The following is a 46,727-nucleotide window of genomic DNA, read 5'->3' as shown; positions in this document are numbered from 1 at the left end:
CATCCGGTCCCTCCCTGGACTCTGAAGTCTCACAACCTCAGCATCCCCGGTCCGGACCGGATGGACAACCTAATGAAAGCTCACAGCTAGATGAGAAGCGTGATGGCGGTTATGGCGCCCGCCGCGCACACCACCGCAGCGTAGCCGAGCATCGCGAAGAGCCCGTCGCGCGTCACGTTCGCGATCGCGAGCAGCGTGACGACGGCACCCATCATGCTGGCCGAGAACGGGATCAGTTCGAGGAAGGGCATGATGAGCCCTGCCGCGAGGCAGATCAGCGGGCTCAGCCAGGAAAGCGGCCTGTGCATGAGGGCCGAAAGCCGCGGCCGCGTGACGCGATCGATGAAACCGACGGGCTTTTCGAGCGCGTTCACGGCCGTTTCGAAGCGTTCGCGCTCCACATGCCGGCGCATGAGCCATCCCGGCAGCCAGATGTGGGAGCGTCCGATCAGCCATTGCGCCGCGATCAGCACGATGCATACGCCGCAAACGCTCGAGAGTCCGGGAATACCGCTCAACGGCGACACGGCGATCAGTGCCGGCACGAGAAGCAGCGGTCCGAACGAGGCATCGCCGAGCGACTTCACGATGTCGGCGATCGTCAACTCGCTGCCCGAGCCGGCTCCGACCGCGGATTGCAGGATGCCAGCGACGGCACGATCGGCGTTTCCGGCGGTATCGTTCGTTTCCGCCGTCATGCGTGTCGCGCGCCGACGCGGCGCGTACGCCCTGTTTCCTCAGCCGGCACTGGCGAGCTTCCCGCGCTCGAAGCGCTTGCGCTCGTGCGGGTCGAGGTAGCGCTTGCGTAGCCGGATCGTCTTCGGCGTGACCTCGACGAGTTCGTCGTCCTGGATCCAGGCGAGCGCGCGTTCCAGCGTCATGCGGATCGGCGGGGTGAGCTTGATCGCCTCGTCCTTGCCGGAAGCGCGCATGTTGGTGAGCTTCTTGCCCTTGAGAACGTTCACCTCGAGGTCGTTGTCGCGGTTGTGGATGCCGACGATCATGCCCTCGTAGACCTTCTCGCCGGGATCGATGACCATCGGCCCGCGATCCTCTAGGTTGAAGAGCGCGTAGCCGACCGCCTCGCCCGCCTCGTTGGCGAGGATCACGCCGTTGACGCGTCCGCCGATCTCGCCCTTGTAGGGCTGGTATTCGTGGAAGAGGCGGTTCATCACCGCCGTGCCGCGCGTATCGGTCAACAGTTCGGACTGGTAGCCGATGAGGCCGCGCGTCGGGGCGTGGAAGACGAGGCGCACGCGATTGCCGCCGGACGGGCGAAGCTCGATCATGTCGGCCTTGCGTTCCGACATCTTCTGCACGACGGCGCCGGAATGCTCCTCGTCGACGTCGATCGTGATCTCCTCGACGGGTTCGAGCGGCTGGCCGGTCTCGTCCTTCAGCATGACGACGCGCGGACGCGAGACGGCGATCTCGAATCCTTCACGGCGCATGGTCTCGATGAGGACGGCAAGCTGCAGCTCGCCGCGGCCCGAGACGTGGAAAGAGTCCTTTTCCTGCGATTCCTCGATCTTCAGTGCGACGTTGCCTTCGGCCTCCTTGAGAAGCCGGTCGCGGATGACGCGCGAGGTGAGCTTCGTTCCCTCCGTGCCGGCGAGCGGCGAATCGTTGACGATAAAGGTCATCGTCACCGTCGGCGGATCGATCGGCTGGGCCGTCAGCGCCTCGCTGACGGACGGGTCGCAGAAGGTGTCGGCGACGGTGCCCTTCGTCAGCCCGGCGATCGCGACGATGTCGCCGGCTTCGGCCTGGTCGACCGCTTGGCGCTCGATGCCGCGGAAGGCGAGGATCTTCGAGACGCGCCCGTTCTCGATCAGATGGCCGTCCTGGCCGAGGACCTTGACCGACTGGTTGGCCTTCAGCGTGCCGGACTCGATACGGCCGGTGATGATGCGGCCGAGGAAATTGTCGGCTTCGAGAATGGTGCCGATCATGCGAAAGGGCCCGTCGATCGTCTGCGGCGCCGGCACGTGCTCGAGCACCATGTCGAGAAGCGGCGCGAGGCCCTCGTCCTTCGGTCCCTCCGGCTCCACGTTCATCCAGCCGTCGCGGCCCGAACCGTAGAGCGTCTGGAAGTCGAGCTGCTCGTCGGTGGCGTCGAGCGAGGCGAAGAGGTCGAACACCTCGTTCAGCACCTCGTCGGCGCGCGCGTCCGGCCGGTCGATCTTGTTGATGGCGACGATCGGACGGAGCCCGACCTTCAACGCCTTGCCGACGACGAACTTCGTCTGCGGCATCGGCCCTTCGGCCGCGTCGACGAGCACGATCGCGCCGTCAACCATCGACAGGATACGTTCCACCTCGCCGCCGAAATCGGCGTGGCCGGGCGTGTCGACGATGTTGATGCGCGTGTCCTTCCAGACCACCGAGGTGGCCTTGGCGAGGATGGTGATGCCGCGCTCCTTTTCCAGATCGTTGGAGTCGAGCACGCGCTCGGCCACCTTCTGGTTTTCGCGGAAGGTGCCGGACTGCTTGAGAAGCTGGTCCACGAGCGTCGTCTTCCCATGGTCGACATGGGCGATGATCGCGATGTTGCGCAGGGCCATTGTTGTTGGGTCTCTTCGGGAGCTCGTGAGAAAAAGCGCGGCGGCGTGCGGTTTCGCATCGCCGGCATTCAGGCGCTCATACATGGTTTCGCAGCGCGGGAAAAGTGCCAGCCGGCGGCTGCGCGCTTTCACGGCCGGGTCGGCACGTCTCGCACGTCCTTAGCCGGACCGGACGAACCGCCGCACCGTCACTCGATGCGAAACCTTGAAGTCGCTCGCGAGTTCCTTGCCCGAAGCCATTTTCGCCGCCGACGGGCAAGCGCTCGGCGAAGACCAACGACATCGAGGATGAAGCCATGCAAATCGGAATGATCGGCCTTGGACGAATGGGCGCCAACATGGTTCGCCGTTTGATGCGCGACGGCCATGAATGCGTCGTCTACGACATCGACGCCGACAGCGTTGCGGCACTCGTGGAAGAGGGCGCGATCGGCGCGGAAAGCATGGAGGAGTTCGCCGGCAAGCTCGAAAAGCCGCGTACGGCCTGGCTGATGCTGCCGGCGGCGATCGTCGGCGAGAACGTCGCCACGCTTTCGGGCTTCATGGAAGCCGGCGACATCGTCGTCGACGGCGGCAACTCCTATTACCGCGATGCCGTCGACATGGTGACCCGCCTCAAGTCGACGGGCATCCATTTCGTCGATGTCGGCACCAGCGGTGGTGTCTGGGGCCTCGATCGGGGCTACTGCCTGATGATCGGCGGTCCGGACGAGGCGATCGAGCATCTCACGCCGGCCTTCGAGACGCTGGCCCCCGGTGGCGACGGCGCGACGCCGGCCGAGCGCGGCTATCTCCACTGCGGACCGACGGGCTCCGGGCATCTCGTGAAGATGGTCCATAACGGCATCGAGTACGGCGTGATGGCCGCCTATGCGGAGGGCATGAACGTGCTCAAGGCCGCCAACGCCGGCAAGAGCGACGTCGAGGCGAACGCCGAGACCACGCCGCTCGGCAACCCCGAATACTACCAGTTCGACATCGACGTCTCGCAGGTCGCCGAGGTATGGCGCCACGGCTCGGTCATCGGTTCCTGGCTTCTCGACCTGACGGCCGAAGCGCTGAAGGGCGATGCCGAACTCGAAGGCTTCAAGGGTCGCGTTTCGGATTCGGGCGAAGGGCGGTGGACCGTCAAGGCGGCGATCGACACGGGCGTGCCGGTGCCGGTGCTTTCCTCCGCACTCTTCCAGCGCTTTTCCTCGCGCGGCGAGTCCGAATACGCCGATCGCCTGCTTTCGGCGATGCGATACGCCTTCGGCGGTCATGTCGAGAAGAGCTCGGCGGAGAAGGCAGGCAAATGACCCCACCGCGTTCCGATGCGCTCGTCCTTTTCGGCGCGAGCGGCGATCTCGCCCACAAGAAGATCTTTCCCTCGCTCTACCGCATGGTGAAGTCCGGCCGCCTCGACGAGCCGATCATCGGCGTCGCGCTCGACGATTGGGACGACGAGGCGCTGCGCAAGCGCGCCCGCGACGGCATCGAGAAGGCGCACGGTTCGTGCGACGGGAAGACCTTCGACAAGCTCGCGCGGCTGATGACCTATGTCAGCAGCGACTATCGCGACCAGAAGACCTTCGAGAAGCTGAACATGGCGCTCGGCGAGGCGTCGCGCCCACTCTACTACCTTGCCATTCCGCCGGCGATGTTCGAGCCGGTGCTGCAGGGGCTCGCCCAGGCCGATGCCGTCGGGAGCGCCCGGCTGATGGTCGAAAAACCTTTCGGCCGCGATCTCGCATCGGCCCAATGGCTGAACCGCATCCTGCACGTCGTCTTCGAAGAGGAGGCGATCTTCCGGATCGACCACTTCGTCGGCAAGGAGGCGATCCAGAACCTCCTCTATTTCCGTTTTGCCAATTCCTATCTCGAGCCGCTCTGGAACCGCGATCGCGTGGAAAGCGTGCAGATCACCATGGCGGAGGATTTCGGCATCGACGGGCGCGGGTCGTTCTACGATGCCGCCGGCGCGATCCGCGACGTGATCGAGAACCATCTTCTGAACGTCCTCATCTTCCTGACGATGGAAGCGCCGGCCGACCATACCCCGGAAGCGATCATCCAGGAGAAGCTGAAGCTCCTGAAGGCGATCCGCGCGCTGACGCCGGAGGACGTGGTGCGCGGCCAGTTCAAGGGTTATCTGGACGAGCCGGGCGTGGCCAAGGGCTCCAAGATGGAGACCTTCGCCGCCTGCCGGTTCAACGTCGATACCTGGCGGTGGCAGGGCGTGCCCTTCTACATCCGCGCCGGCAAGTGCCTGCCGGTCACCGCGACCGAGGTGATCGTACGCCTGCGGCGGCCGCCGATCTCGGTCTTCGACGACATCTCGCGCGGCGAGGGCAACTATTTCCGTTTCCGGCTCGGCCCGGAGGTCTCGATCGGCATCGGTTCACGGCGCAAGGCGGCCGGCGACACGATGGTCGGCGAGCAGGTGGAGCTTTCCGCCCTCGACGACACGACCGACAACATGGAGCCCTACGAGCGGTTGATCGGCGACGCGATGAACGGCGACGACGAGTTGTTCACCAACCAGCACGCCGCCGAAATGGCCTGGCGCATTGTCGACCTGGTACTCGACGACGCCGTGCCCGTTCACCCTTACGAGACGGGTTCGTGGGGGCCTGAAAAGGCAATGGAGGGCTTCGCGCCGCGTGGCGGGTGGATCGACCCGCAGCCGAGCCCGAAGAACAGGAGGTGATGATGGCCGATACCCCATCCGGTACGGACACCGGCAATGCCCGGCCTGCCGCAAAGCGCAGGGTCGGGAGGCCGAGGAAGGACGAATCGAAGCCGGCGACACCCAAGTCCGCGTCGCCGAGAGCGGCGCCGAACGGCAGGTCGGGCGCTGGCCGAAAGAGCGAGCCGGCGGAAACTGCCCGCACCGGGGGCGCGAAGGCAGCCACGTCCCCGTCCAGCCGGAAGACGCGGGCGCCACGCGAGGCCGCCGCGTCCCGCACGCGGGCGAAAGGCGAGCGGAGCGAACGACCGGTGCGAGGACGCCGCAGAGCGGCCACCACCGGCGCCGCGCAGGAGGGTCGCACCCCCGTCGTGCTCGCGATCGACGTCGGCGGCTCGCACATTAAGGCGATGGTGAGCACTGTCGTCGGCGAGAAGCGGCGCATCGAGACCGGCAAGCACATGTCGGCCGAACGCATGGTGGCCGCCATCCGCGAACTCACCGCCGATTGGGAATACGACGCCGTTTCCGTCGGCTATCCCGGCGCGGTCGCGGACAACGCTCCGGCGTTGGAGCCGCACAACCTCGCTCCCGGTTGGAAGGGGTTCGACTTTTCGGAAGCCTTCGGCAAGCCGACCCGTGTCGTCAACGACGCCATGATGCAGGCGATCGGCAGCTACCAGGGCGGTCGCATGCTTTTCCTCGGGCTTGGAACCGGGCTCGGATCGGCGATGATCGTGGAAAACGTCTGCGTGCCGATGGAACTCGCGCACCTTCCCTACAAGCGCCGGAAGACCTTCGAGGACTTCGTCGGCGAGCGCGGCCGTAAGCTCCGCGGCACGAAGAAGTGGCGTAAATCCGTCGCGCGCGTCGTCGAGCGGCTTTCGCTGGCGCTGGAGCCGCATGAGATCGTGCTCGGCGGCGGCAACGTCAAGAAGCTCAAGGCGATGCCGCCGCTCTGCCGGGCCGGCGAAAACGAGAACGCCTTCCTCGGCGGCTTCCGCGTTTGGACCGACGAAAGCCTCAAGCTTTAGTCTCACGTACCGACGTCATCCTCGGTCTCGACCCGACGATCTGACCACCTGTCCATACGATTACGGTGCCGGTTGCCAGCAGTATTGCGCTGTTCACGCTCGATCCGGCACGTCGCCCGTATCGAGACGGGGTTGGATCCTCGGGCTCGACCCGAGGATGACGTCGGGAGGGTGTCGATGTCTCTTGGACAGGTCTCCGCAGTGCCGCACAGAAGCGACATCGTAGGCGCTTTCAACCGGGAATGAACGGCTTCAGGCGGCTACCGCGCCCGTCAGCCCCGTTTGCGGGCGGCGAGCGTCCTGAGGCGCAGGGCGTTCAGGCGGATGAAGCCGGCGGCATCCTTCTGGTCGTAGGCGCCGCGGTCGTCCTCGAAGGTGACGAGGGCGTCCGAATAGAGCGACTTCTTCGATTCGCGCCCGATGACGATGACGTTGCCCTTGTAGAGCTTGAGCCGCACCCGGCCCTCGACGTCGGCCTGCGAGTGGTCGATCGCCGCCTGCAGCATCTCGCGCTCCGGCGAGAACCAGAAGCCGTTATAGATCAGTTCCGCATAGCGCGGCATCAGCTCGTCCTTAAGGTGGGCGGCACCTCGGTCGAGCGTGATCGATTCGATCGCGCGGTGCGCGGCGATCAGGATCGTGCCGCCGGGCGTCTCGTAGACGCCGCGCGACTTCATGCCGACGAAGCGGTTTTCGACGAGATCGATGCGGCCGATGCCGTTGTCGCGGCCGTAGTCGTTCAGCGCCTGGAAGAGCGTCGCCGGCGACATCGACTTGCCGTTCAGCGCGACCGGATCGCCCTTTTCGAATTCGATCTCGACGATGGTCGCCTCGTCGGGGGCTGCCTCGGGCGAGAGCGTGCGCTGATAGACGTCCTCCGGCGGTTCCTCGGCCGGATCTTCGAGCACCTTTCCTTCCGACGACGAGTGGAGCATGTTCGCGTCGACCGAGAACGGCGCCTCGCCGCGCTTGTCCTTCGGGATCGGGATCTGGTGCTTTTCGGCGAACTCGATCAGGTCGGTGCGCGACTTCAGCGTCCAGTCGCGCCATGGCGCGATGACGCGGATATCCGGGTTCAGCGCGTAGGCGGAAAGCTCGAAGCGTACCTGGTCGTTGCCTTTGCCCGTCGCGCCGTGGGCGATCGCATCGGCGCCTTCCTCCGCGGCGATCTCGACGAGGCGCTTGGAGATGAGCGGCCGGGCGATCGAGGTGCCGAGCAGGTAGACGCCCTCGTAGAGCGCGTTGGCCCGGAACATGGGAAAGACGAAATCGCGAATGAACTCCTCGCGCAGGTCCTCGACGTAGACGGACTTCGCCCCCATCATCTCGGCCTTCTTGCGGGCCGGCTCCAGCTCGTCGCCCTGGCCGAGATCGGCGGTGAACGTGACGACCTCGGCGCGAAGTTCGCTCTGCAGCCATTTGAGGATGATCGAGGTGTCGAGCCCGCCGGAATAGGCGAGAACGACCTTCTTGACGTCTTTGAGGTCGGCCATGTTCGGTCCTGTCGTTTTCGAGCGCGCAAGGCGCGAACGCTTCTGCGAAATCGCGCGCAATGTAGCCGGATGCCTCTAGGAGGCAAGCCGTGTCATTCGTCCGTTTCGATGGCGGTGTCGCGACGCCCCTTCTGGCTCGGCAGCCAGCTGCCGGCACGGTGGCCGACGAGAGCCCAGTAGACGAGGCCGGCCGCCAATCCGCAGACGAGATCGGCTGCCACCGCCCGGGGAAGGAGCGAGAGGCCGACGTGATTTTCCACGCCGAGCGCCAGTACGATCGCCGCGAGCAGGACGCCACCGAGCAGATAGGTGAAAAGCCCGCGCAGCCGCGCGATCTCGCCGATGACGATCAGCGCCATCGCCGGAACGAAGGCGGCGTGCGCGAAGACGCTTGCGAGCCCGGCGATGCCGACGATCAGGCGAAAGTCGATCCCGTGCCGCGAAAGGCTCGCGAACTGGTCCGGCGCCATCGCACCGTAGAGCGCGACCTGCACGAGGGCTGCGACGAGGCAGGCGAAGGCGAAGGCCACCGCGACGCCGACGAGACGGAAGAGCAGAAGGATGAAGTTGCCCACGCCGGTGCGTTCAGCCCGTGGCCGCCGCTTCGGCAGAACCGGTGGCGGCGACACGATCCTTCTTGCGCATGCGCTCGGACTGCGACTTCAGCTGACCGCAGGCGGCCAGGATGTCGCGTCCTCGCGGCGTGCGGATCGGCGAGGCGTAGCCTGCATGGTTGACGATGTCGGCGAAGGTTTCGATCTGCTCCCAGTCCGAGCATTCGTAGGCCGAGCCCGGCCACGGATTGAACGGGATGAGGTTGATCTTCGCCGGAATGCCCTTCAGCAGCTTGACCAGCGCGCGGGCATCGGCCGGACTGTCGTTGACGCCCTTCAGCATCACGTATTCGAAGGTGATGCGGCGCGCGTTCGAAACGCCCGGATAGTCCCGGCAGGCCTGCATGAGTTGCTCGAGCGGATACTTCTTGTTGATCGGCACGAGTTCGTCACGAAGCTCGTCGCGCACGGCGTGCAGCGAGATGGCGAGCATCACGCCGATCTCCTCGCCGGTGCGGTAGATCTCCGGCACGACACCGGACGTCGACAGCGTGATGCGGCGCTTCGATAGCGAGAGGCCGTCGCCGTCCGAGGCGATGAGCAAGGCAGTCTTGACGTGCTCGAAATTGTAGAGCGGCTCGCCCATGCCCATCATGACGACGTTCGAGACGCGCCGGCCCTCGGCCGGAACGATGGCGCCGTCCGGCGTGTCGCGGTCGGGGAAGTCGCCGAGCCGGTCGCGTGCGAGCAGGATCTGCGAAAGGATCTCGCCGGCCGTCAGGTTGCGCACGAGGCGCTGCGTGCCGGTATGGCAGAAGGAGCAGGTCAGCGTACAGCCGACCTGGCTGGAAACGCACAGCGTTCCGCGTCCTTCTTCGGGAATGTAGACGGTCTCGACGTCGACCGGACGCCCGGCACCGCGCGCGGGAAAGCGCATGAGCCACTTGCGCGTGCCGTCGTTGGAGACCTGTTCGTCGACGATTTCGGGACGGGCGATGGTGTAGCGGACGGAAAGCGCCTCGCGCAGTTCCTTCGATACGTTGCGCATGGCGTCGAATTCGCCCACGCCGCGCACGTAGAGCCAGTGCCAGAGCTGGCGCACGCGCATGCGTACCTGCCGTTCCGCAACGCCGCAATCGGCAAGCGCTACGGCGAGTTCGTCGCGCGTCATGCCGATCAGCGAGGGCCGTTCGTCGGCCGATGCCGGCGGCACGGGCGCTTTCGCCCGCGTCCGAGGGCTGAGGTCGATCGATACGGACATCGCCGGCTCCGTGGAAATCCATGAATACGAAAAGGCGCGCCATAGCACCAAAGCGCGCCTTCGTCATCATGTGGGATCGTTGCGTGCCGGAGTCAAAGCGTGAGGGTCGGTGCGCTTCGTCCGGTTCCGATCGCTTGCTACTTGCAGTCCTGGATGCGGTCGAGAGCGGCCGACACGCCGGAGAGCGAGTAGGTGTATTGCGTCTTCGTCCCGCGCGAGGAGACGGCGTCGACCGTCATGTTCGAACCGCCGCGCATCGCCTTGACGAGGGCCGGCTCGCGCGCGGCATTCTCGACCCAGGCGGAATTGCCCTTGGTAAACAGCGTGAAGTTGCTGTCTCCGTCGATGCTCGTGTCGACCTTCGAACCGTCCTTGAGCTCGTAGCCCATCATCGCCTGCGGCTCGTAGGTGACGTTCTGGCCGGGACGCTGCGAGATCAGGAAGAAGACGTCGCCGTGATTGACGTCGGTCGGCTTTTCCGAGGTCGGCACGGAGAGCACGTAGCAGATCTTGCCCTTGTCCGACTGATAGGAATAAGCGCCCCAGGCGTTGAACTGCTTGATGCGCGTTGGGGTCTGCGGCGCGGCGGCGGCCGCAGCCGTGCCCATCAGGAGGGCTGCGAGCGTGAGTATGTAATTCCGTGGTGCCATCGTGTTCCTACCGGTTACCTTTCGACATGCCGTGCACCGCCCGGGCCGATCGACGGCGGACGGTGTAACGAGGCTTGCTTCGAATTTTACGAGAACGGGGTTACCGAATCGTCAAGATATCGCCTCGTCGAGCTCGCGAAAACCATCGCAGACGGTTGGGCCGACCGGCGCACCGAAACGGTGCCCCACGCATTCGCCCCCCGAATACCCGTCTTCCGGGCTCGCGACGTGTGTCAAAAAAGAAAGAGGCGAGAGTTTGGCGACTTCTTGTTCGCGGGCCTGCCGGCGACGACCTGTCCCATCGCCGGACGGGCGCGTAGACGCGACGTGCGGATCAGCCGAACCTGCCGGTGATGTAATCGCGCGTGCGCCGTTCCTTCGGACGCTCGAACATCTCGTCGGTCGCGTTCGTCTCGACGATCTCACCGAGATACATGAAGACCGTCTTCTGCGAGACGCGGGCCGCCTGCTGCATGTTGTGGGTCACGATCACGATCGTGTATTCGTCGCGCAGATTGTCGAGGAGGTCCTCGATCTTCGCCGTCGAGATCGGGTCGAGCGCCGAGGTCGGTTCGTCGAGAAGCAGGACCTGCGGGCGAAGCGCGATCGCCCGGGCGATGCACAGGCGCTGCTGTTGCCCGCCGGAAAGACCCTGGCCGTTCTGTGCCAGCTTGTCCTTGACCTCCTCCCAGAGTGCCGCCCCGCGAAGGGCGGTCTCCACGCGTCCGTCCATCTCGCTGCGCGACAGCTTCTCGTAGAGCCTTATACCGTAGGCAATGTTGTCGTAGACGGACATCGGAAAGGGCGTCGGCGACTGGAAGACCATGCCGACCTTGGCGCGCAATGCGGCGACGTCCGTGCGGGCGTCGAGGATGTTCTTGCCGTCGAAGCGGATCTCGCCGGTCGCCCGCTGGCCGGGATAGAGCGCGTAGATGCGATTGAGGACGCGCAGAAGCGTCGACTTGCCGCAGCCCGACGGTCCGATGATCGCCGTCGTCTCGTGGCGTCGGACGTCGAGGTCGATGTCCTTCAGCGCGTGATGCTGGTTGTAATGGAAATCGAGGCCGCGGATGGCGATCTCGATATCGCGGCGGGACCGCTCGCCGACGGCGTCTGCGGCCTCGTGCGTCGGTTCGTTCAGGGCGGTATCCATGGGAATGGTCTCCGTCGTGGATTGGCGTTTCGTCACTTGGCCGTCCGCTGGAAGATCCGCGAAAGGATCGAAAGCGCCAGAACGGCGAGCGTGATGATGAGCGCGCCGGCCCAGGCGAGCGCCTGCCAGTCGTCGTAGGGGCTCATGGCGAACTGGAAGATCATGACCGGCAGATTGGCGATCGTGCCGGACATGTCTGTGGAAAAGAACTGGTTGTTGAGCGAGGTGAAGAGCAGCGGCGCCGTCTCGCCGGCGATGCGGGCGAGCGCGAGAATGATGCCCGTCGTGATGCCGACGCGTGCCGAACGGTAGCTGACCGAGGTGATGACGCGCGCCCGACTGGCGCCGAGCGCGTGCGCCGCCTCGCGCATGCTGGAGGGCACGAGGTCGAGCATGTCCTCCGTCGTTCGCACGACCACCGGAATGGCGATGATGGCGAGTGCGGCCGATCCGGCCCACCCGGAAAAGCCGCCGGACGGTGCGACGATGATTTCGTAGATGAAGAGGCCGGCGAGGATCGACGGCTTGGCGAGCAACACGTCGTTGACGAAGCGCACCACGGACGAAAGCCACGATCCGCGGCCGTATTCGTTGAGGTAGGTGCCGGCGAGAATGCCGATCGGGGTCGCGACCAGCATGGCGACGCCGACGAGGAGCAGGCTGCCGACGATGGCGTTGGCGAGCCCGCCCGCTTCACCGGGTGGCGGCGTGTTTTCCGTAAACAGCGTCGGCTTGAAGGCGGAAAAGCCCTTGTAGACGAGGATCGCGAGGATCCACGCCAGGATCGCGACGACCAGGACGGTCGCGAACACGATGAGGCCGCGGGCGATGCGGTCGGCGATGATACGGCGGCGGACGACGGCGTTCACGGGGGTTCCTACGACGAAATGCGCTTCAGCATGAGTCTTGCGAGCGCGAGAACGATGAAGGTGATGACGAAGAGCAGCAGGCCGAGCGCGATCAGCGCCGAGGAATGCATGTCGGTATAGGCTTCCTGGAATTCGTTGGCGATGGTCGAGGCGATCGTGTTGCTCGGCGCGAAGATGTTGGCGGTAATGCGGTTGGCGTTGCCGATGATGAAGGTGACGGCCATCGTCTCGCCGAGCGCACGGCCGAGGCCGAGGAACACGGCGCCGGTGAGGCCGCCCGCGCAGTTCGGAATGATGATGGCACGCGCCACCTCCCAGTCCGTCGCGCCGATGGCGTAGCCGCTTTCCTTCAGGCGCTTGGGCACCGTGGCGATGACGTCGCGCATGACGGCTGCGATGAAGGGCAGGATCATGATGGCGAGCACGACGCCGGCCGTCGCCATGCCAATGCCGATCGCCGGGCCGGAGAAGATCGACGAAAGCACGGGCACGTTGTCGAAAAGCGCGATGATCGGCGCCTGGACGAAGGTGCGGAAGACCGGCGCGAAGACGAAGAGCCCCCACATGCCGTAGATGATGCTCGGGATCGCGGCCAGAAGCTCGATCGCGACGCCCAGCGGCTGGCGCAGCCATTCCGGGGCGAGCTGGGTGATGAAGATGGCGATCGCAAAGGCGAGCGGCACGGCGATGACGATGGCGATCGCTGAGGTGATGAGCGTGCCGGCGATCGCCGGAAGCGCGCCGAAGACGCCGGTGACGGGGTTCCAGGTCGTCGTCCACACGAAGGCCGGACCGAACTTTGCGAGCGCCGGCCAAGCGCCGATCGTCAGCGAGACGAAGAAGCCGCCGAGGATTAGGAGGACGAAGAGAGCGGCTGCGAGGCACAGGCCCGCAAAGGCCCGCTCGAAGGCGCTGCCGTTGAAGAAACGGACCGACCGCCGGGAATCCCCGGCGGCCGATGACGTTGCAACGCGCTGTCGGTCGACGAGCGCCATCGTCTTACTGGCTGTTGCCGTTCATGGGCCAGATCGGCTTGCCGTCGGCCATCAACTGGTCGTGCCACTCGGTCTTGATCAGCTTGACGACGCTGTCCGGGAAGGGAACGTAGTCGAGTTTTTCGGCCGCCTGGTCGCCGTCCGCGTAGGCCCAGTTGAAGAAGTCGAGCACCGTCTTGATCTCCTGCGGCTTCTGCACGTCCGTATGAAGCAGGATGAAGGTCGCCGCGGTCATCGGCCAGCTCTTCGCACCCGTCTGGTTGGCGAGGATGAGGTAGAAGCCGTCGGCTTTCTGCCAGTCCGCACCCTTGGCGGCAGCCTGGAAGGTCTCCTGCGAAGGCGCGACGACGTTGCCGTCCTTGTTCTTCATCTTGGCGTAGGTCAGCTTGTTCTGCAATGCGTAGGCGTATTCGACGTAGCCGATCGAGTTCTGGATCTGGCCGACATAGTTCGCCACGCCCTGATTGCCCTTGCCGCCGGTACCCGCCGGCCACTGGACCGACGCGTCGACGCCGATGTTGTTCTTCCAGTCGTCGGAAACGTCGGCGAGATAATAGGTGAAGTTGAACGTCGTGCCCGAGCCGTCGGAGCGATGGACTACGGAAATGTCGGCGTCCGGCAGGTCGACATCGGGGTTGAGCTTCTTGATGGCGTCGTCGTTCCACTTGGTGATCTTGCCCATGAAGATCTGGGCAAGCGTCGGACCGTCGAGAACGAGCTGGCCGGGCTCGAGGCCTTCGACGTTCATGATCGGCACGATGCCGCCCATCACCGTCGGGAACTGCATCAGGCCGGCCTGTTTCAGCTCGGCGGGCTTCAGCGGCTTGTCGGACGCGCCGAAATCGACCGTGTTCGCCTCGATCTGCTTGATGCCGCCGCCCGAGCCGATGGCCTGGTAGTTCAGCTGAACGCCCTTCTTCTGCTGGTAGGTCTGCGCCCACTTGGAATAGACCGGATAGGGGAAGGAGGCGCCGGCGCCGGTGATCCTTTTGGCCAGCTTGTCCTGCGACTGGGCGTCGGACTGGGCGTGGGCTGCCGACATCGCCATGACGGCCGCCATCGCGCCGACGGCGAGGCTCGCAAGCGTGCGTTTCATGAAGGGTGTCTCCTTGCGTTCGGTTGCGTGCGACGCGCGTTCGGCGCGTCTCCTGCCGGATCTCGCCTCCCTCGGCGGGACGTTTCTATCGGCTCCGGCGAGCCGGGCGGACCATGGACCCGTTGTGTGACAGGCGGATGAAGGTCGGCCGTTTTGCAACCGTGATGCGAGGCGAACGCCGCTCCGAAACGCAAGACGCGCCGCCGGAAGGCCGGCGACGCGTCGTCAAGCGAATGGAAAGACCGATTTACGGCTTTCCGGGACCGTGCGGCGGCATCTGTGCGGGGCCGCCCTGGGGTCCGGGACCGCCCATCGGCCCGTGCGCACCCTTCCAGCCCGGTCCGCCTTCACGTGGACCGTGACCACGCATGCCCGGTCCGGCGCCGAAATCGCGGTCGTGGTGCCAGCCGTGATGGCGCCCGTGATGCATGCGCGCGCGCTGCATTTCGGCGGCCATCAGCATGCGCGCTTCGGCGAGTTGGTCCGGATCGAGCGTCGACTGGAGCGTGTCCATCGCGTCGCGCAGCTTCTGGGCTTCCTGCCCGCGTTCGATGCTGTTTTCGACGATCCGGTCGAGTGGGCCGAAACCGCTGTCGGGCCCGCCGTTCTGCGCTTCCTGCGATCCCTGTTCCTGCGGACCGGGACCGGCCTGATCTTTAGGGCCGGGTGCTGCCGGCGGTGTCGCGTCACCTTGCGGATTGCCCGCGTTCGGATCGACCTGACCGGGCCCGCCCTGCGGTCCGGCATCCATCGGGCCGGAATTCGAGCCGTCTGTCATGTCCGGACCGGGACCACCCGGACCGTTATCCGTATCGCCGGCCATATCGCCGAAATCCGGCGGACCGACGAAATCGACGAGCGCGGAGGTGAAGGCACGCCAGGCGTCGAGCTGGTCGGAACGAACGCCGATCGCCGTCTCGACGGCGGCAAGCTTGCCCGCGAGCTTCATCTGGAAATGGGCCGAGCGCATGTCGTGGCGGTGCATTCCGCCCATGCCGCGCATACCGGGATCCGCGCGCTTGTGCGCACCGGGGCCCATGCGCCCATGGGCGTCGGGACCCATACGTCCATGGCCACGCTCGCGCGGACCGTGTCGCATCATGCCGCGCTCGCCCGTTTCGCGCTCTCCGGGTTGCGACATACGGGCTTGCCCGGGTCCTGCCTCGCCGGGTTTCGGAGGCATGGGAGGCGGCGCCTGTCCGGGCGCCTGGCCTTCGGGCTGGCCGGGTGCCGGCGGCTGACCCTGCGTAGGTGTTTGACCGGGCGCGGGCGGCTGCTGCGGCGCCTCAGCCGTCGGAGCGGCCTGGGCAAGCGAGGGCAGGCTGGTCGCGACAAGCGGCACGGCCGCGAGTGCCGAGACCAGGGCGGTCGTCGTCATCATTCGTTTGAAACAGGACATGGTCGGCCTTTCGATTGGTGTCGAGGACCCCTTCGACGACCAAGATAGCCCGCTGATCATGCTCGTTCTAGGGCATTCCTCATTGCAAATTTGTAACGTTTGGCGAACGCAATCCGTAGTCCGAAGGCCACTTCAGGCTGCGAGCGCTTCGAGGTAGATGCCGCGCAATCGCCGGGCCAGAGGGCCGACGGACCCGTCGCCGATCTTCGCGCCGTCGATGCTGACCACCGGCATGACGAAGGCGGAGGCCGAGGTCACGAAGGCTTCCCGCGCGGCCTTCGCCTCATCGATCGTGAAACCGCGTTCCTCGACCTTCAGGCCCGCTTCCTCGGCAAGTGCGAGGACCGCCCGGCGGGTGATGCCGTGCAGGATCGCGTTCGAGAGGCCTCGGGTGACGATCGTGCCGTCCCCGGTCACGATGTAGGCGTTCGCCGAGGTCGCCTCGGTCACCATGCCGTCCTCGACGAGCCAGGCGTCGTCCGCGCCTTGGGCCTTGGCTTCCATCTTCGCCATCGACGGGTAGAGCAACTGGACGGTCTTGATGTCGCGCCGGTCCCAGCGCAGGTCCGGCAGGGAGACGACCGCCATGCCGCGCTCGGCGGCGGGGTTTTCGACGACCGCCTTCTTCTGCGTGAAGAGCACGAGCGTCGGCGTGGTCGACGTGTCCGGATAGAGGAAATCGCGGTCGGCCGCGCCACGGGTCAGTTGCAGGTAGACGAGGCCCTCGTCGATGTCGTTGCGGCTGACGAGTTCCTCGTGAATCCCGCGCAGCTTCGCCTCGTCCACTTCGGCGGGCATCGAAAGCTCGGCGACGGAGCGCTTCAGCCGGGTCACATGACCGTCGAAATCGATGAGCTTTCCGCCGACGACGGCCGTCACCTCGTAGACCGCATCGGCAAAGAGGAAGCCGCGATCGAAGACGGAGACCGTCGCTTCACTCTCCGGCACGTAGTTCCCGTTGACGTAGACGATGCGTTCTTCGCTCATGACGCGTTCCTGTGTCTGGTCGCTTCGCGCTTCAGCCCCAAAGGGCGGGCTCGGCGGGATGGATACCGTTTTCGTCGAAGGCGAGCGCCGGCTCGCGATCCTGCGAAAGAAGCAGCGGCCCGTCGAGATCGACGATCTCCGCGCCTTGGGCAAGCAGGATCGCCGGCGCCATGGCGAGCGAGGTGGCGAGCATGCAACCGACCATGATCTTGAAGCCTTCGGCGCGCGCCGCGTGCTCGAGCGCCAGCGCCTCGGTCAGCCCGCCCGTCTTGTCGAGCTTGATGTTGACCATGTCGTAGCGGCCGGAAAGCGCATCGAGCGTCGCCCGGTCGTGGCAGGATTCGTCGGCGCATACGGGAAGCGGACGCGCGATCCCTTCGAGCGCCTCGTCCTTGCCGGCTGGCAGGGGCTGCTCGACCATCGTCACGCCGAGACCCAGGAATTCCGGCGCCAGGAGTTCGTAATCGGTCGCCGACCAGCCTTCGTTGGCATCGATGATCAGCCGCGCGTCCGGCGCACCGCCGCGCACGGCCCGCAACCGGTTGAGGTCCATGCGGCCCTCGCCGCCGAGCTTGACCTTGAGGAGCGGGCGATGGGCGTTCTTCTCCGCCGCGGCCTGCATCGCTTCCGGCGCGTCGAGCGAGAGCGTGAAGGCGGTGACGACCGGCTTCGGCGCCTCGAGGCCGGCGAGCTCGTGCACCGGCTTGCCGGCACGCTTGGCTTCGAGGTCCCAGAAGGCGCAGTCGAGCGCGTTGCGCGCGGCACCGGCCGGCAGGTGTTCCTGCAGGGCATGGCGGTCCATGCCGCCGCCGATCGCCTCGCGGCACGCCTCGATCTCGGCGATGACGCCCTCGACCGTTTCGTCGTAGCGCGCATAGGGCACGCATTCGCCGTGGCCGGAAACGCCGGCCTTCTCGTCGGTCAGCGTCGCGCGCACCACCGTCGCGGCGGTGCGCGAACCGCGCGAGATGGTGAAGGCCTCGCGCAGGCGGAACTCCTCGGCGACGACCGAAAGCGTGATCATCCCGTCAGCCCCTCGGCGAGACGCTCACCGCCGTCGCGGAAGGGGTCGACCGTCGGGAGACCCATGCGCTCCTCGACTTCCTTCAGATAGGTGCGGGCGTCTTCGGGCGAGAGACCGGCGGTGTTGATGGAGATGCCGGTCACCTCGCAAGCCGGGTTGACGACGCGTGCGAGCGAAAGCGCCATGTCGCGCAGCGCCTCGAGCGAGGGAAGCTCGTAGTCCGGCAGGCCGCGCATATGCGTTCGCGTCGGCTCGTGGCACAGAACGAGCGCGTCCGGCTGCCCGCCATGGACGAGCGCCATCGTCACGCCGGAAAAGGAGGCGTGGAAGAGGCTGCCCTGGCCCTCGATGATATCCCAGTGGTCGGCGTCGTTGTCGGGCGTCAGCCACTCGACGGCACCGGCCATGAAGTCGGCGACGACCGCGTCGAGCGGCACGCCCTCGCCGGTGATGAGAATGCCGGTCTGGCCGGTCGCACGGAAGGAGGACTTGCGGCCTGCCGCCTTCATCGCCTTGTCGATGGCGAGCGTCGTGTACATCTTGCCGACCGAGCAGTCGGTGCCCACGGCAAGGCAGCGTTTGCCGGTGCGCTTCTTGCCGTTGGCGATCGGATACTTCACCTGCGGCACGCGCACGTCGAAGAGTTCGGTGCCCGCCTCGTCGGCCGCCTGCTTCAGTTCGGCGATGTCGACGAGATGGTCGTGCAGGCCGGCGGCGACGTCCATTCCGGCCTCGACGGCTTCCATGAAGACCGCCCGCCAACTTTGCGAGATCACGCCGCCACGGTTCGCAGCACCGACGACGAGCGTCTTCGCGCCGGCTTCCTTCGCCTCGGCGATCGTCATGTCGTCGAGGCCGAGATCGGCCTTGCATCCTTCGAGCCGGTACTGGCCGACGCAGTGCTCTGGCCGCCAGTCGTGAATGCCCGTCGCGACCTTCGCGGCAAGCGGGTCCGGCACGTCGCCGAGGAAGAGAAGATAGGGCGTTTTGAGCATGGCTACCGTCGGCTCGCAGACAGGGATCGATGGGCGGCAAGGACCGCTGGAAAGAAGGGTTAAAGCGCTTCCGCGAAGAGGTCAAACCGGTCGCGGGGCGAAAACGTCCGATCGCCGACGACCGGGTCTCGCGGCGTTTGCGGTGGCGCGCGGGGAAAGGCGCCTGCGGCAACGGCACGCGCTTGCCCGCAGGCTTAACAAAAGGTTAAATGGCGCCACGTGTGCAAGAGATCTGTGGGTAGCTGCCAGTTCGGCCCGCCCCATGGATTCTCGCCGGCTTCGGCAGGGACTAGGCTGATTTCATGACCACGCTGACCATCGATGTCCGGCCTGCCGAACCCGACGACGCCTTGGCGATCGCCGATGTCCACCGCGCCGCGTGGATGCAGGCCTATACGGGCATCATCCCCTTCCGCAGCCTGCGGGCGATGATCGAGCGGCGCGGCGTGCGCTGGTGGCAGCGCGCCATCCGCGGCTCGACGAGCATCCTCGTTCTCGATGTCGGCGGTACCGTCGTCGGCTACGCCACGCTCGGCCTCAACCGTGCGCGCGCGCTGCCGCAGGAAGGCGAGATCTACGAACTCTACCTGAAGCCGGAATATCAGGGCGCCGGGCTCGGCTCCCGCCTCTTCGACGAGGCGCGCCGGCTCCTGGGCTCGCTCGGCTGCCAAGGCCTCGTCGTCTGGTGCCTGGCGGAAAACGAGATGGCGCTTTCCTTCTACGCCGCAGCCGGCGGACGCGACGTCGCGGAAGGGTCGGAAAGCTTCGGCGACAAGCGGTTGAAGAAGGTCGCGTTCACCTTCGCCTGAACCGACCGGCCGGCGGGGCGACGGGCGTCGCGGTTGCAAAGCCGCGGGAAGCGGACTATGCCGCGCCGGCATCAGAAGAACGCCGGACCTCGGAGGCCAGCATGAACATCGACGCGATCGCCATCGGCAAGAACCCCCCGGACGACCTCAACGTCGTGGTCGAGGTCTCGATCGGTGGTCATCCCATCAAGTACGAGATGGACAAGGAAGCGGGCGTGCTTTTCGTCGACCGCTTCCTGCACACCCAGATGACCTATCCGGGCAATTACGGCTTCGTGCCGCACACGCTCTCCGACGACGGCGATCCGATCGACGTGCTGATCTGCAACACGCGCCCGCTGATACCCGGCTGCGTGATCAATGTACGCCCGATCGGCGTGCTGGTCATGGAAGACGACGGCGGCAAGGACGAAAAGGTCATCGCCGTCCCCTCGACCAAGCTCACCAAGCGCTACGAGACGGTGATCGAATACGACGACCTGCCGAAGATCACGCTCCAGCAGATCGAGCACTTCTTCCAGCACTACAAGGATCTGGAAGAAGGCAAGTGGGTGAAGATCTCGGGCTGGGAAGACGCCGCCACCGCGCGCCGCATGGTCATCGAGGCGATCGAGCGCTACGACAAGGCCGGCTGAGCCCGCTGCGATCTGCGCCGACGCAATCTCTTGCGGAAACGCCCCGTGCCGACAGGTCACGGGGCGTTTTTCGTATAAGCCTGAAAGGCTCTAGATCACCATCGGGAACAGCGTGTTCCACATGAAGGTGCGGATGAAGAAGATGATGAGCAGGAGCACGATCGGCGATATGTCGAGCCCGCCGAGGTCCGGCAGCACGTTGCGGATGGGTCGCAGCGCCGGTTCCGTCGCCTTGTAGAGGAACTCGCCGATCATGCCGACGACCTGGTTGCGCGAGTTGACGACGTTGAAGGCGTAGAGCCAGGAGAAGATCGCGCTGCCGATGATGATCCACGTGTAGATGCTCAAAGCCAGATCGATCGTCTTGAAAAGGGCTAGCATTGCGGTCTCCGAAGGAATGCGTGCGGTGGGAGCGGCGGCCGAGGATTTCCGGCCGAGCGAGTAGGCGGGTTGCGGCAGGGCCGGTGCGAGGATCGTATTCTCGCGTGGCGCCCATGATGTGCGGGCCGGCCGGCCGTCGACGGGCGGAAGCGCGAACGACCTCCGTCTTCATCCGCACCAAGGCGTGAGCGGTTCGCCAGCGCATCTGCGGCCGGGCGCGCCGAAGTCGGTCCCCCGCGCATACGTCCGGCGTCTCCGCTTCGCCCCGATACCCCGAACCCGCCGATATTCAAGCCCTTTCGCCGTTTCGCGCACCATGTAGACGTTCGTTCCCCATGCGACAAGCCTGCCGCATGTGGGCAATCCGCGCATGTCTCACCGAACGCTGCGTCGGACAAATGCGCCGGGTCGGCTTCCGTATGAACCCGAAAGGCTCTAAGCAGGCGCGACATTGCCTTGAAAGTCGTTTCATGCCCGCTTCGCCTTCAGTGTCCGTGGAACGCTTTGCCGCGTTCGGCCACCGCTCCTATCGTTACTATTTCGCTTCCCGCTTCTTCGAGACCTTCGCCATGGAGGTGGTGGTCGTCGCGGTCGGCTGGCAGGTCTACGACCTGACGCTCGTGACGGGATCGGCGGCCGACCGGTTCGGCCGACGGGCGATCATGTCGGCATGCGAGGGCGTCTCGCTGGTATGTGCGGGCCTGCTCACGATCATCACCGCGCTCGACGATGCATCCGTGCCGGCCATCTTCGCCGTGCTCGTGGCGCTCGGCATCGCGCGTGCCTTTTTCGGGCCGGCCGCGCAGTCGCTGGCGCCCAATCTCGTGCCCGAGGAAGACGTACCCAACGCCGTCGCCTGGAACTCTTCCGCCTGGCAGGTCGCCTCCATCGTCGGCCCCGTGGTCGGCGGGCTTCTCTACGGGTTCGGCGCGCGCGTGCCCTATGCGCTCGCGCTCGTTCTGTTCGTGGCGGCTTCGCTCAGCATCCTCATGGTCGCCAGTCCGCCCCAGCGGTTCACGAAGGAGCCGCAGAGCTGGCGCACGCTTTCGGCGGGCTTTCGCCATATCTGGGAAGAAAAGATCGTACTCGGCGCCGTGTCGCTCGACATGGTGGCGGTGCTGCTCGGCGGCGCGGTGGCGCTGATGCCCGTCTTCGCGCGCGACATCCTGCACCTTGGGCCCTGGGGCCTCGGCATGCTGCGCGCCGGGCCCGGCATCGGCGCCGTCGCGATGGCCGCACTGCTTGCCGCGCGGCCGATCCGCAACGGCGCCGGCAAGGCGATGCTTCTGGGTGTGGCGATCTTCGGTCTCGGCACGATCGTCTTCGGCCTGTCGCGAACGCCCTGGCTTTCCGTCGTCGCGCTAATCGCCATGGGCGCGGCCGACATGATCTCGGTCTATGTCCGCCAGACGCTGATCCAGCTGTGGACGCCCGACCAGCTTCGCGGTCGCGTCAGCGCGGTGAACATGGTCTTTATCGGCGCCTCGAACGAGCTTGGCGAGTTTCGCGCCGGCGGCATGGCCGCACTGATCGGCACGGTACCGACCGTCGTTCTCGGCGGCGTGGGCACGCTTATCGTGACGGCGCTATGGGGCCGGCTCTTTCCCGCCATGCGCAAGGTCGAAAACCTCATTCCGCCGGAAAGAGCCGAAGCCTGAAGGGCGCGAATCCGCCGGAAGGGCCATATCGGCCTGCTCGTTCGGCCGGGTGCATTCTCCGTGGCGTCGGCGACGAGACGGGAAGGCTAGTCGGTATCCGTCCCGGTGTCGGTATCGCCGGCGCGCTCGGCGACCTTGCGGCGCAAAAGCACGCGGTCGCGGCCGGAAACGCCCATAAGTTCGGCGATCCGCCAGATCACGTTTTCCTCGAGCTCGTCCCGCACGCCGTCCGCATAGGCGATTTCCCAGAGGAGTTCGATGAAGCCCAGCCGGTGCGTTTCGTCCAGCGTGTGCTTGAGAAGGATGCTGGACCGGTAGAGGTCGACGGATTGCGCGTCCGTCTCCCGGCCGGCTACGACGAGCCGGTCGAGCTCTGCCTCGTCGAGCGACCATTCCGTCTTCAGGATCGTGCGCAGCCGCTCGCGCTCGCTCTCGCGCACCTCGCCGTCGGCATTGACGACGTGGAAGAAGAGCGCCGCCATCGCCACGCGTGGATCGTCCCGCGTGAAGGCGCTTTCCGCGCTGTTGGCCCCGGCCGCCTGGCGCAGGAAGGCCTGGATACGATCGAACATGGTTCGTCCTCGTACTTTCGCGTTCTGGCGGCCCGCTTGCGGTACGCCGCATCGTGGACGGTCGGTCGTCCGTTTCTTGGACCTGCGGTCGTCAACGACGGGAAGCTAGAACAGGCCGAACCGCTTCTTTTTCGTCTGATCGGTCTCGGTGCCCGGATCGTCCGGCGCACGGCGGCTCTCGTCGTCGCCGGCCTTCGTCGCTTCGGTCTTGCCGGCGGAATTCGAGGAGGCGCTACCCGGTTTCGCTTCGGCCGGGGTGGAGCCGGGGCGTTCGATCGACACGGCCCTGGAATTGGTGCCCGCCGGCGCCGGCTTGCCATGCCCGGTTTCGATCTCGACGTCGCGCGCGGTCGGCTCATTCGGCGTAGCGCCGGGCGATGACGTCTTTTCGGTAGGGACCTTTTCGCCGGTCTTCTTTTCGCCCGTCGCCGTGATGGAACGATCGGCTTCGCGGCGCGTGGCCGATGCTTCGTCGGTACCGCGCGCGCCGTTTGCCCGGGCCGCCGCATCCGGCGGAGTCGTTGCATCCCGCTTCGCTTCGGCCGCGGTACCCTCCGCGCTCGTCTTCGCCGTGCCGGTCTTTTCCGAGACGGGCGCCTTCCGTTCGGCGACCCCGGCAGCGGCTTCTTCCTTTACCGGTTCCGGCTTCGCCTTGCCGGCGTGCGGCGCTGCGCTCTTCTTTTCGTCCTCGACAGGCTTTGCACGCTCGACCGGCTTTTCTAGCTCGACGTCGACCGCTTGATCCTTCACGTCGTCCGGCGCACCGGCAGGCTCGCTGACCGGCGGCAGCGTGCGGATCGCGTGTTCGGCTTCGCTTTCGCGTCCGGTGTGGCCTTCCGCGATCGCGCCGTGAAGCTGTTCGACGGGTACGCGCCATTCGAAGGCGTCGAGCTTGCCGGTAACGGGAGAGACGGGCGCCCAGTGCTCGGCGACGTAGCCGTCCGCCGTCCAGGCCGGGTCTCGGTTCGCGCGTACCGCCTGACCGAGCCAGTGGCGCACGCGGCCCTGGTCGCCGGTCTCGGCCTCTTCGATGTCGGCGAGAAGCAGGTAGACGCTTTCGCGGCCGTCGACGCGCGCGGCTTCCTCGGCCTTTTCGCGTGCCTTGGAGAATTCCTGCGCGTCGAGCGCGGCATGGGCGAGCGCGATCGACGATTCGACATGATCGGGACGAACGCTTTCGAGCCGCTCCGCGCGCCGCAGCCGGTCGCGTGCGGAATCCCCCTGGCGAGCGAACACGTAGGCTTCGGCGAGTTCGGGATGCGGGGTGTCCTTCCAGCACTTTTCGATGGTGCGCATGCCGCGGCGCAGATGGTTGTCACGGAAGCATGCGCGTGCGGCGATGACGGCCGCCGGCACCAGCGTCGGGGCCAGTTTCACGGCCTTTTCGGCGTCCGAGCGTGCCTCGTGCGGCTCCCGGTCGATGCGCTCCATGGCACGCGCCGTCAGGAGAACGGCCTTCAGTCGATCGGCATCCTCGCGCTTGACGATCTTGGCGTCGCGCTGCTTGTCCAGAAGCCGGATCGCTCCGTCCCAATCCTTCTCGCGCGAGCGGTATTCGAGCGAGGCCTCCGCCGCCCATGGCAGCTGCGGCGCGGCTTCCACGGCCCGGTCGGCGTATTGATGCGCGGCTTCCTCAGAGCCGAGCCGGCGCGCCTCGAGGTAGAGGCCGCGCAGGCCGAGCTCGCGGGTTTCCTTGCGTTCCGCCATCTCTTCGAACTTGGCGCGTGCGGCGTCGTGGTTGCCCTCGATCAGCGCAGTCTGCGCTTCGAGAAGGTGAATGAGCGGCTCGCGATCGGCTTCGATCAGGGTCTGGCTGCGCTTGTTCATCTTGCGGGCGGTCACGGCGTCGCCCGCTCCAGCGGCGATCAGGCCACGCGAAAGCGCGGCGTAGCCGCGATCCCGGCGGCGATTGCGCATGCCGCGCCGGATGCGATGCGGGGAGGCGAGCAGCGCGCGGACGAGCCACGCGAGAAGCAGGATGACGACGACCGCCACGAGCACCAGCGCGATGCCGACGGTCAGCGACATCTCGATCTCGCGGCCCTGCCAGGTGATCAGCAGATCGCCCGGCCGGTCCGCCAGCCAGGCGAAGCCCGAGCCGATGGCGAGAACGACGATGACGAAGATGAGAAGTCGTACCATGTGCTGCCGTTCCTAGCCCTGTTTGCCGTTTGCCGGCATCGTCGTTTGCACCGCCTGGTCGGCGAGCTTTTCGGCCTGGCGCCGCTTGCCGACCGCATTGGCGAAATCCCGCCCGGCCTTCTGGCCCGCCTTCGGCAGAGATTTGAACTCGTCGAGCACCTTTTGAAGGTTGCCGTCGTCGAGCGCATTCCCCATGCGCGCGACGATCGCATCCGGCGCCTGGCCCTTCGCGTCGCCCGTGCGCCGCACCGTGATCATCGACTGCGCGCCGGACATCAGCCGACCGAAGACGCCGTCGCCGTCGTTCCCGCCCTGCGTGGCCGAGAGGATGGCGTCGGAAGCCTGCTGGAAGCGCTGGTGAAGATCGCTCATGGAAGGCACGCCCGCATCGGCGAGCTTTGCGAGCTGGCCGGCGTTGGAATCCTGCGGCGAAAGCTTCTGATAGAGTTCGGCCTGCGCGGAGAACGATCTGCCGCGTGCGATCGCGGCCTGCAGGTTGCTCGCGACGACAGCCCGAATGACGCCGCCCTCGGCGCTCGCCTGGCTCACCTTCTGCTGAAGGGTGTCGAGGCGGTCCGAGATCTGCCCCATCTGGTCGCGAAGCTTGGCGATGTCCGCGGAATTGTCGTTCGATCCGCCGGCAGATGCCGCGTTGGAAAGCTTCGCGACGCGCTGCTGCAGGTCCTGCACGGTGCCCTGAAGCGATTTGATCGCATTCGCCGTATCACCGGAACCGGAACTTGCGTTCTTGAGCGTGCCGACCGTGTTGCCGAGCTGGTCGACGCGGCCGGAAAGGCTGGCGATCGTCTTCTGCGTCTGCGCGCCGTGCGGCACAGGCAGAATGCCGTTCGATTGCAGGAGAAGAACGATCGCGACGACGATCGCGCCGCCGACGAGGCCGGCAACGAAGCCGCGCTTGCCACCGGCCCGGCGCGCCCCGGCGGGTACTGCCGAGGTGCTCGTCGCGGAAGCTCCCTCCGACCCTCTGCTCCCCGACGAGGCGGAACCCGTCGTGGCGCTGCCCGTGGAACGTGGTTCCGACGGCGAGGAGGCGCTGCTCGTGATGGATGAGGGCGTGCTCTTCGCCGTCGGCTTGGCATCCGTCGAGGAGCCTGTGGCGCTCTTTGCGCCGCTGCTCGTGTTCCCGTCCGTTTTCGCGCCTGCTGCCGGTGTGTTGCCGCTCGCAGCGCTCGTAGCGGTAGCAGGCTGGCCGGTTGCGGGCTGGCCTTTTGCAGCCTGGCTCGTTGCGGCCTGGCCCGTTGTAGCCGGGCTCGGGGATTGACCCGACGGAGCGTTGCCCGGGGTCGACCCGCTCTTCGGCGTCGGGGACGATGCTGTGGATTTCGTCTCGGGCGTCTTCGGCGAAGCGCTCGGCGTCGAGGGCTTGGCGCCGGACGTAGCCGCCTTGTCGCCGGAAGCGGCGCTGCCCGATGTGCTACCGGAAGTCGAGCCGCCGGATGGGGTGCTTCCGGACGCGGTCGGACCTTTGGGCGCGTCGGTCGTCGTCTTGCCCGTTTCGCCGGCGCCCGACGGGGTCCCCGTTGCTGCAGTCCCAGCTGCTACGGTCCCGGCTTCCGGGGTCTTGGCTTCCGGCGTCTTGGCCGGGGCGGTCTCGGCGGCTCCGGCCTCGTCGACGGGCTTCTGTCCGGTCGTCGGGTTCGCGGACGACGTGCTGGATGCGGCGGAAGACGTCGTACCCTTGTCGTCCGGCTTCGCGTCCTGCGACTTCGCGTCCTGTGGCTTGTCGGTCGGCACCTTCGGAGCGGCTTCGCTCTTGCTCGGGCCGTCGTTCGGCGCGCCGGCCGGCGCTGCGGCGGACGGCGTTTCGGCCGTGCTGCCGGCAGCCGTTTTGTCCTCCGGCTTCGTCCCAGGGCTCTTTTCGGCCTCGAGATCGATCGTCTGTTGCGGACGTTTGCTCTTCGAACGGCGGGGAGGCCTGCGTTGCGCCATCAAAAATCCTTTCGCACCGGACACGTGCCGCGCCCGATCCTAGAACAGCTTTGCCGGGAACGGAAACGGCCCGCAAGGCGGGGTTTCTCAATCCCGCATCGCGGCGAGAATTTCAAGCAGATGGCCCTCCTCCGGCCGTTCGGCGAGGCATACGGCCGCACGAAACCTCTCCGGCACCGCGGCGGCCACCCGTTCGCTCATGCATGGAATGCATAGCGGGGCGAATCGATCCGAAAGATCCGCGTGTCTCAATAACGCAAAGAACCGCTTGGCGCTTTCGGCCGAATAAAAGACCGCCGCTTCTACCGCTCCGCCGTCGAAAAGCATGGCCTCCAACGCCTGCGCCGAATGGCGCACGCTTTCCATGGCGTAGCAGTCGATCGCGATGAACGGCACACGAAAAGCGGCAAGGCGCCCTTCGAGAACGACGCTTCGCGGCCTGCCGGCGCAATAGGCGAGCGGTGCGGTTTCGCGCGCGACGCCAAGACGCGCGATCGTTGCCGCGAGCGCTTCGCCGGTTCCGCCGGAAGTCACAATATCATCGAACCCCGCCTCACGCGCGGCTGCGGCCGTCCCTTCGCCGACGGTGAAGACAGGCAGGGCATGCCATGCCTCACGTGCCGCCGGTGCCTCGGCAAGCACGCGTGCTGCGTTGCGGCTCGTCAGCGCAAGGGCGCAAACGGGACGCGAAACCGCCGCTTCCAGCGCCGCCGGATCGCCGACGCGGCGCGAAACGGGCAGGACGATCGGTTCGAAACCCGCCGCCCGCAGCCGCTCCGCGGTACGCTGGGCGTCGGGTTCGGGGCGGGTGACGAGCACGCGCATCGCGGCCTCAGACCCAGCTTTCGAAAAAGCCCGTTCCCGCTTCGAGCCTCAACGTCTCGCCCGCCTTCCGGCCGAGTTCATCCGCTTCCCGTGCGCGGCCTTCCCGGCTGATCTCGTGAACGGTGGTGCCGTCCGGCGTCAGGATGATGCCGAAGAAGGAAAGGCTTTCGCCGTCGATCTGCGCGAGCCCCGCGATCGGCGTGCGGCAGGAGCCGTCGAGCGCGGCGAGGAAGGCGCGTTCGCATTCGAGCGCGGTGCGTGTCGGATGGTGATCGACACCGGCGACAAGCGCGTCGGTATGCGCGTCGTTCTCCCGGCTTTCGATGCAGATCGCCCCCTGGCCGAGCGCCGGGGGAAATGTCGACGGGTCCAGCACGGCGCTCGCCACGTGCTCCATGTCGAGGCGCACGAGGCCCGCATTGGCGAGCAGCGTCGCATCGGCCAGGCCGTCCTGCAGCTTGCGCAGGCGCGTCTGGACCGAACCGCGAAAGGAGACGACCGTGACGTCCGGCCGCATGCGGCGCACCAGCGCCTGCCGGCGAAGCGAGGCGGTACCGACCGTCGCGCCGTCCGCAAGCTCGGCGATGCTCGTCGAGCCGTTGGCGATCAGCGCGTCGCGCATGTCCGCCCGCGGCAGGAAGCCGGAGAGATGAAGCCCCTCGGGCAGCACGGTCGGCATGTCTTTCGACGAATGCACCGCGAAATCGAGCCGCCCGTCGGAAAGCTGTTCCTCCAGTTCCAGCGTGAAGAGCCCCTTGCCGCCGATCTCGGAGAGCGGGCGATCCTGCACGCGGTCGCCCCGCGTCGACAGGACGACGATCTCGAAGGCCTCTTCCGGCAGGTCGTGCGCGGCCATCAGTCGGTCGCGTGCCTCCCGGGCCTGTGCCTGGGCCAGCGGGCTTGCCCGCGTGCCGATGCGATACGGTTTCGTTTGCATCCGTTCCAGTCCGTTGCTAGCGATCCGTTCGTAGACGCCTTGAACGGCACAGGCAATCGTCGGAGCCACGATGCCGCATCCGCGGAACCAGGACGGCCGCACCTTGAGGGTGCTCGGCATCGAGACGAGTTGCGACGAAACGGCCGCAGCACTCGTCGAGCGCGCGCCGGACGGCAGCGGTGCCATCGTCTCGAACGTGGTCATGAGCCAGATCGAGGAGCATGCCGCCTTTGGCGGCGTCGTGCCCGAGCTTGCCGCCCGCGCGCATGTCGCGGTTCTCGACACGCTCGTCGCCGAGGCGCTGTCGCAGGGTAACGTCGCGCTTGGCGATGTCGACGCGATCGCCGCGACTGCCGGGCCCGGGCTGATCGGCGGGCTGATCGTCGGGCTGATGACGGGCAAGGCGCTCGCGCGCGCCGCCGACAAGCCGCTCTACGCGATCAACCATCTCGAAGGCCACGCGCTAACCGCGCGGCTGACGGACGGCGTCGCCTTTCCCTATCTCATGCTTCTCGTCTCCGGCGGCCACACCCAGCTCGTGCTCGCGAAGGGCGTCGGCAAGTATCGCCGCTGGGGCACGACGATCGACGATGCGCTCGGCGAAGCTTTCGACAAGACGGCCAAGCTTCTGGGGCTCGGCTATCCCGGCGGGCCGGCGGTGGAGGCTGCCGCGCGAACCGGCGATCCCCGCCGCTTCGCCTTTCCGCGTCCGCTCCGGGGCAATCCCGGGCTCGACTTCTCCTTCTCGGGCTTGAAGACGGCGGTGCGTCAGGCCGCCGAAGCGCTCGTTCCGCTCGCCGATCAGGATGTCGCCGACATCGTCGCTTCCTTCCAGGCGGCGATCGTCGATACGCTGAAGGAGCGGCTTTCGCGTGCTGCCGCGCGCTTCCGCGACGAATGCGAGGCGGCTGACCCGACGCTCGTCGTCGCCGGCGGTGTCGCGGCCAACGGGGCGATCCGCGCCATGCTTACGGACTTCTGTGCGGGCGAGGGCTTTCGCTTCGTGGCCCCGCAGCCGGCCCTTTGCACCGACAACGCGGCGATGATCGCCTGGGCGGGAGCGGAGCGTGCCGCACTCGGGCTGCCGCCGGCCGAAATGACCGTCGCCGCACGCTCGCGCTGGCCACTGGACGAGACCGCCGATGCGCTGATCGGTTCCGGCCGCCGCGGGGCCAAGGCATGAGTACGGATCAGGCATGAGCGCGGATATGGGAACCATCGCCGTCGTCGGCGCGGGCGCCTTCGGTACGGCACTCGCCACCGTCGTCGCGCGGCATGGCCGCCAGGTGCTCCTCGTCGCCCGCGATGGCGAGCGCGCGGCCGCGATGGAGCGCGAACGCGAAAACGCAGGCTATCTGCCGGGCGTCGCACTACCGCAAACGCTGCGTCCGACCGCCGATCCGGCGACGATCGAAACGGCCGACGCCGTCCTGCTCGCGGTGCCCTCGCAGGCGCAGCGCGCCACCGCGCGTACGCTGGCAGGGCACCTGAAGGCGCAAGCGCCGCTCGTCGTGTGCGCAAAGGGCTTCGAGAAGGAAACCGGCCGGCTGCTTACCGGGGTCGTCGCCGAGGAGGCGCCCGACCACCCGGTCGCCGTACTCTCCGGACCGGGCTTCGCGGCCGATATCGCCGCCGGCCTGCCGACGGCGATGACGCTTGCCGCGGGAACGCTCGCGGAGGCCGAAGCGCTTTCGGCGGCGCTCTCCGGCCATCACTTCAGGCTCTATGCCGGTGCCGATCCGATCGGCGTGCAGGTCGGCGGGGCACTCAAGAACGTGCTGGCGATCGCCTGCGGCATCGTCGAGGGCGCCCGTCTCGGCGAATCCGCCCGGGCGGCCCTCATCGCCCGCGGGCTCGCCGAGATCACGCGGCTCGCCGTCACCGACGGCGCGCGTGCGGAAACGCTCGCGGGCCTTTCAGGGCTCGGCGATCTGGTGCTGACGGCGACGAGCCGCCAGTCGCGCAACCTGCGCTTCGGCATCGCGCTCGGCCAGGGTGCGGCACCTGCCGACCTCACCGGGCCGGGTGCGGCGCTCGCCGAAGGCGCGTTCACGGCGGCCGCGGCCGCCAGGCTTGCGCGCGAGCGCGGCATTGCCATGCCGATCACCGATGCCGTATCGGCAATCATCGCCGGGCGACTGACCGTCGCCGAGGCGCTCGAGGCCCTGATGCAGCGGCCGCTCACCAACGAAGGATCCTAAAGCACAATGCTCTTTGCCCTCCTATGCACCGACAAGCCGGATTCCGTCGACCTCAGGCAGGAAAACCGACCCAAGCACCTCGAACATCTCGACCGCATGAACAAGGCGGGCCAGCTCAAGATGGCCGGCCCCTTCACCGATGCCGATGGCTCGCCGACCGGCTCGCTCGTCATCATCGAGGCGTCGGACGCCGACGAGGCGCGCGCCATCGCCGACACCGACCCCTATGCCGAGGCAGGGCTTTTTTCCTCCGTCGAGGTGAAGCCCTTCCGCTGGACCGTCAACAATCCGGACGGGTAGCGCACCATGGCCTACTGGTTGTTCAAGTCCGAGCCCTTCAAGTGGTCCTGGCAGATGCAGAAGGACCAGGGCGAGGCCGGCGAGGAATGGGACGGCGTGCGCAACTATCAGGCACGCAACAACATGCGCGCCATGGAAATCGGCGATCTCGGCTTCTTCTACCACTCCAACAAGGGCAAGGAGGTCGTCGGCATCGTCGCCGTCTCGGCGCTCGCCCATCCGGATTCGACGACCGACGACGAGCGCTGGGAGTGCGTCGACATCAAGGCCGTTGCCGACATGCCGGAGCCCGTCACGCTTGCCGACGTTAAGGCGAACGAGAAGCTCGCCGACATGGCGCTCGTCACCTCCATGCGCCTTTCCGTCCAGCCGGTGAAGAAGGACGAGTGGCTGGAGGTCTGCCGCATGGGCGGGCTTTCCGATCCGCCGACGAACGGGTGAAGACGCCGGCCGTCGATTTCATCCGCCGGAATACGGCCGTCGGTCGACCGCCGCACGTGCCGGAAATCAGCCTGCATCTTGCCGACGAGGCGCACGATCTCTGGCTGAAGACGGAAGAGGAACTGGAGGCGATCGGCCTGCCACCGCCGTTCTGGGCCTTCGCCTGGGCCGGCGGGCAGGGGCTCGCGCGTTACGTGCTCGACCACCCGGAGACGGCGAGGGCGCGTCGTGTGCTCGACTTCGCGACCGGTTCCGGGCTCGTCGCGATCGCGGCGAGGATGGCGGGCGCCGGCGAAGTGACGGCGTGCGACATCGATCCGTGGTCCGGCGCGGCACTCGGTCTCAATGCTGCGCTGAACGCGGTGCGCGTCGACTACCGTCAAGCGAACATGATCGGCACGGACGAAGGATGGGACGTGGTGCTGGCGGGCGACGTCTTCTACGACGCGGATCTCGCCAAGGCCATCGTGCCGTGGTTTTCCGGCCTTGCCGAACGCGGCGCGACGGTGCTCGTCGGCGATCCGGGCCGGGCCTACCGCCCGAACGATCGCCTGCGCGCGCTCGCCACCTACGCCGTGCCCGTCACGCGTGCCCTGGAAGATGCGGAAGTCAAGCGGACGACCGTCTGGCGCTTTCCCGCTTCCTGAGCGCGCGACACTCTATTCGACGACGACCAGCGTCTCCTGCCCGGCATGGGCGAGCACCAGACGGAGCGCTGCCGGATCGAGCGCGATGCAGCCCGCCGTCGGCGTGCCGTCCGGGCTCGTCTGGTGGAGAAAAATCGCGCTTCCCGCGTTGCGCCGGCGTTCGGTGAGGTTCCAGTCGAGCACGATGCACACGTCGTAAAGCCGATCCTCGCGCATCAGCCGTTCGTGGCTTGCCGAAAACGGCAGGCGCACCGGGGTGTTGTAGGCGGGGTGTCCGGGTGCGTCGCACCATCCGTCGTCTGCACGGATCGCGCGCATCGGCAACCGGGTTACGGGTCGCGCCACGCGGTCGGCACGGTAGAAGCCGTAGCGAAGCCGCATGGGGGCGCGCGGCGTCGCACCGTCGCCCTCGCGCTTGTGGCTCGTGACGCCGCCACGTCCGATGATCGCGGGAAAGCGCATGGAGGCGAAGTGCGCGATGGCGTGCGTTTGAGAACGCGGGCTTCGCCGCACGGATAGAATTCCCGGCGTTCTTTCTGGATTATTGAGGTTTTTGCCCTTCATCGTCGCCCTCCCCCTTGTCGACGTTTCGTGCTAGCCCGAGAATCAGGGTTCGTAGTTTGGACATATCGCGATGCGGCGGGAAGCGGAACGAGGCTTCGCCCGGCGCGCCCGCCAATCGGAGGAAGGGATCGATGACGGCACGCACCATCCTTCTCGTCGACGACGACGACGATCTCCGTTCGACGCTCGTCGAACAGCTCTGCCTCTTCGACGAATTCACGCTTGTCGAGCAGAAGACGGCCAGCGGCGCCATGCAGAGCGCGCGCGAGGAGCATGTCGACCTCATGATCATGGATGTCGGCCTGCCGGACATGGACGGGCGCGAGGCCGTCAAGATCCTGCGGCGCGAAGGCTTCAAGGCGCCGATCGTCATGCTGACCGGCCACGACACCGATTCCGACACGATTCTCGGACTGGAGGCGGGTGCGAACGACTATGTCGTCAAGCCGTTCCGCTTCGCGGTGTTGCTCGCGCGCATCCGAGCGCAGCTTCGCCAGCACGAGCAGAGCGAGGACGCGACCTTCACCGTCGGCCCATACACGTTCAAGCCGTCGCAGAAGCTGCTCCTCGACGAGGCGGGCAAGAAGATCCGCCTGACGGAGAAGGAAGCGGCGATCATCCGCTATCTCTATCGCGCCAATCGCGACGTCGTCACGCGCACGGTGCTGCTCGAAGAGGTCTGGGGCTACAATTCCGGCGTCACGACCCACACCCTCGAAACCCATGTCTACCGTCTGCGCCAGAAGATCGAGCGGGATCCGTCCAATGCGGAGATCCTCGTGACGGAGAGCGGCGGCTACAAGATTATCCCGTAAGCGCCGTGGCACTCAGAGACGATATCGCGCTTCTATCATCGGTGGCCCTCTTCGGCGATCTGGGAGGGGACGCCCTTCGGCTGATCGCATTCGGCTCGGACTACCGCGACCTTGTGCCGGGCGAGGCCCTCTTTCGTGAAGGCGAAAAGGGCGAGGCGGCCTATGTGGTCGCCAGCGGTCGGCTGGCGCTTACCCATGCGCGTCGCGGCGAGACGATCGAACTCGGTTTTGCCGAACCCGGGAGCGTGCTCGGCGAAACGGCGCTCGTCTCGACGGTCGAGCGAAAGGTGGGCGCCACGGCCGAAGACGCCGCCCGTGTCATGGTGATCGGCCAGCGCATGTTCCGCCGGTTGCTGGACGAGTACCCCGAAGCGGGCGTCCTGTTGCGCGACCGGCTGCAGGCGCGTCTCGCGAGCCTCGTCGCGGATCTCGACCGGCTCGCCCCGCGGTTTTCGAACTGATCCCTTTACACGTCGAAACGCTCACACGTCGAAATGCGCGATCACCGGCACGTGGTCGGACGGCCGTTCCCAGCCGCGCGCGTGGCGCAGGACGTCGACCCGGGCAAGGGCGGGAGCGAGGTCGGGCGAGCCCCATATGTGGTCGAGCCGACGGCCGCGGTCTGAGGCTTCCCAGTCCCGTGCCCGGTAGCTCCACCATGTGAAGAGCTTTTCCTCCGGCGGTACGTGCCGGCGCACGAGGTCCACCCAGCCACCGCGCGAAAGCACTTCCGTCAGCCCTTCGGTCTCGACGGGCGTATGGCTGACGACGCGCAAAAGCTGCTTGTGCGACCAGACGTCGGTTTCGAGGGGAGCGACGTTGAGGTCGCCGACGAGGACGGCGGAGACGCCTGCCTCGCTTTCGGCCTGCGCGTTCAGCGCCTTCATCTCTTCGAGGAAATCGAGCTTGTGCGCGAATTTCGGGTTCACCGCGCGGTTCGGCTCGTCGCCGCCGGCCGGAACGTAGAAATTGTGCAGGCGGATGCGGGTCGCGCCGGCCTCGACGATGACCGAGACATATCGGGAATCGCCGACGCCGCAATAGTCCCGCCGCGTCGTTTCGGACAGCGGCACGCGGGAAAGCGTGGCGACGCCGTGATAGCCCTTCTGGCCGTGGATCGCCTGATGGTCGTAGCCGATCTTGCGGAACGCGCCCGCCGGAAAGGCGTCGTTCGGGCACTTCGTCTCCTGCAGGCACAAAACGTCCGGGCGATATTCCTCGAGGAAGTCAACGACGAGCTGCTTGCGCAGGCGCACCGAATTGATGTTCCAGGTCGCGATCGAAAGGGCCACGAAGCTCCGTTTCCGGGCAGCGGCCGCCCGAGCTGTTTTCGGTCAGCCCGGGCTCTACGCGATCGGCAAGGAGCGGCGCAAGGCCACTCGTCTCGAGGTCGCTACTGGCGCATGGACCGCCCGCGGGAGGATGCGGCGTCGGGCAGCTGGAACAGGCTGCTCGAAAGGTTCACGCCGTTGCGCGTGTCGTAGATCATCACCGTCGTGTCGTTGCCCTGCTCGTCGGTGATCGTCCACTGCTTGAGGTCGTAGCTGTCGGGGTCGAACATCATGGTGATGGTCTTGTCGCCGAAGACGGAGGGATCCCCGAGCTTGACGGTGATGAGGTCCGGCGCGACGTCGACCGACTTCACCATGTCGCCCGAAAGATCGATCTTGCGGCCGAGAAGCAGCTTCAGCGGCGTCTGCGACAGCGGATAGGTCTGCCAGGACTTCAGACGCGTATTGCCGATGGCGACGGTGCTGCCGTTCGAGAGAACCTTCAACGGCGAGGACTTGTCGTAGTCGAAGCGGATCTTACCCGGCCGCTCGATGTAGAACTTGCCGCCCGACTGCTCGCCGTTCGGGCCGATCTGGACGAAGTTGCCGTCCATCGTGCGCACCTGCGAGAAATGGTTGGCGATGCGCTGGGCGACCTGGTCGCCGCTTGCCGCCCATGCGCCCGGCGCGGCGGCAAGAGCGAGTACGAGCGTGAAGAACCCGACGGTCAGCGACGCGAGCGCCCGGCGAGGGGTAAGCGAAGAGGAATGCATGCGTTTCTCCCATCAGGGGCCGGCGCGTTGGTGAGTGGCCGCGCAGTGCGGCGCGAGTGTGGCATATCGCAAGGGGCGGCATCGCCACGTGCGATATGCGCATGCCCGCCACCGGCCGCAATGCCGCCTTTTCCGCATCCGCCTCGCGCGAGGCGGACGATCGATCAGCGCGGGTCGATCTCGTCCTCGGTAGGCACGAGGATCTCGCGCTTGCCGGCATGGTTGGCCGGGCCGATGACGCCCTCGTTCTCCATGCGCTCGATCAGCGAGGCGGCCCGATTGTAGCCGATGCCGAGCCTGCGCTGGATATAGGACGTCGAGGCCTTTCCGTCACGCAGAACGACCGCGACCGCCTGGTCGTAGGGATCGTCGGAATCGGCCATGCCGCCGGCGGAGCCCGGGCCGGCATCGTCGCCGCCACCCTCTTCCGTCTCGTCCTCGTCGGTGATCGCGTCGAGATATTCCGGCACGCCCTGGCTCTTCAGATAGGCGACCACGTCCTCGACTTCCGTGTCGGAGACGAAGGGGCCGTGGACGCGCTGGGTGCGGCTGCCGCCGGGCATATAGAGCATGTCGCCCATGCCGAGCAGCGATTCCGCGCCCTGTTCGCCGAGGATGGTCCGGCTGTCGATCTTCGAGGTCACCTGGAAGGAGATGCGCGTCGGGAAGTTCGCCTTGATGGTGCCGGTGATGACGTCGACCGAGGGACGCTGCGTCGCCATGATGACGTGGATGCCGGCCGCACGCGCCATCTGCGCGAGCCGCTGGACGGCACCTTCGATGTCCTTGCCGGCGACCATCATCAGGTCGGCCATCTCGTCGATGATGACGACGATATAGGGCATCGCCTGAAGGTCGAATTCTTCCGTCTCGTAGATCGCCTCGCCGGTCTCGCGGTCGAAGCCGGTCTGGACCGTGCGGGTGATCGCCTCGCCGTTCTTCTGCGCTTTTTCCACGCGTGCGTTGAAGCCGTCGACGTTGCGCACGCCGATCTTCGACATCTTCTTGTAGCGCTCCTCCATCTCGCGCACCGTCCACTTCAGGGCGACGACCGCCTTCTTCGGATCGGTGACGACGGGCGAGAGCAGGTGCGGAATGCCGTCGTAGACGGAAAGCTCCAGCATCTTCGGGTCAATCATGATCAGCCGGCACTTTTCCGGCGGCAGCCGGTAGATGAGCGACAGGATCATGGTGTTGACGGCGACCGACTTGCCCGAGCCGGTGGTGCCGGCGACGAGGAGGTGCGGCATCTTGGCAAGGTCGGCGATGACGGATTCGCCGCCGATCGTCTTGCCGAGCGTCATGGCAAGCCTCGCCTTCGTGTCGTCGAACTCCTGGCTGTCGATCAGCTCGCGCAGATAGACCGTCTCGCGGGTCTTGTTCGGCAGCTCGATGCCGATCGCGTTCCGGCCCGGCACGACGGCGACGCGTGCCGCGACGGCGCTCATCGAGCGGGCGATGTCGTCGGAAAGCCCGATCACACGCGAGGACTTGATGCCGGGTGCGGGTTCCAGCTCGTAGAGCGTGACGACGGGACCGGGGCGCACATGGATGATCTCGCCCTTCACGCCGAAATCGGCGAGCACGCCTTCGAGCTTGCGGGCCTTCTTCTCCAGCGCCTCGGCGGTGAGGTTCGGGTCCTGCTTGATCGCCTTGGCCTCGGAGAGGAGGTCGACCGGGGGCAGGTCGAACCCACCCGCGGACGCCGGCTTGAAGGCAGCCGGCGGTGCGCGGCGCTCGGCCGGCTTTTCGGCGGGGCGGGGCGGTGCGGCCGGCTCGGCGACGCGAACGCGTTCCTCGACGGTGCCATCGCCGAGCGCGCGGGTACGCGACGGGACCGGCTGCGCCGGCGGCGCGCGATCTGGCGCGGGTGCGCGACGGACCTCTTCGGCACGTTCATTCGCGAGGTCCGCCTCCGGAACATCGTCGTGGGGCCGGCGATCGAGCTCGAAGGGCGCTTCGTCGGCAGCCTCGAAGGCATCGTCGTCGAACCCATCGGTTTCGTCCACCACCGTCGTCTCGGCATCGTCGTCGGCGGCGAGTGCGGCTTCGAAGGCTTCGTCGGAGATCATGTCGTCTTCGGCGGGTGCCGGTTCGTCCTGCCATTCGGGCTCGGCGACGTGCCGCGGTTCGGCCCGATCGGGTGTGGGAGCGGGTGCGGGCGCCTCGAAGTGCGGCTCGCGACGCGATGCGGCCGGCGCCGGGGATGCGGTCGGCGCCAAAACGACGGGCGCCGGGGCTTCCGCCTCGACCTCGGGGATCGCCGCCTCGCGCGGCAGCGTCTCGTTGAGGTCGTAGGGTTCCTCGTAGGCGACCGGGCCCGTGGGGCGGTGGCCGAAAAGGGTGGCGACACGCCGCCAGTGGCCCTTCGCCGTCAGCCAGTAATGGGTGACGAGACCGAAGGCGACGGCGCCGTCGTCCTCTTCGTCATCTTCGTCGTAGGCGTAGGCGTCCGCCGCGTCGGGGGCCGTGCGGTCGTCCTTCGGCGTACGATCGGCAAGGCCGGCCGCAACGAGCAGGCACCAGACGGCGGGTGCCGCGAGCACCGCGCCGATCAGCATCGCGGCGACGCCGTGCGGATAGTCGCCGAGAACGAAGCGGGGGATTTCCAGGATGGCGTCGCCGAAGACGCCGCCGAGCCCGCTCGGCAAGGGCCAGGTCGCCGGTATCGAGAGGCAGCTCAGCACGGCGGCTGCGAGGATGGTGCCGAAGATGCCCATCATGGCACGCCGCGGCTTGCGGTCGATCGGCCGGTCGCGCAGGAAGCTCAGGCTCCAGGCGACGCCGGGAAGGATGGCGATGACCGTGGCGAGGCCGAAGAACTGCATGACGAGATCGGCGAAGGCCGCGCCCGCGAAGCCGAGCGCGTTGGTCGGCGGCCGGCCGCTCGCATAGGAGAAGGAAGGATCCGCGACGTTCCACGTCGCAAGCGCCAGGACGCCGAGCGCGAGCGCTGCCAGGATGGCGAGGCCGATGACGCTGTTGAGCGGACGTCGAATGAGCGCCGGCAGGGCCGGACGAGCCGACCGGCCGGCGAACATGGCGAAATTGCCTGTCTGCATGATCCCAAGAAACTCCGGACTGAAAATCGGGTGCGCGGACAGGGAGGCGCCGCGCTCTCGTCCTTCAGTTTGGCCAAGACCGGTTAAAGGCGCATTAACCATCGCCGATGCGTTCGGCGGTTCGTCACGAAGACGAAAAAGGGCCCGGTGCGGTGTGCACCGGGCCCTTGCTTTTCGATTGCCGGGTTGCCCGGCAGGGGCACTGCGTCAGTGAACGACTTCGCCGTGCAGGTTGATGTCGAGGCCTTCCATCTCGATTTCCCGCGTCACGCGCAGGCCGATCGTCGCGTCGATGACCTTGAGGATCACGAAGCTCGCGACGCCCGACCAGACGATCGTCGCGATCGTGCCCAGGAACTGGGTCCAGACCTGGCCGGCCATGGTAACCCCGTCGCCGTAGCCGACGCCGCCGAAGGCGCTGCTCGCGAAGACGCCGGTCAGGATCGCCCCGACGAAACCGCCGACGCCGTGGACGCCGAAGGCATCGAGCGAATCGTCGTAGCCGAGCCGGCCCTTGAGACAGGTCGCCGAGGCGTTGCACACGAGGCCGGCGACGATGCCGATGATGAGCGCACCGGTCGGCCCGACATAGCCGGATGCCGGGGTGATGGCGACGAGGCCAGCGACCGCGCCGGAGATGACGCCGAGCACGCTCGGCTTGCCGTGGGCCGCCCATTCGGCGAACATCCAGGCAAGGGCCGCACCGGCCGTCGCGATCTGCGTAACGGCCATCGCCATGCCGGCCGTGCCGTCAGCCGCGAGTTCGGAACCGGCGTTGAAGCCGAACCAGCCGACCCACAGCAGCGATGCACCGATGACCGATAGCACGAGGTTGTGCGGTGCCATGTTCTCCGAACCGAAGCCTTCGCGCCGACCCATCACGAGCGCACAGACGAGGCCCGCCACGCCGGCGTTGATGTGCACGACCGTGCCGCCGGCGAAGTCCATCACGCCGAGGTCGCCGAGGAAGCCGCCGCCCCACACCCAATGAGCGATCGGGCTGTAGACGATGATGCCCCAGAGCCCCATGAACCACATCAGCGCGGAAAACTTCATGCGGTCGGCGAAGGCACCGGCGATGAGGGCGGGCGTGATGATGGCGAAGGTCATCTGGAAGGTCATGAAGACCGTTTCGGGAATGGTGCCGCTCAGCGTGTCGACGCCGATGCCCGAAAGGAAGAAGGCGGAGAAGCCGCCGATATATGCGTTCAGCGCCCCGCCGTCCTTGAAGGCGAGCGAATAGCCGATGACCATCCATACGACTGTCATCAGGCAGCAGATCGCGAAACTCTGCATCGCGGTCGCCAGCACGTTCTTCTTGCGCACCATGCCACCGTAGAAGAGTGCAAGGCCCGGGATCGTCATCATCAGCACGAGCGCCGTCGAAGTGAGCATCCAGGCCGTATCGCCATTGTCGAGCTTGGGCGCGTCCTGCGCGAAGGCAGGCAGCGTGGAAAGCAGTGCGGCGACGGCCGTCAGGCCTGCAGTCTTGAAGTACTTGCTGTTCATTTCCACTTTTCCTCTCATGACCCTAGAGCGCGTCGGCATCGGTTTCGCCGGTGCGGATGCGCACGGCCTGCTCGACATTGACGACGAAGATCTTGCCGTCGCCGATCTGGCCGGTCTTGGCCGCCGCCGAGATCGCCTCGGCCGTCTTGTCCGCGAGATCGTCCGGAACGGCGACCTCGATCTTCAGCTTCGGCAGGAAGCTCACGGCATATTCGGCACCGCGATAGATTTCCGTATGCCCCTTCTGCCGGCCGTAACCCTTCACTTCGGTCACGGTCAGTCCCTGGATGCCGACAGCCGTGAGGGCTTCGCGCACCTCGTCCAGCTTGAACGGCTTGATGATGGCCATCACGAGTTTCATACGGTTCCATCCTTCGTTTGATGCGGTCCGAACGGCCGCAATGTCCCACGCATCGCCGGCCGGTACACGACGACGCTCGCCACGCTACAATCAAGCCGCGTGCCAAGTCGGGAAGGAACCAATAAGTGCTTGATGACGTTATGGAATGTTTTGACGGCCAAAGGACGGCCCGCCGGTATCGGCACGAATGCGCACAAAAAAGCCAGAAATGGAGAAACCTGCCTAACGTTTAGGCATTTGCACGTTTTCGAATCAGGCCTTCCTGGGCGGTGGACGCCACGAGCAGGCCGTCCCGAGAAAAAAGCATGCCCCGCGCCAGACCGCGCGCGCCGGTGGCAGTCGGCGAGTCGGCCGTATAGAGCAACCAGTCCTCGAGGGGCGGCGGGCGATGGAACCAGACGGCGTGGTCGAGGCTCGCCGCCTGTAGATCGTCGGCGAACACGCTGGTGCCGTGCGCGAAGAGCGCGGTATCGAGAAGCGCCATGTCGGAAAGATAGGCGAGTGTCGCAGCCCGGCCGCCGGCATCGGCGGGAAGCGGTCCGGTCATGCGCAGCCATAGATGCTGTTCGGGCGGAAGCCTGCGCGTCGAAACGTAATGCTCGGGCGTCACCGGCCTGAATTCCATCGGCCGTTCGTCGAGCCACATGCGTCCCGGAAGGTCGAGGCCACGCTTCAGGGCCGCCTCGACGATCTCGGTACCGCTCTCCAGCGCCTCCGGTTCGGGAACGTCGGGCATCACGGCCGCATGCTCGAAGCCTTCCTCCTCGATCTGGAACGAGGCCGCCATGGAGAAGATGCAGCGTTCCGCCTGCAGTGCCACGATGCGCCGCGTGGAAAAGCTACGCCCGTCGCGCATGCGTTCCACCACGAAGTCGATCGGCACGGCGGGGTCTCCGCCGAGCATGAAATAGCCGTGCAGCGAATGCGCCGAACGCGCTTCCGGCACGGTCTTCTGCGCGGCGGCGAGCGCCTGCGCGACGACCTGCCCACCGAAGATGCGCGTGCCGCGCGTGGGCGGGCAGAAGCCGCGGAACCGGTCGTCGCCCACAATTTCGAGGTCGAGGATCTCGACCATGTCGTGCGGCGTGCCGGATGAAGGAACGGAACGCATTGCGCTTCTCCCTGTTGCACTTCTCGAGGACCGGCTATGACCGGCATGCCCTGTTGCGACGGAACAGCTCTCCTATAACGTACCCGGGCCCGAAGGACAGGTGCGCCTGTAAGAGGCGCCCGGCAAGGCAGGCAGGAAAGGATCTTCGATGGCTTCACCAGTGCGCGATATCGTCGTTTGTGGCGGCGGCTATGTCGGCCTCGCCACGGCGGTCGCCCTCAAACAGTCGGCACCGGGGCTCGACGTCGCGGTCGTCGACGCCGCTCCCGAAGAGGCATGGAAGAAGGACGAGCGTGCTTCGGCGATTGCCGCCGGAGCGAGCCGCATGCTCGAAACGCTCGGCGTCTGGTCCTCGCTGCGCCAGAACGCCGAGCCCATCACCCGCATGATCGTGACCGATTCGCGCACCGGCGATCCGGTCCGCCCGGTCTTTCTCACCTTCGACGGCGCGGTCGCCGACGGGGAAACCTTCGCGCACATGGTCGAGAACGTGCACCTCGTCGGTGCGCTTCGTGAACGGGCCGGTGAACTCGGCATCGGGATCCGTCAGGGCGTGCGCGCGCAGGGATTTCACGCCGAGGAGGCTTCTGCGACGCTCGACCTCGGCGAAGCCGGCAGCGAACGCGCGCGCCTCGTGGTCGCGGCAGACGGCATCCGCTCGCGCCTGCGCGACATGGCCGGCATCCGCACCGTGGAATGGTCCTACGACCAGTGCGGCATCGTCGCGACTGTCTCGCACGAATACGCCCACAACGGACGGGCGGAAGAGCATTTCATGCCCGCCGGCCCCTTTGCCACGCTGCCGCTGACCGGCAATCGCTCCTCGCTGGTGTGGACCGAACGCACGCGCGACGCACACCGCCTTGTGAACGACGACGCGCTGATCTTCGAGGCCGAGCTGGAACGCCGCTTCGGCCACAAGCTCGGCCGCATCGAACTCGTCGGCGGACGGCGCGCATTTCCCCTCGGGCTTACCCTTGCGCGCGCTTTCGTCGCACCGCGCATCGCGCTTGCCGGGGACGCCGCGCACGGCATCCATCCGATCGCCGGCCAGGGGCTCAATCTCGGCTTCAAGGATGCCGCCGCCCTCGCCGAAACCGTCGTCGAGGCGCACCGGCTCGGTCTCGATATTGGCACGCTTCCCACACTGGAGCGCTATCAGGTCTGGCGACGCTTCGACACGGTGCGCATGGGTGCGACGACGGACGTCCTCAACCGGCTCTTTTCCAATGACATGACGCCGCTGCGCAGCCTGCGCGATCTCGGCCTCGGCCTCGTCGACCGGATGCCGCGAATGAAGGACTTCTTCATTCGCCAAGCGGCCGGCATCGGCGAGCAGAGGGATCCGCGGCTCCTGCGCGGCGCGGCGATCTAGAGCATTTACCAGCCAGACTGTTTGCGAGATGGCCGGGACGCGTCAGTAGCCGGAGCGGTGCGTTGGCGCCGGTCGGTCTTCGAGGTGGCGCGCTTCGGAAACCAGCATGATCGGCACGCCCTCGCGGATCGGGTAGGCAAGACGCGCACCTTCGGAGACGAGTTCGCCGTTCTTGCGGTCGTAGACGAGACGCGCCTTCGTCAGCGGGCAGACGAGCATTTCGAGCATCAACGGATCGATCGCGCCGCGTTCGGCTTCGGGTCGGCGGTTCATCTCGCCCTACTGGATGGTGCTCGGAACGTCGTCGCCGTCGTTCGCCAGCGCGAATTCGGTGATCGCGATCAGCGTCTCCGCGCGGCTCTTCAGGTCCGGCGCTTCGAGCAGCGCCTGCTTTTCCGCAGGTCCGAAGGGCGAGATCATCGACAGGCAGTTGACGAGCGTGGAATCGCTCGCCCGCTCGACGCTGTCCCAGTCGGCATCGAGTTCGTTGGCCTCGAGATAGGCCTTGAAGCTCTCGATCAGGCCGCGCCGGTCGACGGACCCGGCTTCCGAATCGTCGCTCAAATCGTTGAGGAACGGGGTGACATGGGCCGAACGGTATGCCTTGCGCGTCCGCATCTCATCGTCGAGCCGGAACCGGCACACGCCGGTCAGCGAGACGATGTACCGTCCGTCCCCGGTTTCGGAAAAGGAGGTGATGCGGCCCATGCAGCCGACGCCGCTCAGGCTGTCGACGGCACGCTTCTCCGTCTTGCCCGCATGGTCGAGCCGCGGCTGGATGATACCGATCAGCCGATCCCCCGACAGTGCGTCGTCGAACATCTCCAGGTAGCGCGGTTCGAAGATGTTGAGCGGAAGCTGACCGCCGGGAAGGAGCAGCGCGCCGGTCAGCGGAAAGATCGCAATCGTCTCGGGTAGATCCACCGAGCGGCGATAATGAACGTTTCCAGCTTGCATCACCCTGCTTTCAACCGTGCCCCAAGGACCGGGAAGTGGAGCGGCGGCGACAAAGCTCAAGGGAAGCGCCGCCGCCTGTCGGTCACGAAAAGAGGACCGAGGAAAGTCTGCGCCGTGCGGCGAGCGTCGCGGGATCGCTCGGGCCCCAGGCCTCGAAGAGCGCCAGCAGCTCGCGCCGCCCGCCGTCGTCTTCCCACGCGCGATCCTTGCGCATGATGGTCAGCAGATGGTCGGCCGCCGCTTCGCGATCGCCACGCGCGTTGCAGATCTTCGCAAGGTCGCGCCGCGCGGCATGGTCGTCGGGATCCTGGGCGAGGCGCGCTTCGAGCGCGGCCGGATCGCCGAGCTTCTTCACCTCTTCGGCCTGCTCCATCCGCCGGATCAGGCTCGCGACGTCCGGATCGGCGCGCTGTTCGTCGGTAAGCTCGGCGAGAAGCTCCTCGACCTTGTCCGGCTGTCCGGCCTCGAAGAAGCACGAGGCGAGGCCGGCGAGCGCCTTCGTGTTCTGCGGGTCCGCCTGCAGCACCGAGGAAAAGCCCTGGGCCGCGACGTTGATGTCGTTTTCGGCAAGCGCCTGGCGCGACTGTTCGAGCAGGGCCTCGATCTGGTCCTGGCCGCTATCCTTCGCCTTGCCGCCGAGCCCGTCGATGAACTGCCTGATCTGGCTTTCCGGCACCGCGCCCATGAACCCGTCGACCGGCTGGCCGTCGGAAAAGGCGATGACGGCGGGGATGGACTGGATGCCCATCTGCCCGGCGATCGACGGGTGGTCGTCGATGTTCATGGTGACGAGCTTGACCTTGCCGCCCGCCTCGCGAACGGCTTTTTCGATGAGCGGCGTCAGCTGCTTGCACGGCCCGCACCAGGGAGCCCAGAAATCGACGAGAACCGGCTGGTTGCGCGATTCCTGAATGACGTCGGCGGTAAAGTTCGCGGTCGTCGTCTCCTTGACGAGATCGCCGCCACCCTGAGTCTGTGTTCCGCCGATCAGGCCGTCACCGCCGGCGGGCTGGCGCGAGGGGGGCTGTGCGGACTGTCGGGCCGCAGTGTCGAGCCGGGCGCTGACATTCATTTGTCCCGACTGGCCGGCACCGGCGCTTGCATAGGGATTGTCGCCCTGGTTCATCGTCAAAGGCCCTCCGCTTCGTTCGGCATCGCCAGGTTTCATCACGTTCGCGGCATCGCGATGCCGCCATGGCAGCGAAATCGTCCTTCGGTACGAAAGTTTCAAGCCCGCCGACGCATCGCCGGCCCGATCCCCTCCGAGGCCGACCGATTACCCGTCGCCGAAGAACACGACCCCTTCATCATGATCGCGCAGACCCAGCGGAGGCGCGCGAACGGACGAGACCCTCTCGATGCTACCGGCTGCCGCTCGACAACCGCATGCGAGGTAAAAAATTCCATCCGTTCGCCCCATTTCCCGGTTGCAAAGCCGAAATCCATGCGCCATAAGACGCTTCGTTCCGCACAGGACGCATCGGTCGTCTTCATGCATACGCGGAACCCAGAGCGGGCGTAGCTCAGGGGTAGAGCACAACCTTGCCAAGGTTGGGGTCGTGGGTTCGAATCCCATCGCCCGCTCCAGTTTTCCTAAATAAACTCAGATATTTGAACGATCGCGTTAGGCGGCTCGATCCAGTCCTGATCCCGTTGGTGTCCACATGGTGTCCACCGATACGGCGTGTTTCGCCGCGCTGTGTCGCGGCTTCGGCGATCCAAGCGTGCAGTTTTTGGCCAGGAGATTCGCATCGAGCGGTTAGAGTAAGAGTGTTGCGGCTGTCGCCGTGACGGGTTGGAGGTCGAGAGAGAGGCTCCCGGCCGCCCGTCGCGGAGATTTTCGCCATGACCGAGATCGATATTCTTGCCGCTGCGCCCGGAACGCAGTCCCATCCTTCCAGCGAACCGCCAGTCTCGGCCGGCTACAAAGTCGACATCTCGCGCGGCGAGCGGATCGGCCGCGTCTCATCCGAATGGTTCTCGCGTCCCGACGACGAGCGCTACCTGTCGTTGGAAGACCTCTACGCCGCTGTGCGCGTCCGCGCCGAGCGCGCAACGGCGCGGACGGTCGAGACGAAGGCGTTGCGGGTGGAAGCCAGCCGCGACGATGCCGAGCGCCTGACCTTGCACGTGCCGGGCCGCGACGAGCCGATCGCGCCGACGCATTGGTCGTTCGGCCAGATGTGCGGCCTGGTCGGCGCGCCGGCTGGCTATCTGCGCCAGCTTCCCGCGCCACTCGCCGGCATCAACATGCAGCACGGGCTGCTGTCGCACCGCGCCGAACTCATCAAGACCTTGGAGTCGGACGACGGGCGCGTCGAACTGCGCGCCGTCACCGGTCCTGATTACGGTCGGATCTGGGATCACGAGCTGGTGGCGGCGGTGATGAAGATCGCCGGCAGCGGCACCGGCGACACGCGCTGGAAGGTGCCTGGCCTGCTCGACTGGTCGACCATGACCCACAATCCGTTCGTCGAGGTGACCAAGAATAATACGACGCTCTACGCCAGTGACCGGGACGTCTTCCTGTTCCTGGTCGACGACACGCATCCGATCGAGGCCGGCAAGCTGCCGAACGGCGATCCCGATCTTTATTTCCGGGGCTTCTACTGCTGGAACTCGGAGGTCGGGTCGAAGACGCTCGGCATGGCGAGCTTCTACCTGCGTGCCGTATGCATGAACCGCAATA

Annotated in this window: 46 protein-coding genes and 1 tRNA gene (1 of these 47 cut by a window edge); 17 read left to right on the top strand and 30 right to left on the bottom strand. The window is 66.5% G+C overall.

Going from position 1 to position 46,727, the window contains the following annotated elements:
* Window positions 1–86: 86 nt before the first annotated feature.
* Window positions 87–698, bottom strand: a complete 612-nt coding sequence (locus FJU11_RS11140; RefSeq protein WP_141167126.1) for an exopolysaccharide biosynthesis protein — start codon at window positions 696–698, stop codon at window positions 87–89.
* 39 nt (window positions 699–737) lie between these two features.
* Window positions 738–2,564 (bottom strand): translational GTPase TypA, encoded by a 1,827-nt coding sequence (gene typA, locus FJU11_RS11135; protein ID WP_141167125.1) that lies wholly within the window; start codon window positions 2,562–2,564, stop codon window positions 738–740.
* Window positions 2,565–2,860: 296 nt separating this feature from the next.
* Between typA and gnd the strand changes: the two genes are divergently transcribed.
* The 3 genes from gnd (at window position 2,861) to FJU11_RS18610 (ending at window position 6,266) form a co-directional block, all read left to right on the top strand.
* The gene (gene gnd / locus FJU11_RS11130; RefSeq protein ID WP_141167124.1) at window positions 2,861–3,862 is read left to right on the top strand and encodes a phosphogluconate dehydrogenase (NAD(+)-dependent, decarboxylating); all 1,002 of its coding nucleotides are present in this window, start codon (window positions 2,861–2,863) and stop codon (window positions 3,860–3,862) included.
* Complete coding sequence (gene zwf / locus FJU11_RS11125) at window positions 3,859–5,253, top strand: glucose-6-phosphate dehydrogenase (protein ID WP_141167123.1); 1,395 nt, start codon at window positions 3,859–3,861, stop codon at window positions 5,251–5,253. Before gnd ends, zwf begins: the two co-directional genes overlap by 4 nt.
* Window positions 5,254–5,543: 290 nt before the next feature.
* Window positions 5,544–6,266, top strand: a complete 723-nt coding sequence (locus FJU11_RS18610) for an ROK family protein (protein WP_268935205.1) — start codon at window positions 5,544–5,546, stop codon at window positions 6,264–6,266.
* A 272-nt stretch (window positions 6,267–6,538) separates the two neighbouring features.
* On the opposite strand, the gene FJU11_RS11115 is transcribed toward FJU11_RS18610, so the two are convergent.
* From FJU11_RS11115 to dgcN, 12 genes are all read right to left on the bottom strand, one after another.
* A complete protein-coding gene (locus tag FJU11_RS11115; RefSeq protein ID WP_141167121.1) occupies window positions 6,539–7,759 on the bottom strand; it encodes an argininosuccinate synthase in 1,221 nt (406 codons plus the stop codon).
* A 92-nt stretch (window positions 7,760–7,851) separates the two neighbouring features.
* The gene (locus tag FJU11_RS11110; protein ID WP_141167120.1) at window positions 7,852–8,334 is read right to left on the bottom strand and encodes a hypothetical protein; all 483 of its coding nucleotides are present in this window, start codon (window positions 8,332–8,334) and stop codon (window positions 7,852–7,854) included.
* 10 nt (window positions 8,335–8,344) lie between these two features.
* Window positions 8,345–9,574: a 23S rRNA (adenine(2503)-C(2))-methyltransferase RlmN gene (gene rlmN, locus FJU11_RS11105; RefSeq protein ID WP_141167119.1), complete on the bottom strand. Its 1,230-nt coding sequence runs from the start codon at window positions 9,572–9,574 to the stop codon at window positions 8,345–8,347.
* A 137-nt stretch (window positions 9,575–9,711) separates the two neighbouring features.
* Window positions 9,712–10,224, bottom strand: coding sequence for an invasion associated locus B family protein (locus FJU11_RS11100; RefSeq protein WP_141167118.1), 513 nt, complete (start codon window positions 10,222–10,224; stop codon window positions 9,712–9,714).
* A gap of 334 nt (window positions 10,225–10,558) precedes the next feature.
* Complete coding sequence (gene pstB / locus FJU11_RS11095) at window positions 10,559–11,377, bottom strand: phosphate ABC transporter ATP-binding protein PstB (RefSeq protein ID WP_141167117.1); 819 nt, start codon at window positions 11,375–11,377, stop codon at window positions 10,559–10,561.
* A 32-nt stretch (window positions 11,378–11,409) separates the two neighbouring features.
* Window positions 11,410–12,246 (bottom strand): phosphate ABC transporter permease PstA, encoded by an 837-nt coding sequence (pstA, locus tag FJU11_RS11090; protein WP_141167116.1) that lies wholly within the window; start codon window positions 12,244–12,246, stop codon window positions 11,410–11,412.
* A gap of 8 nt (window positions 12,247–12,254) precedes the next feature.
* On the bottom strand, window positions 12,255–13,241 hold the full coding sequence (pstC, locus tag FJU11_RS11085) for a phosphate ABC transporter permease subunit PstC (protein ID WP_141167115.1): 987 nt from the start codon (window positions 13,239–13,241) through the stop codon (window positions 12,255–12,257).
* Window positions 13,242–13,245: 4 nt separating this feature from the next.
* Complete coding sequence (pstS, locus tag FJU11_RS11080) at window positions 13,246–14,337, bottom strand: phosphate ABC transporter substrate-binding protein PstS (RefSeq protein WP_210242879.1); 1,092 nt, start codon at window positions 14,335–14,337, stop codon at window positions 13,246–13,248.
* A gap of 247 nt (window positions 14,338–14,584) precedes the next feature.
* Complete coding sequence (locus FJU11_RS11070; RefSeq protein ID WP_141167113.1) at window positions 14,585–15,478, bottom strand: hypothetical protein; 894 nt, start codon at window positions 15,476–15,478, stop codon at window positions 14,585–14,587.
* 390 nt (window positions 15,479–15,868) lie between these two features.
* Window positions 15,869–16,723 carry a D-amino-acid transaminase gene (locus tag FJU11_RS11065; protein WP_141167112.1) on the bottom strand — a complete coding sequence of 285 codons (855 nt, stop codon included), beginning with the start codon at window positions 16,721–16,723 and terminating at the stop codon, window positions 15,869–15,871.
* A gap of 31 nt (window positions 16,724–16,754) precedes the next feature.
* A complete protein-coding gene (gene dgcA, locus FJU11_RS11060; protein ID WP_141167111.1) occupies window positions 16,755–17,747 on the bottom strand; it encodes an N-acetyl-D-Glu racemase DgcA in 993 nt (330 codons plus the stop codon).
* Window positions 17,744–18,742: an N-acetyltransferase DgcN gene (gene dgcN / locus FJU11_RS11055; RefSeq protein ID WP_141167110.1), complete on the bottom strand. Its 999-nt coding sequence runs from the start codon at window positions 18,740–18,742 to the stop codon at window positions 17,744–17,746. Before dgcN ends, dgcA begins: the two co-directional genes overlap by 4 nt.
* A gap of 29 nt (window positions 18,743–18,771) precedes the next feature.
* Between dgcN and FJU11_RS11050 the strand changes: the two genes are divergently transcribed.
* From FJU11_RS11050 to ppa, 3 genes are all read left to right on the top strand, one after another.
* Window positions 18,772–18,951 (top strand): hypothetical protein, encoded by a 180-nt coding sequence (locus FJU11_RS11050; protein ID WP_141167109.1) that lies wholly within the window; start codon window positions 18,772–18,774, stop codon window positions 18,949–18,951.
* Window positions 18,952–19,044: 93 nt separating this feature from the next.
* A complete protein-coding gene (locus tag FJU11_RS11045) occupies window positions 19,045–19,551 on the top strand; it encodes a GNAT family N-acetyltransferase (RefSeq protein ID WP_141167108.1) in 507 nt (168 codons plus the stop codon).
* Window positions 19,552–19,652: 101 nt separating this feature from the next.
* Window positions 19,653–20,186, top strand: coding sequence for an inorganic diphosphatase (ppa, locus tag FJU11_RS11040; RefSeq protein WP_141167107.1), 534 nt, complete (start codon window positions 19,653–19,655; stop codon window positions 20,184–20,186).
* 90 nt (window positions 20,187–20,276) lie between these two features.
* On the opposite strand, the gene FJU11_RS11035 is transcribed toward ppa, so the two are convergent.
* The gene (locus FJU11_RS11035; protein ID WP_141167106.1) at window positions 20,277–20,567 is read right to left on the bottom strand and encodes a YggT family protein; all 291 of its coding nucleotides are present in this window, start codon (window positions 20,565–20,567) and stop codon (window positions 20,277–20,279) included.
* 470 nt (window positions 20,568–21,037) lie between these two features.
* Here FJU11_RS11035 and FJU11_RS11030 point away from each other — a divergent pair, with 470 nt between their 5' ends.
* Entirely contained in the window at window positions 21,038–22,225 is a 1,188-nt protein-coding gene (locus tag FJU11_RS11030) for an MFS transporter (RefSeq protein ID WP_141167105.1), read from the top strand.
* An 86-nt stretch (window positions 22,226–22,311) separates the two neighbouring features.
* On the opposite strand, the gene FJU11_RS11025 is transcribed toward FJU11_RS11030, so the two are convergent.
* The 5 genes from FJU11_RS11025 to hemC form a co-directional block, all read right to left on the bottom strand.
* Window positions 22,312–22,797, bottom strand: a complete 486-nt coding sequence (locus FJU11_RS11025; RefSeq protein ID WP_141167104.1) for a tellurite resistance TerB family protein — start codon at window positions 22,795–22,797, stop codon at window positions 22,312–22,314.
* A gap of 105 nt (window positions 22,798–22,902) precedes the next feature.
* Complete coding sequence (locus FJU11_RS11020) at window positions 22,903–24,939, bottom strand: heme biosynthesis protein HemY (protein ID WP_141167103.1); 2,037 nt, start codon at window positions 24,937–24,939, stop codon at window positions 22,903–22,905.
* A gap of 12 nt (window positions 24,940–24,951) precedes the next feature.
* Window positions 24,952–26,889, bottom strand: coding sequence for a hypothetical protein (locus tag FJU11_RS11015; RefSeq protein WP_141167102.1), 1,938 nt, complete (start codon window positions 26,887–26,889; stop codon window positions 24,952–24,954).
* Between the two features lie 87 nt (window positions 26,890–26,976).
* The gene (locus FJU11_RS11010; protein WP_141167101.1) at window positions 26,977–27,714 is read right to left on the bottom strand and encodes a uroporphyrinogen-III synthase; all 738 of its coding nucleotides are present in this window, start codon (window positions 27,712–27,714) and stop codon (window positions 26,977–26,979) included.
* A gap of 7 nt (window positions 27,715–27,721) precedes the next feature.
* Window positions 27,722–28,651 (bottom strand): hydroxymethylbilane synthase, encoded by a 930-nt coding sequence (gene hemC / locus FJU11_RS11005; RefSeq protein WP_141167100.1) that lies wholly within the window; start codon window positions 28,649–28,651, stop codon window positions 27,722–27,724.
* A gap of 70 nt (window positions 28,652–28,721) precedes the next feature.
* On the opposite strand from hemC, the gene tsaD reads away from it, so the two are divergent.
* Genes tsaD through FJU11_RS10980 form a run of 5 tightly spaced genes read left to right on the top strand, consistent with a single transcriptional unit; the run spans window position 28,722 to window position 32,240 of the window.
* Window positions 28,722–29,834, top strand: a complete 1,113-nt coding sequence (tsaD, locus tag FJU11_RS11000) for a tRNA (adenosine(37)-N6)-threonylcarbamoyltransferase complex transferase subunit TsaD (protein WP_141167099.1) — start codon at window positions 28,722–28,724, stop codon at window positions 29,832–29,834.
* Between the two features lie 25 nt (window positions 29,835–29,859).
* Window positions 29,860–30,852 carry an NAD(P)H-dependent glycerol-3-phosphate dehydrogenase gene (locus tag FJU11_RS10995; protein ID WP_407946705.1) on the top strand — a complete coding sequence of 331 codons (993 nt, stop codon included), beginning with the start codon at window positions 29,860–29,862 and terminating at the stop codon, window positions 30,850–30,852.
* A 6-nt stretch (window positions 30,853–30,858) separates the two neighbouring features.
* Window positions 30,859–31,152, top strand: coding sequence for a YciI family protein (locus FJU11_RS10990; RefSeq protein ID WP_141167097.1), 294 nt, complete (start codon window positions 30,859–30,861; stop codon window positions 31,150–31,152).
* A 6-nt stretch (window positions 31,153–31,158) separates the two neighbouring features.
* Window positions 31,159–31,593: an EVE domain-containing protein gene (locus tag FJU11_RS10985; protein ID WP_141167096.1), complete on the top strand. Its 435-nt coding sequence runs from the start codon at window positions 31,159–31,161 to the stop codon at window positions 31,591–31,593.
* Window positions 31,590–32,240 carry a class I SAM-dependent methyltransferase gene (locus FJU11_RS10980; protein WP_235890990.1) on the top strand — a complete coding sequence of 217 codons (651 nt, stop codon included), beginning with the start codon at window positions 31,590–31,592 and terminating at the stop codon, window positions 32,238–32,240. Before FJU11_RS10985 ends, FJU11_RS10980 begins: the two co-directional genes overlap by 4 nt.
* A 12-nt stretch (window positions 32,241–32,252) precedes the next feature.
* On the opposite strand, the gene FJU11_RS10975 is transcribed toward FJU11_RS10980, so the two are convergent.
* Window positions 32,253–32,804 carry a L,D-transpeptidase family protein gene (locus FJU11_RS10975; RefSeq protein ID WP_141167094.1) on the bottom strand — a complete coding sequence of 184 codons (552 nt, stop codon included), beginning with the start codon at window positions 32,802–32,804 and terminating at the stop codon, window positions 32,253–32,255.
* 131 nt (window positions 32,805–32,935) lie between these two features.
* Between FJU11_RS10975 and FJU11_RS10970 the strand changes: the two genes are divergently transcribed.
* Together FJU11_RS10970 and FJU11_RS10965 are read left to right on the top strand one after the other, a co-directional pair.
* Window positions 32,936–33,619: a response regulator transcription factor gene (locus FJU11_RS10970; RefSeq protein ID WP_141167093.1), complete on the top strand. Its 684-nt coding sequence runs from the start codon at window positions 32,936–32,938 to the stop codon at window positions 33,617–33,619.
* A 5-nt stretch (window positions 33,620–33,624) separates the two neighbouring features.
* Complete coding sequence (locus FJU11_RS10965; RefSeq protein WP_141167092.1) at window positions 33,625–34,080, top strand: Crp/Fnr family transcriptional regulator; 456 nt, start codon at window positions 33,625–33,627, stop codon at window positions 34,078–34,080.
* Window positions 34,081–34,101: 21 nt separating this feature from the next.
* Here the strand turns inward: FJU11_RS10965 and xth are convergent, their stop codons facing one another.
* The 6 genes from xth to FJU11_RS10935 all read right to left on the bottom strand — a co-directional run bounded on the left by xth (window position 34,102) and on the right by FJU11_RS10935 (window position 41,706).
* Window positions 34,102–34,911: an exodeoxyribonuclease III gene (xth, locus tag FJU11_RS10960; protein ID WP_141167091.1), complete on the bottom strand. Its 810-nt coding sequence runs from the start codon at window positions 34,909–34,911 to the stop codon at window positions 34,102–34,104.
* 101 nt (window positions 34,912–35,012) lie between these two features.
* Window positions 35,013–35,663 (bottom strand): outer-membrane lipoprotein carrier protein LolA, encoded by a 651-nt coding sequence (locus tag FJU11_RS10955; RefSeq protein WP_141167090.1) that lies wholly within the window; start codon window positions 35,661–35,663, stop codon window positions 35,013–35,015.
* Window positions 35,664–35,827: 164 nt separating this feature from the next.
* Window positions 35,828–38,725 carry an FtsK/SpoIIIE family DNA translocase gene (locus FJU11_RS10950; RefSeq protein WP_181408150.1) on the bottom strand — a complete coding sequence of 966 codons (2,898 nt, stop codon included), beginning with the start codon at window positions 38,723–38,725 and terminating at the stop codon, window positions 35,828–35,830.
* Between the two features lie 207 nt (window positions 38,726–38,932).
* Window positions 38,933–40,234, bottom strand: coding sequence for an ammonium transporter (locus FJU11_RS10945; protein WP_210242878.1), 1,302 nt, complete (start codon window positions 40,232–40,234; stop codon window positions 38,933–38,935).
* 22 nt (window positions 40,235–40,256) lie between these two features.
* The gene (locus FJU11_RS10940; RefSeq protein ID WP_141167087.1) at window positions 40,257–40,595 is read right to left on the bottom strand and encodes a P-II family nitrogen regulator; all 339 of its coding nucleotides are present in this window, start codon (window positions 40,593–40,595) and stop codon (window positions 40,257–40,259) included.
* Between the two features lie 229 nt (window positions 40,596–40,824).
* Window positions 40,825–41,706, bottom strand: a complete 882-nt coding sequence (locus tag FJU11_RS10935; RefSeq protein ID WP_141167086.1) for an acyl-CoA thioesterase — start codon at window positions 41,704–41,706, stop codon at window positions 40,825–40,827.
* A gap of 160 nt (window positions 41,707–41,866) precedes the next feature.
* Here FJU11_RS10935 and FJU11_RS10930 point away from each other — a divergent pair, with 160 nt between their 5' ends.
* Window positions 41,867–43,081 (top strand): ubiquinone biosynthesis hydroxylase, encoded by a 1,215-nt coding sequence (locus tag FJU11_RS10930; RefSeq protein ID WP_141167133.1) that lies wholly within the window; start codon window positions 41,867–41,869, stop codon window positions 43,079–43,081.
* 42 nt (window positions 43,082–43,123) lie between these two features.
* On the opposite strand, the gene FJU11_RS10925 is transcribed toward FJU11_RS10930, so the two are convergent.
* The 3 genes from FJU11_RS10925 to trxA all read right to left on the bottom strand — a co-directional run bounded on the left by FJU11_RS10925 (window position 43,124) and on the right by trxA (window position 45,164).
* On the bottom strand, window positions 43,124–43,354 hold the full coding sequence (locus FJU11_RS10925; RefSeq protein WP_141167085.1) for a Trm112 family protein: 231 nt from the start codon (window positions 43,352–43,354) through the stop codon (window positions 43,124–43,126).
* A 6-nt stretch (window positions 43,355–43,360) separates the two neighbouring features.
* Window positions 43,361–44,038 (bottom strand): LON peptidase substrate-binding domain-containing protein, encoded by a 678-nt coding sequence (locus FJU11_RS10920; RefSeq protein ID WP_141167084.1) that lies wholly within the window; start codon window positions 44,036–44,038, stop codon window positions 43,361–43,363.
* Window positions 44,039–44,120: 82 nt separating this feature from the next.
* Window positions 44,121–45,164 (bottom strand): thioredoxin, encoded by a 1,044-nt coding sequence (gene trxA / locus FJU11_RS10915; protein WP_141167083.1) that lies wholly within the window; start codon window positions 45,162–45,164, stop codon window positions 44,121–44,123.
* 386 nt (window positions 45,165–45,550) lie between these two features.
* Between trxA and FJU11_RS10910 the strand changes: the two genes are divergently transcribed.
* Together FJU11_RS10910 and FJU11_RS10905 are read left to right on the top strand one after the other, a co-directional pair.
* A tRNA-Gly gene (locus tag FJU11_RS10910) sits at window positions 45,551–45,625 on the top strand.
* Window positions 45,626–45,883: 258 nt separating this feature from the next.
* A protein-coding gene (locus FJU11_RS10905) for a DUF932 domain-containing protein (RefSeq protein ID WP_181408149.1) crosses the window boundary here: on the top strand, window positions 45,884–46,727 show its 5' portion. 383 nt of this gene lie beyond the right edge of the window; the window shows 844 of its 1,227 coding nt (coding positions 1–844); the start codon lies at window positions 45,884–45,886; its stop codon lies beyond the right edge, outside the window.

This window comes from Pararhizobium mangrovi (assembly GCF_006516965.1).
Taxonomy (GTDB): Bacteria; Pseudomonadota; Alphaproteobacteria; order Rhizobiales; family Rhizobiaceae; genus Pararhizobium_B; species Pararhizobium_B mangrovi.
The sequence above is the reverse complement of the archived record's forward strand: the minus strand, read 5'-3'. Positions and strand labels throughout refer to the sequence as shown.

Coding starts and splice junctions, on each gene's coding strand:
- FJU11_RS11140 (WP_141167126.1), bottom strand. CDS start 698: ATGACGGCGGAAACGAACGATACCGCCGGAAACGCCGATCGTGCCGTC.
- typA (WP_141167125.1), bottom strand. CDS start 2,564: ATGGCCCTGCGCAACATCGCGATCATCGCCCATGTCGACCATGGGAAG.
- gnd (WP_141167124.1), top strand. CDS start 2,861: ATGCAAATCGGAATGATCGGCCTTGGACGAATGGGCGCCAACATGGTT.
- zwf (WP_141167123.1), top strand. CDS start 3,859: ATGACCCCACCGCGTTCCGATGCGCTCGTCCTTTTCGGCGCGAGCGGC.
- FJU11_RS11115 (WP_141167121.1), bottom strand. CDS start 7,759: ATGGCCGACCTCAAAGACGTCAAGAAGGTCGTTCTCGCCTATTCCGGC.
- rlmN (WP_141167119.1), bottom strand. CDS start 9,574: ATGTCCGTATCGATCGACCTCAGCCCTCGGACGCGGGCGAAAGCGCCC.
- FJU11_RS11100 (WP_141167118.1), bottom strand. CDS start 10,224: ATGGCACCACGGAATTACATACTCACGCTCGCAGCCCTCCTGATGGGC.
- pstB (WP_141167117.1), bottom strand. CDS start 11,377: ATGGATACCGCCCTGAACGAACCGACGCACGAGGCCGCAGACGCCGTC.
- pstC (WP_141167115.1), bottom strand. CDS start 13,241: ATGGCGCTCGTCGACCGACAGCGCGTTGCAACGTCATCGGCCGCCGGG.
- pstS (WP_210242879.1), bottom strand. CDS start 14,337: ATGAAACGCACGCTTGCGAGCCTCGCCGTCGGCGCGATGGCGGCCGTC.
- FJU11_RS11070 (WP_141167113.1), bottom strand. CDS start 15,478: ATGTCGCAACCCGGAGAGCGCGAAACGGGCGAGCGCGGCATGATGCGA.
- FJU11_RS11065 (WP_141167112.1), bottom strand. CDS start 16,723: ATGAGCGAAGAACGCATCGTCTACGTCAACGGGAACTACGTGCCGGAG.
- dgcA (WP_141167111.1), bottom strand. CDS start 17,747: ATGATCACGCTTTCGGTCGTCGCCGAGGAGTTCCGCCTGCGCGAGGCC.
- dgcN (WP_141167110.1), bottom strand. CDS start 18,742: ATGCTCAAAACGCCCTATCTTCTCTTCCTCGGCGACGTGCCGGACCCG.
- FJU11_RS11050 (WP_141167109.1), top strand. CDS start 18,772: ATGGGCGGCAAGGACCGCTGGAAAGAAGGGTTAAAGCGCTTCCGCGAA.
- FJU11_RS11045 (WP_141167108.1), top strand. CDS start 19,045: ATGACCACGCTGACCATCGATGTCCGGCCTGCCGAACCCGACGACGCC.
- ppa (WP_141167107.1), top strand. CDS start 19,653: ATGAACATCGACGCGATCGCCATCGGCAAGAACCCCCCGGACGACCTC.
- FJU11_RS11035 (WP_141167106.1), bottom strand. CDS start 20,567: ATGCTAGCCCTTTTCAAGACGATCGATCTGGCTTTGAGCATCTACACG.
- FJU11_RS11030 (WP_141167105.1), top strand. CDS start 21,038: ATGCCCGCTTCGCCTTCAGTGTCCGTGGAACGCTTTGCCGCGTTCGGC.
- FJU11_RS11025 (WP_141167104.1), bottom strand. CDS start 22,797: ATGTTCGATCGTATCCAGGCCTTCCTGCGCCAGGCGGCCGGGGCCAAC.
- FJU11_RS11020 (WP_141167103.1), bottom strand. CDS start 24,939: ATGGTACGACTTCTCATCTTCGTCATCGTCGTTCTCGCCATCGGCTCG.
- FJU11_RS11015 (WP_141167102.1), bottom strand. CDS start 26,889: ATGGCGCAACGCAGGCCTCCCCGCCGTTCGAAGAGCAAACGTCCGCAA.
- FJU11_RS11010 (WP_141167101.1), bottom strand. CDS start 27,714: ATGCGCGTGCTCGTCACCCGCCCCGAACCCGACGCCCAGCGTACCGCG.
- hemC (WP_141167100.1), bottom strand. CDS start 28,651: ATGCAAACGAAACCGTATCGCATCGGCACGCGGGCAAGCCCGCTGGCC.
- tsaD (WP_141167099.1), top strand. CDS start 28,722: ATGCCGCATCCGCGGAACCAGGACGGCCGCACCTTGAGGGTGCTCGGC.
- FJU11_RS10995 (WP_407946705.1), top strand. CDS start 29,860: ATGGGAACCATCGCCGTCGTCGGCGCGGGCGCCTTCGGTACGGCACTC.
- FJU11_RS10990 (WP_141167097.1), top strand. CDS start 30,859: ATGCTCTTTGCCCTCCTATGCACCGACAAGCCGGATTCCGTCGACCTC.
- FJU11_RS10985 (WP_141167096.1), top strand. CDS start 31,159: ATGGCCTACTGGTTGTTCAAGTCCGAGCCCTTCAAGTGGTCCTGGCAG.
- FJU11_RS10975 (WP_141167094.1), bottom strand. CDS start 32,804: ATGAAGGGCAAAAACCTCAATAATCCAGAAAGAACGCCGGGAATTCTA.
- FJU11_RS10970 (WP_141167093.1), top strand. CDS start 32,936: ATGACGGCACGCACCATCCTTCTCGTCGACGACGACGACGATCTCCGT.
- FJU11_RS10955 (WP_141167090.1), bottom strand. CDS start 35,663: ATGCATTCCTCTTCGCTTACCCCTCGCCGGGCGCTCGCGTCGCTGACC.
- FJU11_RS10950 (WP_181408150.1), bottom strand. CDS start 38,725: ATGCAGACAGGCAATTTCGCCATGTTCGCCGGCCGGTCGGCTCGTCCG.
- FJU11_RS10945 (WP_210242878.1), bottom strand. CDS start 40,234: ATGAACAGCAAGTACTTCAAGACTGCAGGCCTGACGGCCGTCGCCGCA.
- FJU11_RS10940 (WP_141167087.1), bottom strand. CDS start 40,595: ATGAAACTCGTGATGGCCATCATCAAGCCGTTCAAGCTGGACGAGGTG.
- FJU11_RS10935 (WP_141167086.1), bottom strand. CDS start 41,706: ATGCGTTCCGTTCCTTCATCCGGCACGCCGCACGACATGGTCGAGATC.
- FJU11_RS10925 (WP_141167085.1), bottom strand. CDS start 43,354: ATGAACCGCCGACCCGAAGCCGAACGCGGCGCGATCGATCCGTTGATG.
- FJU11_RS10920 (WP_141167084.1), bottom strand. CDS start 44,038: ATGCAAGCTGGAAACGTTCATTATCGCCGCTCGGTGGATCTACCCGAG.
- trxA (WP_141167083.1), bottom strand. CDS start 45,164: ATGAACCAGGGCGACAATCCCTATGCAAGCGCCGGTGCCGGCCAGTCG.